Genomic DNA, 54,275 nt, shown 5'->3' on the forward strand with positions numbered 1-54,275 from the left:
TCGACTTGCCCGTCGAGAATTGGCCCGCGCTGGGAGGGATGGGCAACGCCAGCTGGACGCAGCTGTCCGGGCACTCCGCCCCGGATGCCCCGTTCGAGGACATCCGGTGGCGGCTGGACGTGTGGAACGCCTCTGCCCAGGTGGCCAGCGATGTCCTCTGAACCCCTGCAGCCGCGACCTGTGTTGCTGATCTTCGCCGACTCGCTGGCCTACTATGGCCCCACCGGCGGGCTTCCCGCTGACGACCCGCGGATCTGGCCCAATCTCGTTGGCGCTCAGCTGGGTTGGGATGTCGAGCTGATCGGCCGCATCGGATGGACATGCCGCGACGTGTGGTGGGCCGCCACCCAGGACCCGCGGGCATGGGCGGCGCTGCCGCGGGCCGGAGCGGTGATCGTCGCGACGGGCGGAATGGATTCGCTTCCTTCGCCGCTGCCCACCGCGCTGCGCGAAATGATCCGCTACGTCCGCCCGTCGTGGCTGCGGCGCTGGGTGCGCGACGGCTACTGCTGGGTTCAGCCCCGGCTGTCACCGATCGCCCGCTCAGCCCTACCCCCGCACGTGTCGGTGGAATACCTCGAAATGACCCGCGGCGCCATCGATTTCAACCGCCCCGGCATCCCGATCGTCGCGTCGCTGCCGTCGGTGCACATCGCCGACACCTATGGCCGCGCCCATCACGGCCGAGAAGCCACCGCGGCAGCGATCGCCGAATGGGCCACTGAACACGGTGTCGCGATCGTCGACCTCAAGGCCGCGGTGGCCGAACATGTGCTGTCGGGCCGCGGCAATCCTGACGGCATCCACTGGAACTTCGAAGCCCATCAGGCGGTCGCGGAGTTGATGCTCAAGGCATTGGCGGAAGCCGGTGTGCCCCAAGACAACCGGCGCGGCTGACAGCAATGGCCGTGGTGGTGGTGACGGACTCGTCGTCGCTGTTGTCCGACGCCGACCGGGAACGATGGCAGATTCGGCAGGTGCCCCTTCATATCCTGTGCGACGGCGAGGATTTCCGTGACGGCGTCGACGCGATCCCTGCCGACATCCACACCCGAGCCAAGGCGACCACCGCCGGGGCCACGCCTGCGGAATTGAGCTACGCCTACCGGCAGGCGCTCGAGGAAAGTGGCGGCGACGGCGTAGTGGCGGTGCACGTGTCGGCCGCGTTGTCGTCCACGGTCACCTCAGCCGAGCAGGTGGCCCGCCAATTCAGCGGGGCCGTGCGAGTGGTGAATTCCCGGGCGGTGGCGTCGGCAACAGGTTTCGTGGCGCTGGCGGCGGCACGCGCCGCAGCTTCCGGGGCTGACCTGAATGCCGTTGAGGCGCAGGCGCTTTCGGCGGTTTCCCGAGTGCGCGGCTTCGTGGTGGTGCACCGTTTGGACAACCTGCGGCGCAGCGGTCGGATCGGCACCGCGGCGTCGTGGCTCAGCACGGCTCTGGCCATCAAACCGGTGCTCCGTATCGATCCTGACGGGCGGTTGGTGCTGGCGCAGCGAGTCCGCACGGCAAGCAAGGCGCTGGACGCTCTCGTCGGCCAGGTGGTCACGGAGGTCGGCGAGCGGCCGGTGATCGTCGCCGTGCATCACATGGACAACGTCAGCGCAGCCAATGACGTCGCACACGAATTGATCGCCCGGCTGCATCCGGCCGAGTCGCCGACTGTGACACCGATGGGCCCGGTGCTGGGAGTGCATGTCGGGGCGGGCGCGGTCGGCGTGTGCGTCGAGATCGCCGATCGAGAGCTCACACCGCCGGCCGACCGGTGATCGGTGGCAGATCGGCTAGGGTGACGATTCCGGGTTCGGCGGCAACGACTTTGGGCACGGCGTTCGTCACCGGCATCGCGGTGTAGATCATGCCTAGGCCCATGAAGCCGGGTTCCGTCCAATCCTTGGGCGGCAGACAATGGATCACGGTCCGCATGTTGGGCAGCCCGAAAACCTGTACGACGTGGCCGTGCTCGAGCGGCTTGGGCGGGGTCACGTGCGCCCCCATGATCCAGTTGAACCCGACGCTGACAATGTTGCGCTCACCGACCCAGCCGCGGTGACAACCGAACACGCCGGCGACGGTGCCTTCGGGAATCTGCATGAAGCCCAGGTCCGAGTGCCCGGTCGCGGCAGTGAACGTCACGTCGAACGTCATCCTGTCGAGCGTGACGCCCATCGCTTCGGCCATCATCGCGGCCGACTCAGCGAACACTTCGCTTTCTCTGCGCACGCTCTCGGCGAGTCCGGGCGTGTCGGGCGACTGGGAGAAACCCATCGCCTTCTGGGTCTCGGCGGACTCGTACGTCGAGCAGTCCACCGACTCGGTGATCCTGATCTCGTCGACGCGTTCACACGAGCCGCTGAGGACCATGCCCACCAGATTGCTCATCCCGGGGTGGGCGCCGCTACCGAACATCGTCGAATTGCCTTGCAGGCAAGCCCTTCTGATGCGGTCACGATCCTCGGGCGTCTGCTTTCCGCCGGTGATCCACGCCGCGCTCGAGCACACATTGATGCCCGCTTCGAGTAGCCGAACCAGCTCGTCGATGTTGGGCCACAGCGGGTTGTAGCAGCAGGCGTCGGGTTCGAGCCTGATGAGCGTCTCGATGTCGTTGGTGGCCGTGACTCCTGTCGGTTGAGGCCAGCCGCACAACTCGGCCGCGTCCTTGCCCACCTTGTCGGCTCCATGCGCATACACGCCCACGAGCTCCATGTCCGGGCGGCCGATGATCGCGTGCAGCGAGCGTCGCCCGATGTTGCCGGTGGTCCATTGGATGACGCGAACGGGGCGGCTCGGCAGGTTCGTCATGACTGCGAGTATGCGGGGTTGGTCGCGGCGATCTGCTCACAGCGCCGTGAGATTCGTCCACAGCCTGGAGTTAGTCCACAGCCCGGCGTCGTGCGGGCTCGGCGGCACGGGAAGTGTCGCCGTCGATTCCTACCGTTGCGGCATGCGAACCGAACTGCCCGCAGAGCGGCTTCACCGGCGGCTGGGTACGGCACCGGAATCCGACAGCGACGACGACGGCGCCGACGCCAATGAGTCCCTGTCGAGGTGGTTGCCGGCGGCCGCGCCGGACACCGGCCCCGCCTGGCTGGCTGCCATCAGAGCCGACCCTGGACGCGCGGGGTTGTTCGCGCTGGCGGCAGTCGGGGTGATCGCCGTGATGGTCACAGTGTTCGCGATGATGCGGGACAAGCCGCCGCCGGTCGTGTCGGCGAAACTGCCGCCGGTGCAGATGGTTTCGTCGGCCGCGCCCAAACCGAGCTCCAGTGCGCCGAGTCCCGCGCCCGACGCGCCGGCGGTCGTCAGCGTCGTGGGACTTGTGCACAAGCCGGGCCTGGTCACGCTGCAGCCCGGCGCCCGGATCGCCGATGCGGTGACAGCCGCCGGCGGCACGCTCGACGGCGCCGACCTCATCGGTCTCAACCTGGCTCAGCGGGTGACCGACGGCCAGCAGATCGTCGTCGGAATCGCGCCGGCGCCCGGCGAGCCGCGCAAGCTGGGCAGCGGCGTGACGCCCGCGTCTGGAGCATCAGCGTCGCCGAGTCCATCCAAACCAGCGAACGGGCCATCACGTGGACCGGCGAGCGGACCGTCGGCGGGGCCGGTCGACCTCAACACCGCCACGGTCGAACAACTCGACGCCCTGCCCGGGGTCGGCCCGGTGACCGCGGCGGCGATCGTGGCGTGGCGCGAGGCCAATGGGAAGTTCACCAGCGTCGACCAGTTGGGGGAGGTCGACGGCATCGGCCCTGCGCGCTTGGAGAAACTGCGGAATCTGGTGCGGGTATGAGCCGGGCCGGCGATTCGCGTGGACACTTCGCCCATCGACCTGCGGCTCGCGCCGGCGGCCTTGACGTGCTGGGCGGTGACGGCGATCGCGATCGTCTGGCGTGGTGGAAACGTTGCGGCGCTGGTGTGCACTCTTGTCGCGATCGCTGCTGCCGTGGCGGGATGGCGCGCCCGCCGCCGTGACGTCCGCCCCTCGACGGTCTCGGCGGTCGTTCTGGGCGCCGCGGTCGTCGGTGCCGGATTCAGCTGGGCGGCCGCAGTCCGGGTCGACGCGGTCGAGCACCATCCGCTCACCGAGTTGTACGGGCGATCTGCGATGGTCACCGTCACCGCCAGCGAGCAACCCCGCCCGGTGCGTGACGGCGGCCGGGTGGTCTTCCGCGGTGCCCTCAGGCGCATCGGTGCCGACGACGTGTCGGGCCGCGTCACAGTGTTCGCGTCGCCCCGCACCTTCGCCGAGGTGACCGCGGGCCGGCCGGCCAGTTTCCGCGCGGTCGTCGGGCGACCCAAGCGGCGGGACTTGAGCGTCGCGGTGCTCTCGGCGGAAGGCACGCCGACGCTGGGTGAAGCGTCGCCGGCGCAGCGTGCCGCCCACTCGGTGCGCCGGCAGTTCGCCGACGCCGCGCGGTCCCAGCTGCCGGCCGAGCAGGCCGCCGCCCTGCCCGCGCTGGTGCTCGGCGACACGTCGACGCTGCCGCCGGAGACCGTGGCGTCGTTTCGGGCCGCGGGGCTGACGCACCTGACCGCGGTGTCGGGAGCGAACGTGACAATCGTCTGCGGCGCGGTTCTCCTCCTGGCCAGGCTCGTCGGGCCGCGGGCGGCCGTCGCGCTGGCGGCAGTCGCGCTCGTGGGCTTTGTGGTCGTGGTGCAGCCGTCCGCCAGCGTGCTGCGTGCGGCAGTGATGGGCGCGATCGGGCTGCTCGGCGTGCTCACCCACCGGCGGCGCCACGCGATGCCCGCGCTGTCGGCGACCGTGATCGTGCTGATGGTCGCGGCGCCGGAGATGGCGGTCGACCTGGGCTTCGCGCTGTCAGTGTCGGCAACCGCGGCGCTGATCGTCATCGCGCCGGTGTGGTCTCGGCGGCTTGTCGCCAGAGGCTGCCCGAAGCTGCTGGCCGACGCATTGTGCGTCGCGACGGCCGCGCAGCTGGTGACTGCCCCGCTGATCGCCGCGATCAGCGGCCGGGTCAGCGCCATATCGGTGCTCGCCAACATCGCGGTCACCGCCGTGATCCCACCGATCACGCTCGCCGGTACCGCCGCCGCCGTGTTAGCCGTTGTGTGGCCCGGCGCAGCGCAGCTGCTGGTCCGGTTCACCGGGCCTGAATTGTGGTGGCTGCTCAGCGTCGCGCGGTGGGCCGGCGGGCTGCCGGGCGCGACGGTAGACGTGCCCTCTCAACTGCCCGGCGCGGTCGTCGTCGCCGTGGGCGCGCTCGGGGCGGTGGTCTTGTGGTGGCTCGTCGCACGGTGGAAGCGGGGGTGTCGGGCGGCCGTGGCACGATCGTCGAGTGAGCGTGCGACCCGGTCTGCATCTGGTGCTGGGGGACGAAGAACTGCTCGTCGAGCGGGCGATCGCGGCGGTGCTGCGGGAGGTCCGCGCCCAGGCCGGCACGGCCGAGGTGCCGGAAAGCCGGCTGCGCGCCGGGGAGGTCACCACCAGTGAACTGGCGGAGTTGCTCAGCCCGTCGCTGTTCGCCGACGAACGGGTGGTCGTCCTCGAGGCCGCGGCCGAGGCGGGCAAGGACGCGGTGACGCTGATCGCGAACGCCGCGGCCGAGCTGCCCGCCGGCACCGTTCTTGTCGTCGTTCACTCCGGGGGTGGCCGTGCCAAGGCGCTGGCGGACCAGCTGCGCAAACTCGGCGCCGTGGTGCACCCGTGCGCGCGGATCACCAAGGCAGGCGAGCGCGTCGACTTCGTCCGCCGCGAATTCCGCGCCCAACGGGTCGACGCCGACGACGACGTGGTCGCCGCAATCATCGACGCGGTGGGCTCTGACCTGCGCGAGCTCGCCGCGGCCTGCTCGCAGCTGATCGCCGACACCGGCGGTGACGTCGACGTGGCCGCCGTGCGCCGCTACTACAGCGGCCGGGCTGAAGTGAAGGGCTTCGACATCGCAGACAAGGCGGTGGTCGGTGACGTGGCCGGGGCGGTCGAGGCGCTGCGCTGGGCGATGATCCGCGGTGAACCTCGGGTCGTGCTCGCTGACGCCTTGGCCGAGGCGGTGCACTGCATCGCCCGGGTGGGGCCGCTGTCCGGTGATCCGTTCCGGCTGGCCGGCGAGCTCGGGATGCCGCCGTGGCGGGTGAAGAAGGCGCAGCGGCAGGCTCGCGGATGGTCGACGGAATCCGTCGCCGAAGCGTTGCAACTGGTCGCCGCGCTGAACGCGGACGTCAAGGGAGCGGCGGCTGACGCCGACTACGTGTTGGAAGCTGCGACTCGGCGCGTCGCCGAGCTGGCGCGGCCGGCGCGCCGCTGACGCCGATTCAGAGCTTGTTCAGCGCCAACGAGAGCGCCGACTTGCGGTTGGCGGCCTGATTCTTGTGGATGACGCCCTTGCTGGCGGCCTTGTCCAGCTTGCGGCTGGCGGCGCGGGCCAGCTCGGTGGCCTTGTCCTTGTCACCGGCCTCGGCAGCCTCCCGGAACGCACGGATCGCCGTGTGAAGCGAGGACTTCACCGACTTGTTGCGCAGTCTGCGGCGCTCATTGGTGCGATTGCGCTTCTCCTGCGACTTGATGTTGGCCACGCGTGAGTTCCTTCGTATTCCTAGAGTCTGGATGTGCCGCCGAGCCGGCAGCGAGAGCCCAGAATATCAGCCAGCGCACGTCCACAACAAAGCGCGGGGCGCTGGCCTGCGAAAACGACGGGAGTGCGGCAGCATGTCAAAGGTGAGCACTGTGCCGACGAAGGAGAGGACAAGCACCAACGGGCACGCCGCCCGCACCCAGTCGGCGAAGAGATTCGAAGGGATCTTCCAGGGCTACCGCAAACGCGGACCGTACGCGGCGGCGTTCGACGAGATGTTCGACAGCAGCGGCGCCGTGCGGGCGCCCTACCGCGGCATCTACGCCGAGCTCGCGCCGTCGGACGCATCGGAACTGGCTGCGCGCTCTGAGGCGCTCGGCCGGGCGTTCATCGACCAGGGCATCACCTTCTCTTTGTCCGGCCAGGAGCGGCCGTTTCCGCTCGATCTCGTTCCGCGCGTCATCTCCGCCGCCGAGTGGTCCCGGCTGGAGCGCGGCATCACTCAGCGCGTCAAGGCGTTGGAGCTCTACCTCGACGACATCTACGGCGAGCAGAACATTCTGCGCGACGGGGTGATGCCGCGCCGGCTCGTCACGTCGTGCAAACACTTTCACCGTGAGGCCGCGGGCATCAACCCGCCCAACGGGGTGCGCATCCACGTCGCCGGCATCGACCTGGTGCGCGACGAGACGGGTACCTTCCGCGTGCTCGAAGACAACCTGCGCTCGCCGTCCGGGGTGTCCTACGTGATGGAGAACCGCCGCACGATGGCCCGGGTGTTCCCAAAGTTGTTCGCTACCAACAGGGTTCGCTCTGTCGGTGATTACTCGTCACATCTGCTGCGGGCATTGCGCAAGTCCGCCGCCACCAACGAAGCCGACCCGACGATCGTCGTGCTCACCCCCGGCGTCTACAACTCCGCCTACTTCGAGCACTCGCTGCTGGCCCGGCAGATGGGCGTCGAACTCGTCGAAGGCCGCGACCTGTTCTGCCGTGACAACCAGGTCTACATGCGCACCACCGAAGGCGAGCGGCAGGTCGACGTCATCTACCGGCGCATCGACGACGACTTCCTCGACCCGATGCAGTTCCGGCCCGACTCGGTGCTGGGTGTCGCCGGACTGCTCAACGCCGCACGCGCCGGCAACGTGGCGATCTCCAGCGCGGTGGGCAACGGCGTGGGCGACGACAAGCTCATCTACACCTACGTGCCCACGATCATCGAGTACTACCTCGGCGAAAAACCGTTGCTGGCCAACGTCGACACGTACCGATGTTGGCTCGACGACGAACGTGAAGAGGTGCTCGACCGCATCCACGAGCTCGTGGTCAAACCCGTCGAGGGGTCGGGCGGTTACGGGATCGTGTTCGGCCCAGACGCGACCGAGCGTGAGCTCGCCGCAGCGGCGAAGAAGATCCGCAACGACCCGCGCGGCTGGATCGCCCAGCCCGTCGTGCAGCTGTCGACGGTGCCCACCCAGGTCGGCGATCACCTCGCGCCACGGCATGTGGACCTGCGCCCGTTCGCGGTCAACGACGGCGACGACGTCTGGGTGCTGCCGGGCGGGCTGACCCGCGTTGCGCTCACCGAAGGGTCGCTGGTGGTGAACTCCAGCCAGGGCGGCGGTTCCAAGGACACCTGGGTGCTGGCCTCACGCGCATCCGGCGCCGACCGTGAATTGGCCGCCGCGGAAGTGCTGCGCAAGCTGCCGCGCGACGCTCAGGTGCCGTCACCCACGGAGATGGGGCCCGGCCTCACGTCGTCGCAACAGCAGCAGCAGCAATAGCGGGAGGAGCCAGTCATGTTGGCGCGCAACGCCGAAGCCCTGTACTGGATCGGCCGCTATGTCGAACGCGCCGACGACACCGCCCGTATCCTCGACGTCACCGTGCATCAGCTGCTCGAGGACTCCAGCGTCGATCCAGACCACACCTCGCGCGTTCTGTTGCGGGTTCTGGGCGTCAACCCGCCCGATGCGCCGCTCAACGTCTGGTCGCTCACCGACCTCGTCGCGTTCACTCGCAATCTCGAAGGTGGCTGCTCGATCGTCGACGCGATCTCGGCCGCGCGCGAGAACGCCCGGTCCGCGCGTGAGGTGACCTCGACAGAGCTTTGGGAATGCCTCAACTCCACCTACAACGCGTTGCCGGAACGTGAGCGTGCGGCGAAACGCCTTGGGCCGCACGAGTTTTTCTCGTTCGTAGAGGGACGCGCCGCAATGTTCGCCGGGCTTGCCGACTCGACGCTGTCCCGCGACGACGGCTACCGGTTCATGGTGCTGGGCCGGGCCATCGAACGCGTCGACATGACGGTGCGGTTGCTGCTGTCGCGGGTGGGCGACAGCGCAGACTCGCCGGCGTGGGTCACGCTGCTGCGCTCAGCCGGCGCCCACGACACCTATCTGCGGACCTACCGCGGCGTGCTCGACGCCAGCCGGGTGGTCGAATTCATGCTGCTGGACCGGCTTTTCCCCCGGTCGGTGTTCTTCTCGCTGAAGCTGGCCGAGCACAATCTCGACGAACTCGACCACCGCCCGCACAGTCGGGTGGGCGCGACGGCAGAGGCTCAGCGGCTGCTCGGCCGGGCCCGAAGCGAGCTGGAGTTCCTGCGGCCCGGCGTGCTCCTCGACTCGCTGGAAGAACGCCTCGCAGGGCTGCAGAAGACCTGCCGCGAGCTCGGAGAAGCGTTGGCGCTGCAGTACTTTCACGCCGCACCGTGGGTCGCGTGGAGCGACGCGGGCCGCAACGGTGCGCTGGTGATCGAAGACGGGGAAATCTAGCGATGAGCGCTGTGGCGAAGAGGAGCGGCTGATGTGGCGGCTTCGGGTGGTGCACTCGACCGGTTATGCGTACAAGTCACCGGCCACCGCGTCGTTCAACGAGGCCCGGCTGACCCCACGATCCGACAACCGGCAGAACGTGATCCTCAGCCGCGTCGAAACCGTCCCTGCGACTAGGTCGTACCGCTACATCGACTACTGGGGAACCGCGGTGACGGCGTTCGATCTGCACGCGCCGCACACCGAGCTCGAGGTCACCGCGTCGAGTGTCGTCGAAACCGACAAGGCCGAGCCGCCGTCGGAGAAGGTCACCTGGGACGAGCTCAGAAGCGAGGCGGTGATCGACAGATTCGACGAAGTGCTCAGCCCGACGCGTTACACCCCGAGAAGCAAACGGCTGCAGCGGGTAGGGGAGCGGATCGCCAAGTATCACGATCCGCAGGAAGCGGTGATCGCCGCAGCGGAGTGGGTGCAAAGCGAGCTCGACTACGTCGCGGGCAGCACTGGTGTGCATTCGTCGGCGCTCGACGCGCTGCGCGAAGGCAAAGGGGTGTGCCAGGATTTCGCGCATCTGACACTAGTCTTGTTGCGCAGCATGGGAATTCCGTCCCGTTACGTCTCCGGTTATCTGCATCCGCGCCGCAAGGCAACCGTCGGCGACACGGTCGACGGGCAGAGTCACGCCTGGATCCAGGCGTGGACCGGCGTCTGGTGGAACTTCGACCCCACCAACGACAAGGAGATCAACGAGCAGTACGTGACCGTCGGGGTGGGCCGTGACTACGCCGACGTCACTCCACTCAAAGGCATCTACTCCGGCGGCGGGTCCACCGACCTCGACGTCGTGGTCGAAATCACCAGGCTGGCCTAGCGGCCGATGCGCCGGTACCCGGGATGCACACCCGGCTGTAAGCCCTGCTGTTCGGCGAGCGCAACCAGCAGCTCGCGCAGCTGCGTCCGCTGCGACTCGTCGAGGCCTCGAGTGATCGCACGCTCATGCTGGCCGATGACTCGGGAAAGCTTCTGCAGCACCTCTTTTCCCGCGGCCGTGAGGTACAGCGCGTATTGCCGACGGTCGTCGGGGTTGGGGCGGCGCTCGACATAGCCCTGATCCTGGAGCTGGTCGACGAACGAGACCACCCGGCTAGGCAGCATTTGCAGCTGAGTGCTGAGAGCTTGCTGGCTCCGGCCGGGGGCAGCCGCGATCGCCCTCAGGATGCCGACTTGTGGCGGTGTCAAGTCGAGCGCCGCGGCGCGCTTGCTGAACTGTTCGGCAGCGTGCGCGCCCAACTGCGCGAGCAGGAACGCCACGCCGCCGTGATCACTGGCCGACGACATGCAGTCGATATTACATCAGCAAAATCATTCACTCGCTGAACGTTGCATATCTCGCACAATTGCGCCTATCGTTCAGAGCATGAGCGATTCAGCTCGATCCCGGTCGCCAGAAGGCGGCCCGCCGTTGGCGGTGCTGGCGGCCATATCATTCGTGCTCTTGGTCGGCGGCATCGCCATCGCCGTTGCGCTAGCCGGCGTGCCGCCGTCGCCGTTCGCGGCGGGCGCCTCGGTCAGCGACTTCTTCAGTACACATCGCAGTGCCGCGCAGGCAGCCGCGATGGGCGTCTGCGGTTCCTCGGTGACATTGGCCGTTTACGCCGCGACGGCCAGTGCCCGCTTGCGCCACTTGGGGGTCACTGCCGCTGGCGCGACGATCGCGCTGGCGGGCGGAATCCTGGGCGCCGGGGCACTCGGTCTTTCCGGCCTGGTGCTGTGGCTGCTGTCCCGCCGCGAGGTGAGCGCCGAGGAGCCGCTGGGGCGAACGGTCTACTACCTCGTGTTCCTCACCGGCGGACCGGCACACGTGGTACTGCTCGGCCTGCTCGTCGCCGGCATCGCGGTTCCCAGTCTGATCCTGGGCCTGCTGCCCAGAGCGGTGGCCTGGACAGGGCTCGTCATCGCTTCGGTGGCCGTGGTCACCGCGCTGGTGCTGGTATGGCCCCCGCTCATGGTTCTCTTGCCGATTGCGCGCATTCCCGGGCTGGTGTGGCTGATCGCCGCCGGCGGGCTGCTGCCGCTGCGGCGCCCTCACAGGACGGTCGCGTCGTGAAACTCAGCGTGAGCCTTACCAGCTACTCGTGGCCGGTCGTGGCAATCCGCGAACAGATCGCCGCACTGGCACAACGCCTCGACGACACCGCGGTGGACACGCTGTGGGTTGCCGACCATCTCATACAAGCCGACCCGGCCGCCGATCCGGGCGATCCGATGCTCGAGGCGTACACCACCCTGGGATTCCTGGCGGGCCAGACCACGCGGCTGCGGCTTGGCACGCTGGTCACGGCGGTGACGTTCCGTGCGCCGGCACTACTGGTCAAGGCCGCCACCACACTCGACGTGCTGTCGGGCGGCCGCATGTGGCTCGGCATCGGCGCCGGCTACAACCAGGACGAGGCCCGGGCGATGGGTCTTCACCTGCCTGCCACAGCGGTGCGGTTCGAATGGCTGACGGACTTGCTGCAACTCGCCTCTCACATGTGGCGGGGAAACGAGTCGGCGTTTCACGGCCGCCACGTGCAGGCAGAGCATCCGGTCGGACAACCGCAGCCGGTGAACGGACGCCTTCCGATCCTCGTCGGCGGGGCGGGGGAGCAACAAACGTTGCGGTTGGTCGCCGAATATGCCGACGCGTGCAACCTGTTCGACGTCGCCGACGGCGGTCAGACGCTGCGGCGCAAAGTCGATGTGCTGCAAGACCATTGCGCTCAGGCTGGTCGTCCGTATGAGCAAATCGAGCGCACGGTCACCACTGCATTCGACGGCGACACCGTCCAGTCGCTGGTCGATCGCTGCCGCCACCTCCACACGCTCGGCATGCAACACGCCGTGCTGATCACCCGTGGTCGCCCTTGGACTCTCGCGGATTGCGATGTCGTGGCAGCGGCGGCGGAGCAATTGGCGACCGTCAGTTAGGGGCGCTCACGTCCACGCGATGCAGATCCGGGCCCATCTCGATTCGCCCGTCGAACGCCGACGCCGCCTTGGCGCGCCAGTCGTCTTCCTGCCCGGGCGCCAGCGGCGGCACGTAGTGGGTGAGCACCAGGGTCCCGACCCCGGCCCGGGCTGCGGTGGCGGCGGCCTCTTCCACCGAAGAGTGGTAGTCGCAGATGTCGCGAATTCGCTGCTGCGCAACGCCTTCCAGCAGATCCTTGCGAATCGCCGTGTGTACCAATGCATCTGCACCTGATGCCAGCTCGTCGAGGGTGGCGCACGGCACGGTGTCGCCGGCCAGCACCACCGAAGTGCGTTCATAGCTGATGCGGAACGCGATCGTCGGCATTACCGGCCGATGATCGGTGGGCGCCACGGTGAGGCGCACGCCATCGCGGTCCCACACCAGACCCTCGACGTGCTCGCGCACGTCGACGCCCGGCGGTTCGGTGAGGTCGGCGTGGTGGGCGATGCGGTAACCGATGTCCGGGCCGAACGCCTTGAGGATCGCGTCCACGACGTCGGCGGTGCCCGGCGGTCCGATGATCGGCAACGGCGCCGGATCAGAGGCGAACGTCGTCACCCACCGTGTGATCAGCACGTCGCCGAGATCGGTGATGTGGTCGCTGTGCAGATGGGTCAGCAGCAATGCACTCAGCCCGTTCGCCTGGACACCGACGGCCGCCGCCCGTTGCAGCACACCGCGCCCGCAGTCGACGAGCATCGTGTGACCGCCTGCGCGAACGAGTGTCGACGGGCCTGCCCGGTGCGGATCGGGAACCGGGCTGCCGGTGCCGAGCAGGACGACCTCGATCATCTGCCAGGTATGACATACCGGCGTTACGAAGTCGAGGCTTTCGCACCCCGGCACTTCGCCCGTAGCCTAATGTGAATCACGTCACAGATGTGGAGGCGGCGATGCGGATCGCGGATGTGCTGCGGAGCAAGGGCTCCGCGGTGGCCACTATCAATCCCGACAGCACGGTCAGCGAGCTCTTGGCCGGGCTGGCGCAGTTGAACATCGGCGCCATGGTCGTCGTCGACGGCGACGATGTGCTGGGCATCGTGTCGGAGCGCGACGTCGTGCGTAAGCTTCATGAGCGCGGCAACGACCTTCTGGGACAACCAGTTTCAGAGATCATGACCAGCGTGGTGGTGACGTGCACACCGCACGACGCCGTCGACTCGCTGACCGTGTTGATGACCGAGAACCGGGTACGGCATGTGCCGGTGATCGACGACGGCCAGCTGGCCGGGATTGTCAGCATCGGTGACGTGGTGAAGACCCGCATGGACGAACTGAACGCCGAGCGCGAGCAGCTGCAGACCTACATCACCCGCGGATGACCACCGGCGTCCGGCCCGCGCCCAAGGCCGACGCCGGTGAAAAAGGCTAGCTCCAGGAGTATTCGGCCCGCAGCCGCGCGGCCACCCGCTCGAACGTCTCGCGCGCCAGGATGGCGCCCTCGCGGCGGATGCCTTCCTCGGGGACGTCGAGCACCCGGTCCAGCCGCACCCAGCTGGGCCGGCCGTCGTGATCCCAACTGCCCGGGCCGATGCCGATCCAATTCGGATCGTCGGCGTGATGCTCCTGGCTGGACAGCATTAGGCCCAGCAGCGTGGAGCGGTCACGGCCAACCACCAGCACCGGCCGGTCCTTGCCCTTCGACGGGTCGTCCTCGTAGACCACCCAGGTCCAGACGATCTCGCCGGGGTCCGCTCGGCCGTCCAGACTCGGGGAGTAGACGATCTTGCGGGCCCGGTAGGCGGTGGGCACGCTGTTTTTGGTCACCGGCCGCCCAGCGGTGATCTCTCGCACCGGCTCCGGCCCGCGAGCGAGCATGTCCAGGCCGATGCGAAGGCCTTGGGAGATCACTCGGGGGCCCTCGTTGAATACGAAACTTTCAAGCCGTCGCTGAAAGGTTTTCTGCAACGTCTTCCATGCCGACGCCATGGTTCCGAGGATAGCCAGGCGCAGCGATACCCTGGAGCGAGCCCGTTGACGCCTTCACCAGGAGATTCCCATCACTAGCTTCGCCGACCAGACGTTCACCGCGCCGGCGCAGATTCGGAACTTCTGCATCATCGCCCACATCGACCACGGCAAGTCCACGCTGGCCGACCGGATGCTGCAGCTCACCGGTGTGGTCGACGAACGCTCGATGCGCGCACAGTACCTGGACCGCATGGACATCGAGCGCGAACGCGGCATCACGATCAAGGCCCAGAACGTGCGCCTGCCGTGGCGGCTCGATGACGACGACTACGTGCTGCATCTGATCGACACCCCGGGCCACGTCGACTTCACCTACGAGGTGTCGCGCGCGCTGGAGGCCTGCGAGGGTGCGGTGCTGCTGGTCGACGCCGCCCAGGGCATCGAGGCGCAGACGCTGGCCAACCTGTACCTGGCGCTGGACCGCGACCTGGTGATCATCCCGGTGCTCAACAAGATCGACCTGCCGGCCGCCGATCCGGACCGCTACGCCGCCGAGATCGCCCACATCATCGGCTGTGAGCCCGCCGATGTGTTGCGAGTGTCGGGCAAGACCGGGGAGGGGGTGGCTCATCTGCTCGACGAGGTGGTGCGCCAGGTGCCCGCCCCGACCGGGGATCCCGACGCGCCGACGCGGGCGATGATCTTCGACTCCGTCTACGACACCTATCGCGGTGTGGTCACCTACGTACGCGTCGTCGACGGCAAGATCGTCCCCCGCGAGCGGATCAGGATGATGTCGACCGGTGCCACCCACGAATTGCTGGAAGTCGGCATCGTGTCGCCCGAACCCAAACCGGCCGACGGTCTGGGTGTCGGAGAAGTGGGCTACCTGATCACCGGAGTGAAAGACGTGCGCCAGTCCAAAGTGGGCGACACGGTCACGACGGCGCGCCACGGCGCCACGGCGGCGCTCACCGGTTACCGCGAGCCCAAGCCGATGGTCTATTCGGGGCTGTATCCGGTCGACGGCTCCGACTATCCGGATCTGCGCGATGCGCTGGATCGCTTGCAGCTCAACGACGCTGCGCTCACCTACGAGCCGGAGACGTCGGTGGCGCTCGGATTCGGTTTCCGCTGCGGCTTTTTGGGCCTGCTGCACATGGAGATCACCCGTGAACGGCTGGAGCGCGAGTTCGACCTGGACCTGATCTCGACGTCGCCGAATGTGGTGTACCGGGTGGTGAAAGACGACGGCACCGAGATAGTCGTCACGAATCCGTCGGATTGGCCGGAAGGCAAGATCCGCACCGTCTACGAACCGGTGGTCAAGACGACGATCATCGCCCCCAGCGAGTTCATCGGCACCATCATGGAGCTGTGTCAGTCGCGCCGTGGGGAACTCGGCGGCATGGATTACCTCTCGCCGGAGCGGGTGGAACTGCGCTACACGATGCCCCTGGGCGAGATCATCTTCGACTTCTTCGACGCGCTGAAGTCGCGCACCCGCGGCTACGCCAGCCTGGATTACGAGGAGGCCGGCGAACAGGAAGCCGACTTGGTCAAGGTCGACATCTTGTTGCAGGGCGAGGCCGTGGACGCGTTCAGCGCAATCGTGCATCGCGACGAGGCCGCCGAGTACGGCCGCAAAATGACCGGCAAGCTCAAGGAGCTGATTCCCCGGCAGCAGTTCGAGGTGCCGGTGCAGGCGGCGATCGGCTCGAAAATCATTGCGCGCGAGAACATTCGGGCAATCCGCAAGGATGTTCTGTCGAAGTGCTATGGCGGCGACATCACGCGCAAGCGCAAGCTGCTGGAGAAGCAGAAAGAGGGCAAGAAGCGGATGAAAACCATTGGTCGCGTGGACGTTCCGCAGGAAGCTTTCGTCGCTGCGCTGTCCACCGAGCAGCCCAAGAAATAGCGCGACCAGACAGAGAATCGCATTCCCCGGGCAATTTTGTGCGATTTTGTGTCTGCTCGCAGGAAACGTCGCTACATCGGCGCGTTCGCCGGCTGGAACACACCGGTGCTGTCGGCCTCTTCCTCCGCGCGGATCACATGCACCACGGCGTTGATCAACGCCAGATGGGTGAACGCCTGCGGGAAGTTGCCCAGATGCCGTCCGGTGCGCGGCTCGATCTCCTCGGCGTACAGATGCAGCGGGCTCGCGAAGCTCAGCAGCCGCTCGCAAAGGTGCTTGGCGCGGCTGACCTCGCCGATCTCCACCAGCGCTGACACCAGCCAGAACGAGCAAATGGTGAACGTGCCTTCCTCGCCGGACAGCCCGTCGTCGGTTTCCTCGACCCGGTAGCGCAACACCAGCCCGTCCTGGGTCAGCTCGTCGGCAATCGCCAGCACCGTGTTGCGCACCCGCGGGTCGTCCGGAGGCAGGAACCGGGTCAACACCACCAGCAGCAGCGATGCATCGAGCGCGTCGGAGCCGTAGCGCTGCACCAGCACGCCGCGGGAGTCCACGCCGTTCTTGAGCACGTCGGCCTTGATCTCCTCGGCGATTGCCCGCCACTGCTGGGCGTAGCTCTTTTCACCTTGCAGCTCAGCGAGTTTGGCGCCGCGGTCCAGCGCCACCCAGCACATGACCTTCGACGAGACGAAGTGCTGCGGCTCACCGCGCACCTCCCAGATGCCACGGTCGGGCTCGCGCCAGTGCTTGATCGCCTCTTCCACTTGATTTTTCAGCACCGGCCACAGCGTCTCGGGAATCTGCTCGCGCGATCTGGCGTGCAGGTACACCGAATCGAGCATGGTGCCCCAGATGTCGTGCTGGCGTTGGTTGTACGCGCCGTTGCCTATCCGCACCGGCCGGGCACCGTCGTAGCCGGACAGGTGGTGCAGCTCCTCTTCGACCAGTGTGCGTTCGCCGCCGACCGCATACATCACCTGAAGCGGGTGACGCTCACCGTTGTTCGCGCCGGACACGTCGGCGATGAACGAGAAGAAGTCGTCGGCCTCGCGGTCCAGGCCCAGGGTGTACAGCCCCCACAGCGCGAATGTGGAGTCGCGCACCCACGCGTAGCGATAATCCCAGTTACGTTCGCCCTGAGGCGTTTCCGGCAATGACGTGGTGGGCGCGGCCAGCAGCGCGCCGGTGGGCGAGTACGTCAAGCCCTTCAACGTCAATGCGCTGCGCTGCAAGTAGGACCGCCACGGGTGGTCGGGGAAGTCGCCGATGTTGATCCACTGGCGCCAGCACTCGCTGGTCTTCCACATCTTGTCGGCGGCCTCGTCGTAGGTCTGCGGCGCCGGGTGCTTGGACCACGAGAGCGCGACGAACACGTTGTCGCCCTCCTTGAGCCGCGTGCGGGCCCGCGCTTCGCGGCCCTCCAACCCGATCCGCAGGTTCGTCGTGAGCTTCAACTGCGGGTGCGAATCGGGGTCTCGCCGCCCGCGCGCAATCGCCTCGCCGTAGGCGGGACCGGAGTACTCCCAGGTGGCCCCGATGCGGTGGTAGTCGAACGACGGCTCGCAGTTCATCACCAATTCGACCGTGCCGCTGACGCAACGCACCGTGCGCAGCAGGATGTGTTCGGCGTCCCAGTCCATCGGGGTGCGACGGTGGGTGCGCGAGCGCGCCTCGATGTCATGCCACGGACCCATCACCAGCGCGTCGCGCACGATCAGCCAGCCGGTGTGCGTCTGCCATGTGGTTTCCAGGATCAGGCTGCCGGGCAGATAGCGCCGGGCCGCCGGCACCGAGACGCCGTACGGACCCAGCCGGAAATGGCCGGCCGCGCGGTCCAGGATCGCGCCGAACACGCTGGGAGAGTCGGGCCGGGGCACACACATCCATTCCACCGAGCCGCTGGAGCTGATCAAACAGGTGTTCTCGCAGTCGGACAGGAACGCGTAGTCGGCGATCGGCGGGAACGGGTTGCGCGTCGAACTGCTCTGGATGTAGGGCACCGGGCTGGTGGCAGAAAAGCGTGCCTCGTGTGCGTCTTCAGCCGGCTCGGCGCTCAGAACCATTTGCTCATCATCGGCTCTTTCTGCACTTTTCGTCTACTGAACCGCCGGAGAGCCGCGGCGCGCGAACGCCGGTGCGTGCTCGGGCAGCGGCCCGATGGCGACGCCGTATCCGGCGACCATGCCCAAGGCGGGCGCCTTGCTCATCATCCGCACGGCCAGCGGCGCTTTCGCGGTCGCGGTGTCGTCGGTGATCGTCGTCTCCACCACTTGGGCGTGGATCGCCCGCTGAACCGCCTGAACCAGAACCGTCGGCAGCCAGCGCCGGGCCTGCACCCTCGCCAGTGTCGTCGTATGGACGCGGCCTGTCAGCAGCGGCTCGGCCAGCACCGTCCCGGCGGCCACCGCGTCGGCCACCGCGAGGTTGATGCCCACACCACCGACCGGCGACATCGCATGCGCGGCATCGCCGATCAGCAGCAGGCCGTCGGTGTACCAGCGGTGCAGCCGATTCATCTGCACGTCAAGCAGTTTCACGTCGTCCAGTGAGGCGAGATCGCCGACGCGGTCACCCAGCCAGGGGATCAGCGCACCGACTCGGCCACGCAGTGCGTCGATACCTTCCGCGCGCAGCGCGGCGTCCGAACCCTTCGGGATGACGTAGGCGATCTGGTAGTAGTCGCCCCGGTCGATCACGATGCAGCCGTGGCCGGAGCGGAACACCCCGTTCAGGCCCGGCGGATCGTCGTCGTGCCGAGGCAACCGGAACCACCACACATCCATCGGAGCACCAAAAGCTCTGGGGTGCAGGTTCATTGACGAACGGAGGGTCGATGAGCGGCCATCGCAGGCCACGGTGAGCGCAGCCGCCATCTCCCTGGTGTGGCCGTCGGCGCTGCGGTACCGCACCCCACATACCCGGCCGCTGTGCAGCAGCGGCCCGAGTACCTCGGTGCTTCGCATCAGCGCGAATGTGGGCTCTTCGGCTGCGGCGCTTGCCAATAACTCGAGGAAGTCCCACTGGGGCACTAGCGCGATGTGTTTGTGGCGGCCCGGTAATCGGCGCAACACGATCTCGATCGGCACGTCCTGCAGTTGCATGTGGATGCTGTCAATGAGCCGGTGCGGCATCTGGTTGAAGCGGTCAGCCAGGCCGAGTTCGTCGAGCAGCTGCAGTGTGCTCGCGTGCACAGTGTCGCCGCGGAAGTCACGCAGGAAATCGGCGTGCTTTTCCATCACCACCACCGGCACGCCGGCGCGGGCCAGCAGCAGCCCGAGCACCATGCCCGCGGGGCCACCGCCGGCGATCACACATCCCGCTGACTGCGCGCTGGGCTGCACGCGGCCATCTTGGCATGTTGGCCGGGTGCAGAACCGACGCTTACGCTGAGCTGATGGCCGCTTTCCTCAGCTGGTGGGACGGCGTCGAGCTGTGGCTGTCCGGGCTGGGCTTCGTGCTGCAGACCATCGTCGTGATGCCGGTGGTGCTGGCGCTGGCCTACGGGGTGGCGATACTGCTCGACGGTGCCCTGGGGAAAGGCATCGAACTGCTCCAGCGGATCCGGCAGAGGAACTGAGCGCGATGCCCAAGTCGCGGGTGACATTGGTGCTGGTGATCCTGGTTCTCCTGGTGCTCGTCGCGTGGCTGCTCACCCGGTGACGTAGCTGTCGCGCTCGGTGCGCGCGCAGGTGAGGAACCTGTTAGCATTCGCGCCATGCACGCGACCCGGGGCAGCAAGGAGTGCTACGTGCTTGCACTTATTGCCATCGGTGAATGCGCTGTCGCAGACGTGCACTGTTGTCGATGAGCCCCTGCCCGCTTGCGGTTTGGTGTTAGCGGCCGTCGATCGGCTCACGCCCTGATGCGTCACCTTTCCGCAGCGGACCTTCTCCCTCCGTTCCCGCCTCGAAAGGTCTTCCATGCTGAGCATCACCAAAGCACTTCGATTGCGTCAGGCGGCCGCCCTCGCCGCCACGGCCGCGGTCTTGGCCGCATGCGGCGGCGGGTCCAGTGACGTCGCGGGCGACAAGGGTCCGTCGAATGCGCGCGCGACCCTGACGCTGGTTGCCTACGCCGTGCCCGAGCCGGGCTGGAGCAAGGTGATACCGGCGTTCAACCAAACCGACCAGGGCAAAGACATCGCGATCACCACGAGCTACGGCGCATCCGGCGACCAATCGCGTTCCGTGGTCGATGGCAAGCCTGCGGACATCGTGAACTTCTCGGTCGAGCCCGACATCACCCGACTGGTCAAGGCCAACAAGGTCAACAAGGACTGGAACGCCGACACCACCAAGGGCATCCCGTTCGGCTCGGTGGTCGCGCTGGTGGTGCGTCAGGGCAATCCGAAGAACATCAAGGACTGGGACGACTTGCTGCGGCCCGACATCGAGGTGATCACCCCCAGTCCGCTGAGCTCCGGGTCGGCGAAATGGAACTTGCTGGCCCCCTACGCGGCCAAGAGCAACGGCGGCAGAGACCAACAGGCCGGCATCGATTTCGTGCAGGAACTGGTGAGCAAGCACGTCAAGCTTCGGCCGGGTTCGGGGCGGGAAGCCACTGACGTGTTCCTGCAGGGCAGCGGCGACGTGTTGATCAGTTACGAAAACGAGGCGATCAACATCGAGCGGCAGGGCAAGCCTGTTCAGCACCTGATCCCGCCGCAGACCTTCAAGATCGAGAACCCGGTTGCAGTGGTGAGCACCAGCGCCCATCTCAAGGAGGCCACCGACTTCAAGAACTTCCAGTTCACCAAGGAGGCCCAGCGGCTATGGGCGCAAGCGGGCTTCCGCCCGGTCGACCCTGGAATAGCTCAGGAGTTCACCGCGGATTTCCCGCAGCCGTCGCAGAAGTTGTGGACGATCGCCGAACTGGGCGGATGGAGCAGCGTTGATACGGCGTTGTTCGACAAAGACAACGGCGCGATCACCAAGATCTACAAGCAGGCGACGGGATGAGGTTCAAGAGAGAACCGGAGGGGAATCGCGCATGACGACGGCGATCGACCCCAATCCGGAGGCGGTCCGGCCGGCGGTGTTGGAGCCGGAGCCGGCCGCACCCGGGCTGTTCTCCCGCGGCACGACGTCGCTGCGTGTCGGCGTCGCGACGCTGTGGCTGTCGGTGATCGTTCTACTGCCACTGGCGGCGATCGTGTGGCAGTCGGCCAAGGGCGGATGGCAGGCGTTCGTCACGGCAGTGACGTCGCCGTCGGCGATCGATTCGTTCCGGGTCACGTTGACGGTGTCGGCTGTCGTCACCGTGATCAACGCGTTTTTCGGGATAGTGGTCGCCTGGGTGTTGGTGCGTGACGACTTCCGCGGCAAGCGGCTGGTGGACGCGGTGATCGACCTGCCCTTCGCGTTGCCCACGATTGTGGCCAGCGTCGTGCTGCTCGCGCTGTACGGGCCGAACAGCCCGGTAGACATACATATTCAGCACACCCAATACGGCGTAGGGGTGGCGTTGCTGTTCGTGACGCTGCCGTTCGTCGTGCGGGCAGTCCAGCCGGTGCTGTTGGAGGTCGACCAGGAAGCCGAGCAAGCGGCGGCGTCGCTGGGTGCCAGCAGCTGGACCATCTTCCGTACGATCATCCTTCCGGCGCTGACGCCGGCGCTGTTTTCCGGTGCGGGGCTGGCGTTCTCGCGCGCGATCGGTGAGTTCGGCTCGGTGGTGCTGATCGGCGGCGCGGTGCCGGGAAAGACGGAAGTCTCCTCCCAGTGGATCCGGACGTTGATCGAGAACGACGACCGTACCGGCGCCGCCGCGATTTCGATTGTGCTGCTTGTTATTTCGTTTGTCGTATTGTTCGTTCTGCGGGCGCTCGGCTCGCGGGCGGCAAAGCGCGAGGAGTTGGCGGCATGACTCTGGCGCCTCCGGTGAAGTATCTGCTGCGGTTCGTCGCGCTCGCATACCTCGTCGCGCTGGTGGTCGTGCCAGTCGGCCTGATCCTGTGGCGCTCGTTCTCACCGGGCCTAGGCGAGTTCTTCAGCCAGATCACCACGCCCGCAGCGTTGTCGGCGCTGCAGCTGTCGCTTTTGGTAGTGGCGATCGTGGTGCCGCTCAATGTGCTGTTTGGTATCCCGACGGCGCTGGTGTTGGCGCGCAACAGGTTTCGTGGCAAGGGTGTGCTGCAGGCGATCATCGACCTGCCGTTCGCGGTGTCGCCGGTGGTCGTGGGTGTCGCGCTGATCGTGCTGTGGGGTTCGGCGGGCATATTCGGCTTCGTCGAGCGCGACTTGGGCTTCAAGATCATCTTCGGGCTGCCCGGCATCGTGTTGGCCAGCATCTTCGTCACGTTGCCGTTCGTGATTCGCGAGGTCGAGCCGGTACTACACGAGATCGGCACGGAGCAGGAGGAAGCTGCCGCGACGCTCGGATCCCAATGGTGGCAGACGTTCTGGCGGATCACGCTGCCGTCGATCCGCTGGGGCCTCACCTACGGCGTGGTGCTGACAATTGCCCGTACCCTCGGCGAGTACGGCGCGGTGATCATGGTGTCGTCCAACTTGCCGGGCACGTCGCAGACCCTGACACTGTTGGTATCGGATCGCTACAGCCGCGGCGCGGAATACGGCGCATATGCGATTTCGACGTTGTTGATGACCGTCGCGGTTCTGGTGCTGGTCGTCCAGGTTGTCCTGGACGCCCGGCAAGCGCGGGCGAGAGCTTAGGCCGGGCAAGGAGCGAAAGAATGACCGACGCAATCGTTTTGCGGGATGTGAACAAGCATTATGGCGATTTCGCCGCCCTCGACGACATCAACTTCACCGTGCCGGCGGGTTCGCTGACGGCGCTGTTGGGTCCGAGCGGTTCGGGCAAGTCGACGCTGTTGCGTGCCATCGCCGGGCTGGACCGGCCCGACACCGGCACCATCACGATCAACGGACGTGACGTCACCCACGTCCCGCCGCAACACCGCGGGATCGGCTTCGTGTTCCAGCACTACGCGGCGTTCAAGCACATGACGGTCCGCGACAACGTCGCCTTCGGCCTGAAGATCCGCAAGCGGCCGAAGGCCGAGATCGACAAGAGGGTCGACGAACTTCTGGAGACCGTGGGGCTCAGCGGGTTTCAGAAGCGATACCCCGGTCAGCTGTCGGGCGGTCAGCGGCAGCGTATGGCCCTGGCACGTGCGCTTGCGGTGGATCCGCAAGTGCTTCTGCTCGACGAGCCGTTCGGCGCGTTGGACGCGAAAGTGCGCGAGGATTTGCGGGCGTGGCTGCGTCGGCTGCACGACGAAGTCCACGTCACCACCGTTCTGGTGACGCACGACCAGTCCGAGGCGCTCGACGTCGCCGACCGCATCGCGGTGCTCAACAAAGGCCGCATCGAGCAGGTCGGCTCGCCGACTCATGTCTACGACGAACCCGTGAACGGGTTTGTGATGTCGTTTCTGGGCACTGTGTCTTCACTGAACGGAATCCTGGTGCGCCCCCACGACATTCGCGTGGGCCGCAACCCGGAGATGGCCGTGGCCACCAGCGATGGCACCGCGCAGAGCATCGGTGTGGTGCGCGCGACGATCGACCGAATCGTCTACCTCGGCTTCGAGGTGCGGGTGGAGCTGACGGCCGCATCGAACGGAGCGCCGTTCACCGCACAGATCACCCGCGGCGACGCGGAGGCGCTGGCGTTGAAGGAAGGCGACACGGTGTACGTGCGCGCGACCCGGGTGCCGCAGATCGCGGGAAGCGCCCAGTTGCCGCAGCCCGCCGAGGAGGAATTGGCGCAGGCCCAGAACGCCTAGGCCGCGACGCGGTCAGCTTCGGCCACTGTGGCATCGAAGCGGTCCAGCACTGTGGCGGCCACCAGTCGGTGTGCACCCAGCGGCTCAGCCATCGGGATGCCCCGGGAGGCAGCGTAATTGGCGACACGGTCGGTGATCCGGCCGTGCGCCAGAAACCACGGCGCGATGACCAATCGGCGAGCGCCCATCGCATGCAGTTGCTCAGCGGCATCGTCGAGGGCGGGGTGAGGGCCGGTCGCGAAGGCGGTGACGGCTCCCACCCAGCGGGTGCCCGCCGCGAGGGCCGGAGCGACAGCTGCGGTTCGCGCATTGGCCTGCGGCCGTGAGGATCCGACAGCGACGACGATCACACCTACCTCGCAGTCCCGCCGTGACACCCCGAGTTCGCGCACACGCCGACGCAGGACCTTGACCAGCCGTTGGTCTTCACCCAGCACATCGGCTTGGGATGCACCGGACTCAGCAATCAGCGAAGGGATGTCGACGCGTGCGTGGTACGCGTCCGCCAGCAGGAACGGCGCCACGACTGCGCGGGGCACGTCAGCGACAACGTCGCGCAGGTTGGGCGGCGACTGCTCGCAGAACGCCACGCGTACGTCGACACGACGCCGCTGCCGGCGAATCTCCTCGGCGACGGCATAGGTGTTCGCCGCCGCGCGGGGGTCGGCGCTGCCGTGTGCGGCGAGAACCAGAACCGGTGAACTCATGGAGAGTGCAGACCGCATTCGATCTTGCCCGTGCCTCTCCAGCGACCGCTGCGCGGATCGGAGCCGTCGAGCGGTTTGGCGGTGCACGGCGCGCACCCGATCGACGGATAGCCGTCGAACACCAGCGGATTCACCAGCACGTTGTGCGTTTCGATGTAGTCCTGCATGTCCTGGTCGGTCCACGCCGCCAACGGGTTGACCTTCACCAGCCCGAACGCCTCGTCGAACGTGACCAGCGGCGCGTTCGCGCGCGTCGGCGCCTCGACCCGGCGCAGTCCGGTGACCCATGCCGAGTAGCCGCGCAGCGCCTTGCCCAGCGGAACCACCTTGCGCAGCCGGCAGCACTCGTTGGGATCGCGAGCGAACAGATTCTTGCCCAGAAGCGCGTCCTGCTCGGCGACGGAATGCTCCGGGGTCACGTTGATCACATTGATGTCGTAGGCGTCGCTGACTGCGTCCCGCGTGCCGAGCGTCTCCGCGAAGTGATATCCGGTGTCCAAGAACAACACGTCGACACCTGGACGCACCTTGGCGGCCAGATCGATGAGGACCGCGTCCTGCATGTTGGAGGCGACCACATACTCGGTTCCGAAGGTTTCGTCGGTCCAGCGCAGCAGGTCGATCGCGTCGGCGCCCTCGAGCTCTTTCGCGCCTTGCGCAGCCAGTTCCCGTAGGTCAGTCTCCGTCGTCACACTCATTGGTGCTCTTCTCTCTTCGCGCAAGCGCTCATCGGTGCTCTTCTCTCTTCGCGCAAGCGCTCATCGGTGCTCTTCTCTCTTCGCGCAAGCGCTCATCGCAAATCCGCCTCGTCCGCTCGCATTGCCCATGTCGCGAAACGCTCGCCGTCGGATCTTTGTTTCACGAAGTTGCGCACCACCCGCTCGATGTAGTCTCCGAGCTCGTCGCTGAGCACCTTGTGCTGGCGCAGCTTGCGGCCGAAACCACTGTCCAGGCCGAGGCTTCCGCCGAGATGGACCTGGAATCCCTCGACGGGTCCGTCGCCGTCGTCGACCATCTGTCCCTTGAACCCGATGTCGGCGACCTGAATACGCGCGCACGAGTTCGGGCATCCGTTGATGTTGACGGTGATCGGCACGTCGAGTTGGGCGTTGATGTCCTCGAGCCGCTTCTCGAGATCGGGCACCAATACCTGCGAGCGGCCCTTGGTGTCGGCGAATGACAGCTTGCAGAACTCAATTCCCGTGCACGCCATCAGGTTTCGGCGCCAGTGCGGCGGGTTGGCCGGCAGGCCAAGCGCTTCCAATTGCTCGACGACCGTGGCGACTTGATTGTCGGGCACGTCGAGCAGAATGAGTTTCTGGTACGGGGTGAAGCGCACGCGGTTCGACCCGGCTCGCTCGGCGATGTCGGCGACCTTGGTGAGGATCGTGCCGGACACCCGGCCCGCGATCGGCGCGACACCAATGGCGTTGCGGCCGTTCTTCAGCTTCTGCACGCCGACGTGGTCGACCGGATGCTTGACCGGCTCGGGTGCTGGCCCGTCGATCAGCTTGCGCTTGAGGTACTCGGTCTCCAGAACTTCGCGGAACTTCTCGACACCCCAGTCCTTGATCAAGAACTTCAGCCGCGCCTTGGACCGCAGCCGGCGGTAGCCGTAGTCGCGGAACACCGAGGTGATGCCCTCCCACACGTCGGGCACCTCATCCAGGGGCACCCACGCGCCGAGCCGCTGGGCCAGCATGGGATTGGTCGACAATCCGCCGCCCACCCACACGTCGAGTCCGGGACCATGCTCGGGATGGTTGACGCCGATGAACGCGACGTCGTTGATCTCGTGGGCGACATCTTGCAGACCCGAGATCGCGGTTTTGTACTTGCGCGGCAGGTTCGAAAAGCTGGGGTTGCCGATGTAGCGCCGCACGATCTCGTCGACCGCCCAGCTGGCGTCGAGCACCTCGTCGAGCGATTCCCCGGCCAGCGGTGAACCCAGCACCACGCGAGGGCAATCACCGCAGGCTTCGGTGGTTTGCAGGCCGACCGCATCGAGCCGCCGCCAGATCTCCGGCACGTCTTCAATGCGGATCCAGTGGTACTGCAGGTTTTCCCGGTCGGAGATGTCCGCGGTATCCCGGGCGAATTCGGTGGAGATCTCACCGAGGGTGCGCAGCGCAGCGGAGGACAGTGCGCCCCCGTCGCAGCGGACCCGCATCATGAAGTACTTGGCTTCGAGGAGGTCGGCGTTCTCGTCGCCGGTCCAGGTGCCGTCGTAGCCCTGCTCACGCTGGGTGTACAGACCCATCCAGCGGAACCGGCCCCGTAGGTCGGTCTTGTCGATGCTGTCGAAGCCCGTCTTGGAGTAGATGTTGAGGATCCGGTCACGCACGTTGAGCGCGTCGTCGTCCTTCTTGAATTGCTCGTTGGCATTGAGCGGCTCGCGATAGCCGAGCGCCCATTGGCCTTCGGCGCGCGGCTTGCGTGCCGGTCGGGGCCTGGCCTCTGCCACCGGCTGTTGCTCTTCGCGCAAGCGGCTCATCGATGTCATCTTGGGTGGCTCCTCGTCAGAGCCGGCCTTGGGAAATGCGCGGAATCACCGGGGGGCTGTCCGGCGGCGCAGATCCGGCAGCCAGCTGAAGTTCAGGTTGGCGGGTCTACGACGTCAAGGCAGACAGCAACAGCTACAGACGCGCTTGAAGTCGACATGCCGCCGCGCTACCAACGAAACGTTGAAGTGCAGGCTGGCGACGGTCACGTGGGCCATTCTGCCACGAACGCCGGCGCGACCCCTAACCGGGCCAGATTTGCGATCAGGGTGAGCAAAAGGTGGCATGACATGCGCCGAAGTCGGCATGAGATTGTCGCTGCGGATTGGAGTCCGACCCGGCCCGGACGCATTGTTACGGTCGTTAGGTGGTCTCGTTTGCCGACTTGCGCGCAAACCGTGACAGTCGTACGACCGCAACAAACATGGTGATCTGATTGACCAGGAATCGCCTCGCTGTGCTGTTGAGCCTCGGAGCGCTCATCGGTTTTGCTTGCGCCGGCTACTCCCTGAACGTAACAGGAACGCGTAATCGGGCATGGATTGATTCCATGGTCGCGAGGCGCTGCTACCCGTTGCTGCCTATTCCGGACAACCAGGCGATGGGATGGTTCACCATCGTCTCCTCGAGCGTAGGTCTCGTGTGCATGTGGGGCGCACTGGGCATGGCCATGTGGAAGCGACGGTGGTGGGTAGTGGTTCCACTCCTGCTGTTGTGCGGCGTGCTCACATTGATCGGCTTCTTCTTCGTCAGATTCGGGCAAATCGACGTAACTCATCCGGCCAACGCCCTTGCTCCAGCGGACACCGGTGGTCTGCCGTGCGGAAGCGGATGAGATGAGCGGCACGGAAGCGGCTCGCTGGCTGACCAGGAACCGGCTCGCCGGACTTCTGGGGGTGGTGGCCGTCGCCTGCTTCATCGGCGCCGACCGAGCGCTACGGATATCCGGCGCGAACAACGATGCTTGGGACGCCGAGATGCTCCGGCGAAAATGTCACCCTCCCTGGCCGCCTGTGCCTGACAATCATGCGGTCGGCTGGTTCGCCGTCGTGTTATCTGCGATTTTCCATCTGCGCCTGGGCGGCACTCGGTGTGGCGGCCTGGAAGAGGCGGTGGTGGGTCATTGTGCTCGCCCTGGTGCTTGCTGCTGTTCTGACGGTAGTCGGTCTTTTCTTCCTGACCTTCGGTGCGCTAGAAGCTTCCCAGCCGCGCGACGCGCATTTTCCAGCTGACTCGTCAGGGGTCCCCTGCAGGAGCGCGTGGTGAGCCAGCTGACCCTTATTCGGCTGGCCGCACTATCGGCTTGCGTTGCCATCGCTAATGGCGCTGGCGCCTTGTTGTCGCTCGAGGTCTCCGGGAAGCGAGATCAGGCCTGGGAAGATGCCATGCGGGCCAGGCATTGCATCCCACTACTGCCACCGCCCGACAACCACGTAATGGGCTGGTTCACGGTCGTACTGTCCGGACTTTTCATCCTGCGCGTGTGGTGTTCGCTCGCGCTGGCGGTGTGGAGGAGACGATGGTGGCTGGTTGTGCCTGCGATTCTGCTCGCCGGCATGCTGACCGTCATGGGGTTGTTGATTGGAGGTTTTGGCGCGATGGACGCAAGCCAACCTCCCGGTGCTCGGCTTCCAGCCACCGCCACGAATTTCCCATGCGAAGGCGGATGACATGAGCGGCGACGAAATACGAATCGCGCCCGAGCAGGTCGCGTCTGCGGGTTCGACAGTCGCCGCCGAAGCGAATGAGGCCCGAACAGCCATTGCATCCTTATTCGATTCGGCAGAAGCGGCCGCCGCCGGCAACCGCGGCTTCGCGACGGGACCCAAACTTGTCGCCTTCAACGACGATTTGCGCGCTCGTTTCACATCGACCGTCGACGAGCTGGAAGGGACCGGCAACAAAATCGTCGCCGCCGCCCAGGCCCACCAAGCCACCGAGGTCGACAACGCGGAAGGCATCAGCCGCATCGCCACTGCCTTGAATGGGCTCGGCAGACTGGGAGCATGACGGGTCGGCCGTTCGGCATCTACATCCACGTGCCGTTCTGCGCCACGCGCTGCGGTTACTGCGACTTCAACACGTACACGCCCGCCGAGCTGGGCGGCGCCAACCCCGACGCGTGGCTGCACGCGCTGCGCACCGAACTGCGACTCGCCGCGGAAAAACTCGGCCCGCGCACCGTCGACACGGTGTTCGTCGGCGGCGGCACCCCGTCGCTGCTCGGAGCCGAGCGCCTCACTGCCGTCCTAGCGGCGGTCCGCGACAATTTCCGCCTCGCGACCGACGCCGAGGTGACCACCGAAGCGAACCCCGAGTCGACCTGCCCCCAGCTGTTCGACGCGCTGCTGGCCGCCGGTTACACACGAGTTTCTCTTGGCATGCAATCCACTGCGCCGCACGTGCTTGCAGTGCTGGACCGTACCCACTCACCCGGACGGGCTGTAGCCGCCGCACGCGAGGCGCGGGCCGCCGGCTTCGAGCACGTCAGCATCGACCTCATCTACGGCACGCCGGGGGAGAGCGACGACGACCTGTTGCGCTCGGTGGAGGCCGCCGTCGAATCGCATATCGACCATGTCTCGGCCTACGCGCTCGTCGTCGAGGACGGCACCGCGCTGGCCCGCCGCGTCCGTCGCGGCGAGATCCCCGCCCCCGACGACGACGTGCTCGCCCACCGCTACGAGCTGATCGACAAGCGGCTTTCCGACGCGGGCTTCGACTGGTACGAGGTTTCGAACTGGTCGCGCCCCGGCGGCGAATGCCGGCACAACCTCGGCTACTGGAACGGCGGTGAATGGTGGGGCGCGGGTCCCGGCGCGCACGGGTACGTCGGCTCGACGCGATGGTGGAACATCAAGCACCCCAACGCATACGCGCAAGCCCTGGCCGAGAACGCTTTGCCCATTGCAGGTTCCGAGCAGCTGGACTCCCGCGACGCGCACACCGAAGCCGTCATGCTCTCCATCCGGTTACGCAGGGGACTTCCCCTCGCGGTGCTCGACGACGGGGAGAGACAGCGAGCGCGGACGGCCGTCGGCGACGGGCTTGTGGTCCAAGAAGCTGACAGGCTGGTGCTCACCGACCGCGGCCGCCTGCTCGCCGACGCAGTGGTCCGCACCCTGCTTGTCTAGGCCTGCTGAGGCCGCACCTCATCCATGTCCAGCAGCCGCGCATGCAGCACCACGCGGTTGCGCAGCGCGGCCCGCACGGCCCGATGCAGCCCGTCCTCCAGGTAGACCACGCCCTTCCACTTGACGGCATGCGGGAAGAGGTCGCCGTAGAACGTCGAGTCCTCAGACAGCAGCCGGTCCAAGGCGAGCACCGTCGTCGTCGTGACCAACTCGTCGAGGCGGATCTGACGCGGCGGAATCTGTGCCCAATCGCGGTAGGACAAACCGTGATCCGGATAGGGCTTGCCGTCGCGGACGCCCTTAAAGATCATCCGCCATCACCATGAAGGGACAGGGTAGTCGCCCGCACTGTGAGCATCAGGCGCGACCAACGCTCGGCGCGAGTCGGCGCAGTTGAGCACCGTAAACTGAATGCCGCGGGAGGTGTAGAGCGATGGGAAATGCCGAAGATCGTCGTTTCGAAGTTCTGCGCGCCATCGTCGCCGACTTCGTCGCCACCAAGGAGCCGATCGGCTCCAAGACGCTCGTCGAGCGACACAATCTGGGCGTATCGAGCGCAACCGTCCGCAACGACATGGCCGTGCTGGAGGCCGAGGGCTACATCACCCAGCCGCACACCAGCTCGGGGCGCATTCCGACCGAGAAGGGCTACCGCGAGTTCGTCGATCGGCTCGATGACGTCAAGCCGCTGTCCGCCGCAGAGCGCCGCGCGATCCAAAGCTTCCTCGAGTCAGGCGTGGACCTCGACGACGTGCTGCGCCGCGCGGTCAGGCTGCTGGCCCAGCTGACCCGGCAGGTGGCCGTCGTCCAGTACCCGACGCTGTCCGCATCGACCGTGCGCCACGTCGAGGTGGTCGCGCTGACGCCGGCACGACTGCTGTTGGTGGTGATCACCGACTCCGGCCGTGTCGACCAGCGCATCGTCGAGCTCGGCGACGTCATCGACGAACACCAGCTCTCGCAGCTGCGCGAGCTGCTGGGCCAGGCGCTGGACGGCAAGCGGCTGTCGGCGGCCTCGGCGGCCGTCGCAGACCTGGCTTCGGAGCTCGGCGGACGCGGCACGCTCGGTGACGCGGTCGGCCGATCTGCGACAGTGCTGCTGGAATCGCTGGTCGAACACGCCGAGGACCGCCTGGTGCTCGGTGGCACTGCCAACCTGACCCGCAACACCGCAGATTTCGGCGGCTCGCTGCGGCCCATCCTCGAGGCTCTCGAGGAGCAGGTGGTGGTCCTACGGCTGCTTCAGGCACAGCAGGAAGCAGGCAAGGTGACGGTTCGCATCGGCCATGAAACAGAGGTCGAGGAAATGGCGTCGACCTCGGTGGTCACCACCACCTATGGCGCCGACGGCAACATCTATGGCGGCATGGGGGTGTTAGGACCCACGCGAATGGACTATCCGGGAACTATCGCTAGTGTCGCTGCGGTTGCCATGTATATCGGCGAGGTTTTGAGTCGCAGGTAGGACCCTGCGGCAGAGAGGGCTACAACAGCCGTGGCACGGGACTATTACGGGCTGCTCGGGGTGAGCAGGAACGCCAGTGACGCGGAGATCAAACGCGCCTACCGGCGGCTGGCCCGCGAACTTCATCCTGACGTCAACCCGGACGAGAACGCGCAGGCGAAGTTCAAGGAGATCAGCGTCGCCTACGAGGTGCTCAGCGACCCGGAGAAGCGCCGCATCGTCGACCTCGGTGGCGACCCGATGGAAAACGCCGCCAGCAGCAACGGCTTCACCACCGGTTTCGGCGGCCTGGGCGACGTGTTCGAGGCCTTCTTCGGCGGCGGGACCACCTCGCGAGGACCGATCGGTCGGGTGCGGCCTGGCGCCGACTCCCTGCTGCGCATGCGGCTGGATCTCGAGGAATGCGCCACAGGCGTGACCAAGCAGGTGACCGTCGACACCGCGGTGCTGTGCGACAAGTGCCACGGCAAGGGCACCAACGACGGGTCTGCGCCGGTGCGCTGCGACACCTGCGGTGGCCGCGGCGAGGTACAGAGCGTGCAACGGTCGCTGCTCGGCCAAGTGATGACGTCACGGCCGTGCCCCACTTGCCGCGGGGTCGGCGAAGTGATCCTCGACCCCTGCTACCGCTGCGGCGGCGACGGCCGGGTGCGCGCGCGTCGCGACATCAGCGTGAAGATTCCTGCCGGTGTCGGCAACGGCATGCGGGTTCGGCTGGCCGCTCAGGGTGAAGTGGGCCCGGGCGGGGGTCCTGCCGGCGACCTCTACGTCGAGGTCCACGAACAGCCGCACGAGGTCTTTCTGCGCGACGGCGACGATCTGCACTGCACCGTTTCGGTGCCGATGGTCGACGCCGCGCTTGGCACCGACGTGACCATCGACGCGATCCTCGACGGTCCAACGGCGATCACGATTCCGCCAGGGACACAACCGGGATCGGTAGTCACCATGCGCGGCCTCGGTATGCCGCACCTGCGCACCGGCGCGCGAGGTGACTTGCATGTCCATGTCGAGGTCACAGTGCCTACCCGGCTCGACCACCGCGACGCGGAGCTGCTGCGCCAGCTCAAGAAGCACCGCCGCAGCGACATCGCGGAGGTGAAGGCGACCAGCGCCGCGGCTAGTGGCGGCCTGTTCAGCCGTCTTCGCGAGACGTTCACCGGTCGCTGATTTGACGGACGCGCTCTTCTACGTCGACGCGCTGCCCGACGAGGGCGCTGTCGCGACGGTCGCGGGCGACGAAGGATTTCACGCCGCGACGGTCCGCCGGATCCGGCCGGGCGAACAGCTGCTCCTCGGCGACGGGGCCGGTGAGCTGGCCCGATGCGAGGTCTGCGACGTCGACCGGCGCGCGCTGCGTGCCCGGGTGCTGAGCCGGTGGAGCGTCGAGCCGGTGTCGCCCCCGGTGACTGTGGTGCAGGCAGTGCCGAAGTCCGAGCGCTCGGAGTTGGCCATCGAATCGGCCACCGAGGCGGGCGCTGATGCGTTCGTCGCCTGGCAGGCCACCCGGTGTGTGGCGCGCTGGGATTCCGGACGAGCTGACAAGGGCTTGCGCCGGTGGCGGGCAGTGGCCCGGGCGGCTGCGCGCCAGTCGCGGCGGCCGTACATCCCGCCGGTCGACGGACCGGTGTCCACCGCCGAACTGGCCGGCCGCATCGGCGCCGCGACTGTGCTCGTGTTGCATGAGTCGGCCGCGGAGACGTTGTCGGAAAAGCATGTCGCGCAAGCGGATTCGGTTGTGTTGGTGGTCGGCCCGGAAGGCGGGATCACCGACGCGGAGCTCGACGCGTTGACGGCCGCCAGCGGGGTTGCGGTCCGGCTGGGCCCGACGATCCTGCGCACATCGACCGCCGCTGCGGTCGCGTTGGGCGCGCTGGGCGTCCTGACGCCGCGGTGGGGCGGAAGTGGTACGTGAGGTGCGCTTGCCCGCGATCGTTCTCTGGGCGGACATCTGTCGCGGCGGTAGACTGGCGGATCATCGTCCATGACCGAAAGCAGGCTCTGGTAACCACGTGACGCCCCGCGAGACAAGCGCTGCCCCGACCGTTCGAAGCAGCATCGATGTTCCGCCCGATCTGATCGTGGGCCTGCTGGGCTCCGCCGACGAGAATCTGCGTGCGATGGAACGGCTGCTTTCCGCTGAGTTGCACGCTCGCGGCAACACGGTGTCGCTGTCGGGATCGCCTGCGGATGTCGCACTGGCTGAACGCGTGGTCACCGAGCTGATCGTTCTGGTGGCCGGCGGTCAGGTACTGACGCCGGATGTGGTGCGCCAGAGCATCACAATGCTGACCGGCGACTCGAACGAGTCGCCCGCCGAAGTGCTGAGCCTCGACGTCTTGTCCAGGGGCGGCAAGACAATTCGGCCGAAGACGCTCAACCAGAAGCGCTACGTCGACGCGATCGATGCCAACACGGTCGTGTTCGGCATCGGTCCGGCCGGCACCGGCAAGACTTACCTCGCGATGGCCAAGGCGGTCAACGCATTACAGACCAAGCAGGTCAGCCGGATCATCCTGACCCGCCCGGCGGTGGAAGCCGGTGAGCGCCTTGGCTTTTTGCCCGGTACGCTCTCGGAGAAGATCGACCCGTATCTGCGGCCGCTGTACGACGCGCTGCACGACATGATGGATCCCGAAGTCATCGGAAAGCTCATGAGCGCCGGGGTGATCGAGGTGGCGCCGCTCGGGTATATGCGGGGACGGACGCTCAACTCGGCGTTCATCATTCTCGACGAGGCGCAGAACACTACCCCCGAGCAGATGAAGATGTTTCTGACTCGTCTTGGCTTCGGCTCGAAAGTCGTTGTCACAGGCGATGTTACGCAGGTCGACCTGCCCGGCGGCGCCACGTCCGGGCTGCGAGCGGCGGTCGAGATCTTGGACGGCATCGACGACATCGCGGTGTCGGAACTGACGAGTGCCGACGTTGTGCGCCACAAACTGGTCACCGAGATCGTCGATGCCTATGCGCGGGCCGAGAGCTCGTCCTTGTCGATGAACCGCGCGCAGCGCCGCGCGGCCGGTGCGCGTGCCCACCGGACGCACTGATGAGCGCTTGCGCGAAGAAGAGACGGCACTGATGTCGATCGAAGTAGCCAACGAGTCGGGCCTCGACGTCTCCGAGGCTGAACTGATCAGCGTCGCCCGCTTCGTGATCGAGCGCATGAACGTCAATCCGGCCGCGGAGTTGTCGATGGTGCTGCTTGATCCGAACTCGATGGCCGACCTGCACATGCGGTGGATGGACCTGCCCGGGCCCACCGACGTGATGAGCTTTCCGATGGACGAACTGGAGCCTGGCGGCCGCCCTGACGCGCCGGAGCCGGGTCCGGCCATGCTGGGCGACATCGTGTTGTGTCCGGAATTCGCGGCCGAACAGGCGGCCGCAGCAGGACATTCGCTGGGGCACGAGCTCGCGTTGCTGACCATCCACGGGGTGCTGCATCTGCTCGGCTTCGACCATGCCGAGCCGGAGGAAGAGAAGGAAATGTTCGCCCTGCAGCGCGACCTGCTCGAGGAGTGGGTGGCCGAGCAGGTGCAGGCGTACCAGACGGATCGCCAGACCGAAAAGGACCGTCGGCTGCTGGACAAGTCCCGGTACTTCGACCAACCGTGAGCGGTCTGGGCGCGCTGCTGGGCGCGATCGTCCTGATCGCATTCGGCGGGCTGTTTGCGGCCATCGACGCCGCACTGAGCACCGTGTCGATGGCTCGGGTGGAGGAACTCGTCCGCGACGAGCGACCCGGCGCGGTGCGGCTGGCGCGGGTGATGAACGAGCGGCCCCGCTACATCAATCTCATTGTGCTGCTGCGGATCGCCTGTGAAGCGGCAGCGACGGTGTTGCTGGTGGCGTTCCTCTGGGACGACCTCGGGATGAAGTGGGGCCTGGTCGTCGCCGCGTCGCTGATGGTGGTGATCAGCTTTGTGGCCATTGGGGTGGCGCCGCGCACTCTCGGCCGCCAGCACGCGTATTTGATCGCGCTGGCGTCGGCCCTTCCGCTGCAAGCGATCTCGGTGCTGCTGACCCCGATCAGTAGGCTGCTGGTGCTGATCGGCAACGCGCTGACACCGGGCCGCGGCTTTCGCAACGGCCCGTTCGCGTCCGAGATCGAGTTGCGCGAAGTCGTCGACCTGGCGCAGCAGCGCGGCGTGGTGGCCGACGACGAGCGGCGGATGATCCAGTCGGTGTTCGAACTCGGCGACACCCCGGCACGCGAAGTGATGGTGCCCCGCACCGAGATGGTGTGGATCGAAAGCGACAAGAACGCCGGCCAGGCCACATCCCTGGCAGTGCGCAGCGGCCACTCCCGCATTCCGGTGATCGGCGAGAACGTCGACGACGTGGTCGGCGTCGTCTACCTCAAAGACCTTGTGCAGCAGACGTATTACTCGACGACGGGCGGACGCGACACCAAAGTCACGGAGGTGATGCGGCCCGCGGTGTTCATGCCCGACTCCAAACCGCTCGATGCGCTGCTGCGTGAGATGCAGCGCACCCGCAACCACATGGCGCTGCTGGTCGACGAATACGGCGCGATCGCCGGACTGGTGACCATTGAAGACGTGCTGGAGGAGATCGTCGGCGAGATCGCCGACGAATACGACACCGACGAAGTGGCGCCGGTCGAAGATCTGGGCGACAAGAACTTCCGGGTATCCGCCCGCTTGCCGATCGAAGACCTCGGCGAACTCTACGGAATCGAATTCGAAGAGGATCTGGACGTCGACACGGTCGGCGGCCTGGTGGCGCTCGAACTCGGCAGGGTGCCGCTGCCCGGCGCTGAAGTGACGTCGCACGGGCTGCGCCTGCGAGCCGAGGGTGGCCACGACCATCGCGGCCGCGTGCGAATCAGTACTGTTCTGGTCAGCCCGGACAAGCGGGAGGAGAACGACCAATCGTGACCGACGAGGACTCGAAGCTGGTGGTGCTTGCGCGGGCTGCGATGGCGCGCGCAGACGCGGGCAGCGGTGCGGCCGTGCGGGACGTCGACGGCCGCACCTACGCTGCTGCGCCCGTGGACCTGTCTGCACTGAGCCTCACCGCGCTGCAGGCGGCCGTCGCAGCGGCGGTATCCAGCGGAGCCGTGGGGTTCGAGGCCGCAGTGCTGGTGGGCGGGGACGCCGACGACCCGGGCATCAAGGCCGTGCGAGAACTCTCGGCCGACGCGGCGATCATCGTCACCGACCGAGCCGGAAATCCGGTGTAGCGCCGAACGTGAACCCAACGCGAAATTCCGGTGCATTTTCCGCCCTGTGCTCACGCTCGGTGAGGGGCCTTGATGGCTGAATTCCGTTCCGGCTTCGTTTGTTTCGTCGGGCGGCCGAACACCGGCAAATCGACGCTGATGAACCGGCTGGTCGGCGCAAAGGTGGCGATCACGTCATCACGCCCGCAGACCACCCGCCACACGATCCGCGGCATCGTGCACCGCGACGATTTCCAGATCGTCATCGTCGACACCCCGGGTCTGCACCGCCCGCGCACGTTGCTGGGCAAGCGGCTCAACGACCTGGTGCGAAACACCTACAGCGAGGTCGACGTCATCGGCCTGTGCATCCCCGCCGACGAGGCGATCGGGCCGGGCGACCGGTGGATCTTCGAGCAGATCCGGACGATGGCGCCGCACACCACGCTGATCGTCGTCGTCACCAAGATCGACAAAGTCACCAAGGGCCAAGTGGCCCAGCAACTCGCGGCCGTCGCCGAGTTCGCCGGCGACGCTGCCGCGGACATCGTGCCGGTGTCGGCAACCCGCGGCGACCAGATCGACGAGTTGATCGACGTGCTCGCGGCCAAGCTGCCCCCCGGCCCGGCGTACTACCCCGACGGCGAACTCACCGACGAGCCCGAAGAGGTGTTGATGGCCGAACTGATCCGGGAAGCCGCGCTCGAGGGCCTAGGCGACGAGCTGCCGCACTCGCTGGCCGTGGTGATCGACGAGGTGAATCGACGACCAGATCGTGACGATCTGATCGACGTGCACGCGATCCTCTACGTCGAACGCGACAGCCAAAAAGGCATCGTCATCGGCAAGGGCGGCACGCGGTTGCGTGAGGTCGGCACCGCGGCACGCATGCAGATCGAGAAGCTGCTGGGGACCAAGGTGTATCTGGATCTGCGGGTGAAGGTCGCCAAGAACTGGCAGCGCGATCCGAAACAGCTTCACAAGCTTGGCTTTTAGCTTCCCGCGAAGTCGACGACGGCAACCATCTTGGCGCCGTTCGACGCCGTTGCGAACCCGCCCGCGTTGTACGCGCAATCGGTGATGATCGCCCGGTGCGGCGGGCTGTTCATCCATGCGTCCAGCGCCGCCGCGACTGTGGCCAAAGCGCCTGTGCCCCAATAGACGATCTCACCGGTGCGCGTGGCCTGGGAGTAGCCCGCTTCGGCGATCCTGCTCTGCGGTGTCGAACCGTCCGAACCGGCATGGCCGTCGATTCCGGTCCGCAGCATGTCGTCGGCATGGCGCTGCGCGGCGGCGGTCAACCGGACATCGGTGCGCATCGTCGGGCATGCCGGCCGCTGGCCTTTGACGCCGTTGTACATGGCGGTGCCGAAGTCGTCTGCGACAGCGGGCGATTTGGCTAGACCACCGAAAATGACTAGCGCAGCACAGACCCAGCTGACCTCGGCGACCGTGCGCTTCATCGTCATGCTGCCTCGCAAACGGCTCGCTGCACTGCTCTAGCAAACCAGAATGCTAACCATGGGGCGATCGCGTTAAGGCGGGAATGCCTGAAATCGGCTACTACGCCGACACCGGAACGGCCCAGCCGTGGACACCCTCGAGCTCGGCGGCCAGGGAGACCAGCAGCTGCTAACTGCTCGACATCAACCGGCGGTGCATACCGGGTATGTCGGCTTGTGATGGGAAACTGAATCAATGCGGTTGTACCGGGACCGGGCGGTGGTGCTGCGCCAGCACAAGCTCGGCGAGGCTGACCGGATCGTCACCCTGCTCACCCGTGAGCACGGGCTGGTGCGTGCGGTCGCCAAGGGGGTGCGGCGCACCCGCAGCAAGTTCGGGGCGCGGTTGGAGCCGTTCGCCCACATCGATGTCCAGCTGCACCCCGGCCGCAACCTCGACATCGTCACGCAGGTTGTCTCCATCGACGCCTTCGCCACCGACATCGTCAGCGACTATGGCCGCTACACCTGCGCATGTGCGGTGCTGGAAACCGCCGAACGGCTGGCCGGAGAAGAGCGCGTCCCCGTCCCTGCGCTGCACCGGCTCACCGTCGGAGCCCTGCGCGCGGTGGCCGACGGAACGCGCCCGCGAGAACTGGTGCTGGACGCCTATCTGCTGCGCGCCATGGGAATCGCGGGCTGGGCGCCGGCGCTCACCGAATGCGCCCGCTGCGCCGCCCCCGGGCCGCACCGGGCGTTCCATGTCGCGGCCGGCGGCAGCGTGTGTGTGCACTGCCGGCCCGCGGGGTCGTCTACGCCGCCAGTCGGGGTGCTGGACCTGATGTCGGCATTGCACGACGGCGACTGGGACTACGCGCAGGCGGCGCCGCCGTCGCATCGCAGTCACGCCAGCGGGCTGGTGGCCGCGCACCTGCAGTGGCATCTGGAACGTCAGCTACGGACGTTGCCGCTGGTGGAACGCATCGATCGGGTGGATCGTGCAGTCGGCGACCACGGGGTGGCGCTGTTCAGGCAGGATATGGCGCGTGATTCGGGGAGCTGAGCGCAGGCGCAAGGCCAAATTCCCGCAACTGCCGCCGGCGCCTGACGACTATCCGACTTTCCCCGACAAATCGGTATGGCCGGTGCCGTTCCCCGAGCTGCCGCCTGCGCCAGGCGGTGGACCGAGACGGCCGCCACAGCACACGTCCAAAGCCGCAGCACCGCAGATCCCCGCCGACCAACTGCCGCGGCACGTCGCGGTCGTCATGGACGGCAACGGCCGCTGGGCCACACAGCGTGGGCTGCACCGCACCGAGGGGCACAAAATGGGTGAGGCGGTGCTCATCGACATCACGTGCGGAGCGATCGAGATCGGAATCAAGCACCTCACGGTCTACGCGTTCTCCACCGAGAACTGGCAGCGCAGCACCGAGGAGGTGCGCTTCCTCATGGGCTTCAATCGCGAAGTGGTACGGCGCCGGCGGGAGAACCTCAACGCGATGGGGGTACGGATGCGCTGGGTCGGTTCGCGGCCGCGCATGTGGCGCAGCGTGATCAAAGAGTTCGAGATCGCCGAACAGATGACGCTGCACAACGACGTCATCACCATCAATTACTGCGTCAACTACGGTGGTCGCACCGAAATCGTCGAAGCCACAAAGGAAATCGCCCGGCTGGCCGCGGCCGGGCGGATCAATCCCAACAGGATCACGGAAGCCACCGTGGCCAAACACCTTCACCGGCCTGACATTCCGGACGTCGACCTGTTCATCCGCACATCGGGGGAGCAGCGGGCAAGCAACTTCATGTTGTGGCAGGCGGCCTACGCCGAGTACGTGTTCCAGGACAAGCTGTGGCCCGATTACGACCGGCGGGATCTGTGGGAGGCTTGCGAGGAGTACGTCCGTCGCAACCGGAGATTCGGTCGAGCGTAATGACGCTGCAACAGCGGTTGCGCGACGTGCTGTCCGGCGTGCTGTCGGTGCGCGAGGAAGACGACGGCGCGTTGACGGTTCAGCACGACGGGACGTTGGCGTCGCTGCGGGTGGTCAACGTTGCCGAGGGCCTGGAGTTGGTGTCGCTGTCGCAGATCTTGGCGTGGGACATCCCGCTGGGCCGCGGTGTCCGGGCCAAGATCGCCGAACATGCCCGCGACACAATGCTCGGCACGGTCACGCTGATCGAGAAGAAGCGGATCGGAGAAGTGTTGCTGCGCTACAACTTTCCGGGTACCGGCCTCACCGACGAGGCACTGCGCACGTTGATCCTGATGGTGCTGTCCACGGGCGCCGACGTGCGTCGCGCGTTGACCGGTTAGCCTCGGGCGCAGGAGGCACAGGTCCCGAAGATTTCGATGGTGTGGCTTGCCTCCGAAAAACCATGCGCGGCAGCCACTTCGGCTGCCCACGCCTCGACCTGGCCGCCTTGAACCTCGACCGTGAACCCGCAGGCGCGGCACACCAGATGGTGGTGGTGGTGCGTCGAGCAGCGGCGGTAGACGGACTCGCCGGTGTCGGTGCGCAACGTGTCGACGGCGCCGGCCGCCGACAGCGACTGCAGTGTGCGGTAGACGGTGGTCAGGCCGATCCCTTCGCCGCGGCGGCGGAGTTCGTCGTGAATCTCCTGGGCGGAGCGGAAGTCGTCGAGGGACTCCAGGAGGGCGGTGATCGCTGCGCGTTGCCGAGTACTGCGCACCCCGGCGCCGGTCACGTCGTCTCCTCGGCGGCATGGGTGACCGCGGCGGTGACAATGTGCGCCAAATGCTGGTCGACCAGCCGGTAGAGGACCTCGCGGCCGGATCGTTCACCTTGCACCACGCCCGCGGCCTTGAGAATCTTCAGGTGCTGGCTGACCAGCGGCTGCGGTACCCCGAGCGCGTCGACAAGCTCGTGCACACAGCGCTGCGACTCCAGCAGCTGCAACACGATCGCAATGCGCACGGGGGCAGCCAGCGCCCGCAGAATGTCGCCGGCGGTGTCGAGCACATGGCGCGGGGGCAGCTGACCCGGCGCTTGTCCGTGCCGGTGTTGCTGATGCGCTTGCGCCAAAGTGGAAACCGTTTCCATTAGTGGTCAGGTTACATGCGAGACGACGCATGCGACAGCGGGTTGGGCGGCCCGCTTGGCGCAGCGCGCGGCCGATTACGCTGGCTACCCGTGGCATCCGTGATCGATACCGTCGTCAACCTGGCCAAGCGCCGCGGGTTGGTGTACCCGTCCGGCGAAATTTACGGCGGCACGCGGTCAGCGTGGGACTACGGCCCGCTCGGTGTCGAGCTCAAGGAGAACATCAAGCGCCAGTGGTGGCAGGCGGTGGTCACCGGCCGCGACGACGTCGTCGGCATCGACACCTCGATCATTTTGCCGCGGGCGGTCTGGGTGGCCTCGGGACACGTCGAGGTCTTCCACGATCCGCTGGTGGAATGCCTGAACTGCCACAAGCGGCATCGCCAGGACCATCTGCAGGAGGCCTACGCGGCCAAGAAGGGCCTGGCGGACCCCGAGTCGGTGCCGATGACCGAAGTCGTCTGCCCGGATTGCGGAACCAAAGGCCAGTGGACCGAGCCGCGTGAATTCAACATGATGCTCAAGACCTACCTCGGGCCCATCGAAACCGAGGAAGGCCTGCACTATTTGCGGCCCGAGACCGCCCAGGGCATTTTCGTGAACTTCGCGAACGTGATGACGACGTCGCGCAAGAAGCCGCCGTTCGGAATCGGCCAGATAGGCAAGAGCTTTCGCAACGAAATCACGCCGGGCAACTTCATCTTCCGCACTCGCGAGTTCGAGCAGATGGAGATGGAGTTCTTCGTCGAGCCGCACACCGCGCCGCAGTGGCACCAGTATTGGATCGACACCCGGCTGGAGTGGTACGTCGACCTCGGTATCAAGCGGGACAACCTGCGGCTGTTCGAGCATCCCAAAGACAAGCTGTCGCATTACTCGGACCGCACTGTCGACATCGAGTACAAGTTCGGGTTCCAAGGCAACCCGTGGGGTGAACTGGAAGGCATCGCCAACCGCACCGACTTCGACTTGAAGACGCACGCCGAGCACTCGGGCGTCGACCTGTCCTACTACGACCAGGCCACCGACACTCGCTACACCCCCTATGTCATCGAGCCGGCAGCAGGGTTGACGCGGTCGTTCATGGCCTTCTTGATCGACGCCTACACCGAGGACGAGGCGCCAAATGCCAAGGGCGTCATGGAGAAACGCACGGTACTGCGACTGGACCCGCGGCTCGCGCCGGTGAAGGCTGCGGTGCTGCCGCTGTCGCGGCACGCCGACCTGTCGCCGAAAGCGCGCGACCTGGCGGCCGAACTACGCAAACACTGGAACGTCGAATTCGACGATGCCGGTGCGATCGGACGGCGGTACCGTCGGCAGGACGAGATCGGCACACCCTATTGCGTCACAATCGATTTCGACACGCTCGACGACAACGCCGTGACCGTGCGCGAACGTGACGACATGACGCAGGACCGGATCCCGATCGACGCGGTCGCCGACTATCTGGCCAAGCGGCTGCGCGGCTGATTTATCTGGCGCGAGCGTGCGGGTCTGTACGGCGACACGCCGGTCAGAACCGTGCCGGCGCGCACGCTCGCGGTCGCACAGAGGGGTCAGAACCGGCCGCCGCCGCCGAAAAAATCGCCCGAGTTGCTCGCCGACCCACCGAATCCGGTCGAGCTCCAGCCGCCGAACCCGCCACGCAGCGCCCCGCTGAGGATGTTGCCGATGATGATGCCGCCGATCATCGCCCCCATGTCCGAACCGCCGCGGCCGAACCGCCCCGAGTAGAGCCGCTGGGCGTTCTGCACGTCGGCGTTGGCCAGCGACTGCGCCTGCGCCGCCAGCATCGAGGCGCCGTTGGCGTACGCAATTGCCTCATTTAGGTCGGTCGCGCGAATGGCCTCGGCCGACTCGAGTTGCCGAAGGGCCTCCGAAAGCCGGGTTCGGGCCTCCGGGCCGATGCTGCCGCGGCGGGTGTCGATGTAGTCCGACACCGCACGCACCCGCGACTGCGCGGTGAACAGTGCCTTGTCGAAAGCCCGGGAGAGTCGTTCGGCCGCCACGCGCTCCTCGGCGACGCTGGCCAGCAGCCGGTCGAGCTCGGCGTCGGCCTTGGTGAGTTGGGTGAACGCACCGAGCGGGTCGGCCGCGCCCCGGGCTTGTGCGGTTTCGACGGCGGTGACGGCGGCACTGCGGGCGGCTGAGAGTTCAGTCGCGTGCGGGACGTTGCCTTCGCGAAGTTGCGTGTCTGCTTGCGTGATGCCGTTCTGAATGTCGGCAATCGCCGACGGCAGCATCGCCGCGGCGCGCTTGATGTCACTTTCTGCTGAGTCCACGGCGTCGAGCAGCGACCGGGCTTGCGCCAGCGCCGACTCGGCTGCGCGCACCGTGTCCACCAGCTCGGCCTGCCGGCCCGCGACCGGACGCGCCGCCAATTCCCGCGCGCGCGTGATGTTCTGCTCGGCGAACTTCAGACGCTCCTGAGCCGCGGTCACATTGCCGGACACCGAAGCCAAAGCAGCACTGTCGAATTCCGTGCGCAGCGCGGCCATCTTCTGCTCGGCCGGCGCAATTCGGGCCGTGAGCTCGACGAGCTGCTGGGTCAACGTGTCGAGTTTGTCCGGGGCATTGATCACCAGGTCGCGCAGCTGCTCGAACGCCTCCTTCTGTGCGTCGAGTTCACGGTCGGCCTGAGCGGCGGAGACGATCACCCGGGTCAGCAGTTCGCGGCGCTGCGCCGGCGTTTCGGGAATCGCGTCGTCGAGTTGCTGGCGAACCGCAAAAGCCTGTGCCAGAGCTGCTTTAGCGTTGTTGACAGCACGCGTGAAGGGCTCGGTCCTCTCGGGCCCGAATTCCTCGATCGCCAAAGCCAGCTCGTTCTCACTGCTGCGCACGGCGTTGTCGACGTCGACCACCTTCTCTTTGGAGAGGTCGTCGAGCACGTCGATCGACACCGAATCGAGTAGATGCGGGTTCGTCGCGTCGATCCGGCGTGCAGCGGCGAATTCGGCCGCACGCCTGCGGCGCCGGCGCCAACGCATCAACGCCATCAGCACCGCCAAGGCGACCACGATGAGGCCTGCCACCACAATCAGCGTGCGCCACGAGAACGACGACTTCCCCGTCGTGCCGAGGCCGTTCGCGGCGGCCACCGCGGCGCCTGCCCAGTCGTCGTCGCGCAGTGCCGGTTCGATCTGATTGCGCCGGATGTCGTCCACCCGGCTTGCGCTGACATTCTTGACGCTTTCGGGTACCAGGAACGCGTACGCCCGGTCGACGGTCGCGATCGCCAGGATGGCGTCGAAATCGCCGAGATCGCTTGTCCTATAGGTGCTTTTGGCCCAGTTCTCGGCACCAAGGCCGGCGAAGTCGTCGACGTAGACCACCCACAGGCGAGTTTTGCGGTCGCTGTAGAGCGTGTCGATCGCGGCCTGCACCTGCGCGCGCTGAGTAGTAGTGAGCGCATCCGCGCGGTCTGTGACGTAGCCCGGCAGGCGGAACGGCGGCTCTGCGACGGCGTGAGGTGCGACGAGCACGGTCGCGGCCAGGACGGCGAGCAGGACGCCGACCAGACGGGCACCGACGCCGAGGAGGCGGACAGAGCGCATGGTGGCCAATCTAGTGAACGGTGCTGGCAGACTGTGGCTCGGTGACCGCGAACGAGTACGACTACACCGCGCACGACCGCGAGCGGATGGTGGTCGAGGCGCCCAAACAAGCTGCGCTGCCCGGCACCCATGCCGAACACCGCACCGACTTCGCCCGGGACCGGGCCCGCGTCCTGCACAGCGCTGCGTTGCGCCGATTGGCCGACAAGACGCAGGTGGTCGGGCCGCGCGAGAGTGACACACCGCGCACTCGCCTCACGCATTCGCTCGAAGTGGCCCAGATCGGTCGCGGAATGGCGGTCGGCCTGGGCTGCGATCCGGATTTGGTCGACCTGGCCGGCCTGGCCCACGACATCGGCCATCCGCCGTACGGGCACAACGGCGAGAAGGCGCTCGACGATTTCGCAGCCGAGTACGGCGGCTTCGAGGGCAATGCCCAAAACCTGCGGATCCTGTCGTGTCTCGAGCCCAAAGCCCTTGACGCCCAAGGCAAAAGCGCCGGGCTGAATCTGACGCGGGCCGCGCTGGACGCCGTCACCAAGTATCCGTGGCTGCGACGGCCGGACGTACGCAAGTTCGGTGCGTACGCGGAGGACGCCGACGTACTCGCGTGGGTCCGCGACGGCGCCCCGCCGGACCGGCCCTGTCTGGAGGCGCAGGTGATGGACTGGGCCGACGACGTCGCATATTCGGTGCACGACGTCGAGGACGGGGTGATCTCCGGCCGTATCGACTTGCGGGTGCTCGCCGACGACGACGCGGCGGCTGCGCTCGGCCGGCTCGGCGCCGGCGAGTTCGTGGGCCTGTCGGTCGACGACCTGGTCGCGGCGGCCGACCGGCTGTCGCGGCTGCCGGTGGTGGCTGCGGTCGGCAAATACGACGCCACCCTGGCCTCGTCGGCGTCGCTCAAGCGGCTGACCAGCGAGTTGGTGGGCAGGTTCGCGTCCGCGGCGATCGCCGAGACCAGGAAGTCCGCGGGCGACGGGCCGCTGGGCCGCTACGAAGCCGACCTGCTTGTGCCGGCCCTGGTCCGGGCCGAGGTTGCGGTACTGAAAACCCTTGCGCTGCAATACATTATGTCAGATCCGCGCCATCTGCAACTGCAGGAGCGGCAGCGAGAACGCATCCATCGGGTGGCGCAGTGGTTGCTCGCCGGCGCACCGGCCACACTCGACCCGCTGTTCGCGCCGATGTTCAACGCCGCGGCCGACGACGGCGCGCGGGTGCGGGTTGTCGTCGACCAGATCGCGTCGTTCACCGAAGGCCGCATTGAGCGTCTCGAGGCGGCTCTAGACTGAGCCCCGTGGCAGGGCGCATCTCGGATCGCGACATCGCCGCCATCCGCGAACGCAACCGCATCGACGAGGTCGTGGCCGACTACGTGCAGCTGCGTCGGGCCGGCGCAGACTCGCTGAAGGGGCTGTGCCCATTCCACGACGAGAAGTCGCCGTCGTTTCATGTCCGCCCCAACCACGGCCACTTCCACTGCTTCGGCTGCGGTGAGGGTGGCGACGTCTACGCGTTCGTGCAGAAGGTCGAGCACGTCACGTTCGTGGAGGCGGTCGAGCGGCTGGCTGACCGGATCGGCTACACGATCGCCTACACCGGCGCCCCGTCGGCCGTGCAGCGGGACCGGGGCAGTCGCAGCCGGCTGATCGCCGCGAACGCCGCAGCGCAGGAGTTCTACGCCCAGGCGCTGCAGTCCGACGAAGCCGCACCTGCTCGGCAATATTTGTTGGATCGCAATTTCGACGCCGACGCGGCCCAGCGCTTCGGCTGCGGCTTCGCCCCGTCGGGCTGGGATACGCTGACAAAACACTTGCTGCGCAAGGGCTTTGAGTTCAAGGAGCTCGAGGCGGCCGGATTGTCACGTGAGGGGCGCCGCGGGCCGATGGACCGGTTCCACCGGCGGCTGCTGTGGCCCATCCGCGCCAGCAGCGGCGAAGTCATCGGCTTCGGGGCGCGCCGGATTTTCGACGACGATCCGATGGAGGCCAAGTACGTCAACACCCCCGAGACCGTGCTGTACAAGAAGTCGGCGGCGCTGTTCGGCATCGACCTGGCCAAGCGCGATATCGCCAAAGGCCACCAGGCCGTCGTCGTCGAGGGCTATACCGACGTGATGGCGATGCACCTGGCCGGCGTCACCACCGCGGTGGCGTCCTGCGGCACCGCCTTCGGCGACGAACACCTCGCGATGCTGCGCCGACTCATGATGGACGACAGCTTCTTTCGCGGTGAACTCATCTACGTGTTCGACGGCGACCAAGCCGGTAAGGCGGCCGCGCTCAAGGCATTCGACGGTGAGCAGAACCTGGCGGGGCAGTCGTTCGTCGCGATCGCGGCCGACGGCATGGACCCGTGCGACCTTCGGCTCAAGGCCGGTGACGGTGCGCTGCGCGACCTGGTCGCCCGCCGCACACCGTTGTTCGAGTTCGCGATTCGCTCCGCGCTGGCCGAAATGGACCTCGACAGCGCCGAGGGGCGGGTCGCCGCGTTGCGCCGGTGCGTGCCGATGGTGGCCCGGATCAAGGATCCGACGCTGCGCGACGAGTACGCACGCCAGCTCGCGGGCTGGGTCGGTTGGGACGACGTGGCGCAGGTGATCGGTCGGGTGCGGGAAGAGGCGCAGCGGCGGGGCGGAGCGGTACGGCGCGAGTCGCGGCGGGCAGCGGCCTCGAAGGCGTCGCCGTCGACGTCCGCCGAGCGCCCCAATCCGCGGGATCCCACGCTCTGGCCGCAACGCGAGGCGCTCAAGTGTGCGCTGCAATATCCGGCGCTTGCCGGGCCGGTGTTCGACACCTTGCCGGTCGAGAGCTTCACGCATCCGGGCTATGCGGCAGTGCGCGCGGCGATTGCCGGTGCGGGCGGCACGTCGGCCGGCCTGACGGGTGCGGCATGGATCGACGCGGTGCGCCAGCACGCCGACGGCGCGGCCACGCTGGTCAACGAACTCGGGGTTGAGACGATTCGGGTTCACGACGACGAGAAGCTGCCGCGCTACATCGGCGGGGTTTTGGCGCGTCTGCAGGAAGTGTGGGTCGGTCGGCAGATCGCCGAGGTGAAGTCGAAGCTGCAGCGGATGTCGCCGATCGAGCAGGGCGATCAGTACCACGCGTTGTTCGGCGAGCTGGTCGCGATGGAGGCCTACCGGCGCAGCTTGCTCGAGCAGGCAAGCGGAGACGGCAACGACCTGACCGCTTAGACGTCAGCGGCGAGCCTCTTGGGCTTCCGGCTCCAACACGATCGTGGTCTCGTCGATTTCGGTCAGCGTCACCATCCGCGGGTCGGGCGAGAGGCGGTCGGCGATCTTGCGGCGACCCGCGTCGATCATCGTCTTCGCGGCGGGGCTGCCGGTCACGGCCTTGTAGGTGCCGACGATCTGCTCGTAGCGGCGGCGGCCGGCCTTGGTGCCCAGCACGTAGCCCGCGGCCAGTACGACGGCGTAGCGGATCACAGTGGTCCCCTCCATCACCTTGTGCGTTCAGACCATCCTGCCTGAGGACTGGCGCGTCTTGGCACTGGACTGCCCTCGTACGCTAGAGTCAGCCAGCGTTGCGCGGGTAGGTCCGCGTGTGCGAGCGATCCCCTGTAGCTCAATTGGCAGAGCATTCGGCTGTTAACCGAAGGGTTGCTGGTTCGAGTCCAGCCGGGGGAGCCAGGTAAGCCCGCGCCTCCGGTCACGTTCATGGGCTTGGAAGTCCCGCAAACTCCACGCATGTGCTTGGCGCGCGCGAATTGACGGCCCCCATAAGGCGACCCGTCGAGCAATTTTTGCGAACCTCCAGCGAATCATCGGTAACGTCAATACACTGATCGCGCGCAACCAGCTGCCATTTAGCTGGCAGCTCACCAGCGCGCCATCGTTGGTCATCATTACCAAGGGGAGACACCGTGATTCGCCAGATCGTCATCGCAGCCTCGACTGCAGCCGCCATTGCTGGTATCGGCATCGGCGCAGCGTCGCCCGCCATTGCCGACGGACCTTACGCAAACTGCACGCAGGCCCACAAAGACGGCCGATACAACATTCCCAAGGGCGATGACGCTTACGACCCGAAGCTCGACCGTGACGGCGACGGCTACGCCTGCGAGCCCAAGCGCAACTAGCTGATGCCCAGACTGTCAGCGGCCGGATGGGCGGTCGCGGCGACAGCGGCCGCCCTGCTGGCTTCGCTGCAGCCGGCCGCCGCGAGGGCCGACACCGTCACTCCGACCGCGGTCGTCTTGAAGGTCGTCGACGGTGACACTGTCGACATCCGCGACGACGTACGCGGTCGGCTGCGGGTCCGACTTCTGGGGATCGATACCCCGGAAACCAGCAAGCCCGGATCTCCGGTCGAGTGCTGGGGACCTGAGGCTACCGAGTTCGCGAAGGCCAATCTGCTCGGGCAACGCGTTGCCCTGGTGGCCGACCCCACCCAAGACCGCACCGACAACTACGGCCGGACCCTGGCATATCTGGTGAAGCCCGACGGCTGGGATTACTCCGTGGAAGCGGCGCGCGCCGGCGCGGCACGCTCGTATGTCTTCCACGGCAACCCGGTCAGCCACTTCGATGCCATCGCTGCAGCAGAGACCGAAGCACGAAACGCCCAACGCGGGCTGTGGGGACCGCCCTGCTACGGCAACACGTCGGCGACGGGAACCGGCGCGCAGTCCGCACCGCAATCTCCGTCGGCCCCACCGCCGGCGCCAGCCGCATCCCTGCCGACGGCTCCCTCAGGCAATGTGTACTACCGCAGCTGCGCCGAAGCCCGTGCAGCCGGCGCAGCGCCCCTGCTCAGCGGCCAGCCTGGCTATCGGTCAGGTCTCGACGGCGACGGCGATGGCGTCGCCTGCGAACGATGAGGCGGCCCAATCGCGAGTAACCTGTGGTGCCATGAGCGACAGGGGCCGCAGCTGGGAATCGCCCACACCGCGCGGGCGGGAGTCCAATCCCGCACCGCCGAACATGAAATTCGCGAAAGCCTTCGTGATCTTCGCGGCCGTGTTCGCCATCTGCATGGCCGTCTATCTGGGACTCGGCTTCGCCGGCGTGATCTAACCGCCGGCATGCTGTAAACGGCGTCAGGCGACCAAGGCCCAGCTGTCGCCCTTGCAAATCAGCGCGCGCCCGTCGCCCGTCTGCGCCATCGCGCCGCCCGGAAATCCGGACGGGCATCCGAAACCGGCCATCTGCACGCCGAACAGAGTTTGCGGCCTCGTCGTCCACGTCCCGTCGATGAATTCGCCGGAGCGCGCCCCGGGCTGAGTGCACACGAGTTCACCGGCGTTGCCGCGCCCGAACAGATAGAAGGGATAGATGCCGCGACATGGCAGCCCCAGTTCGGCGTCGTGTTGCATCCCAGGCGGATCCGCCTCACACACTCTGCCGGTGCGGACGTCGACGCAGATCGGGTGAGCCGGACTCGCCGCCGCGACAGGGCCGATAGTTGCTGCGGCGGCGAAAATTCCACAAGCGACTGCACATAGAACAGAGGACTTCATTGTCGCTCCCGAGGTTGCTGCTGCGCTCGATTGTCCGTCTCGCCAGCTCGGTTGGCAGAGGTTTCGCAATCCGGATGCCACCAGGCGGCCCACTAGGGTGGGGCCATGCGATTTCGCCGCCTGACGGCCGTCCTGCTGATGTTCGGTGTCGTTGCCGCCGGCTGCGGCTGGAAGCCTTCCAGCGCGCCGCCGCCCTCACCCGACAAATGCACCCCGGCCGACGGGCCCACCGCCGACACCGTGAGCGCCGCCATCAACGGCTTGGCGCCGGCACCGGGTGGCCAGTGGCAGGAAACCACGCGCGGCCACACCCGCAACTGCCGTCTGTACTGGGTCCAGGTGAAGGCCGGCAGCGACCAGACCGCTCCGCAGCACCTGCTGTTGTTCGATCACAACACCCCCATCGGCACCGCGACGCCTCAGCCCAAGCCGTACACCGTCGTGCTGAGCTCCGGCGAAGACACTGTGACCGTCCAATACCAGTTCGAGCAGAGCGGAGACGCGCCGAACCGTCCGACCGGAATCACTCAGGTGCGGTTCCAGCTCGGCGACGACGGGAAGCTCAAGGTACTAGACCCGCTGCCTGGCCAGTAGGCCAGCGAAGCAGCCAAAAGCGAAGTGGCTCAGTCGTCTTCGCCGATGCGCTCCGGGTGCAGCATCGGAACGTCGCGCAGCTGCTCGGGGATTCCGAAACCGTCGACCAGCGCCTCGGCGTACGGCCGCAGCGAGCGGCAGCGCTCGTTGATGCCGCGGGTCACGGCCTTCGCGCGCTCCGACGACAGATAGCGGTGCTCGATGTACCACGCCTTGTCTTTTTCGATCACCGACAGCGCGTACAGGTCGCACACCATGGACAGCACCCGCCGCGCTTCTTCGTCGTCGCACGCGTCGATGCCGGCCACGAAAGCCTCCAGAATCACCCGGTCGATGTGGGCCTGGGCCGCGTGTAGCACGTGGTCCTGCACCTCGTTGAATGCATCGAACGCGTCCATCTCCCGGGACCGGCGCTGTAGCCGCCGTGCCACGCTCGACAGCGTGTACTGCTCGCGGTCTTCGAACATCTGCAACTGAGTGCCGCGGTTGAACAGGCTGCCCTCTTCTTCGTTGTCCTGCCGCGTGTCGATGAGCGTTTGGATGATCGGTTGCGCCGCTGTGCGTTTGATCACCCGGTCGCTGACGGTGTTCGCCGCGAACCGCACCCACTCGACGGGGCTCATGCTCTTGATGTCGTCGGCGTAGGCGGTCAGCAACTCCTTGGCCACCAGTTGCGTGAGCACATGGTTGTCGCCTTCGAATGTGGTGAACACGTCTGTGTCCCCCCGCAACGCGATCAGCCGGTTCTCCGCGAGATAGCCTGCGCCGCCGCATGCTTCGCGGGCCTCCTGGATCGCTCGGCTGGCATGCCAGGTGTTGGCGGCTTTGAGCCCGGCCGCGCGTGACTCCAGCTCGCGCTGTTCCTCCGGGTCCGGGATCTCGGTGTTCTGGATCTCGGCGAGCTTGCCCACCAACTCGTTCTGCGCGAACTGCAGCGCATACGACTCGGCGATCAGCGGTAGCAGCCGACGCTGGTGCACCAGGTAGTCCATCAGCAGCACTTCTCTGTCGTCATCGGGCGCCTTGAACTGCCTGCGCTGCAACGCATATCGCGTCGCGATGTCCAGTGCCACCCGTGCGGCCGCCGCTGCACTGCCCCCCACGGTCACGCGGCCGCGCACAAGGGTGCCCAGCATGGTGAAGAACCGGCGGTTCGGGTTGTCGATCGGCGAGGTGTAGGTGCCGTCGGCGGAAACGTCGCCGTACTTGTTGAGCAGGTTGTCCCGGGGGATGCGGACGTGGTCGAACATGATGCGGCCGTTGTCGACACCCGGGAGGCCGCCCTTGTAGTCGCAGTCGGAGGTGGTGACCCCCGGCAGGTCGTTGCCTTCCTCGTCGCGGATCGGCACCAGGAAGCAGTGCACCCCGTGGCTTACCGGCTCCTCGCCAGGACCAGCGGTGATCAGCTGCGCGAAAACGGCTGCCATTGTGGCAGTTTCGGCCGCGCCGCCGATGTAGTCCTTGCGCGAGGTCTTGGTGGGGGAGTGGATGACGAACTCGTCGGTCTCGGGGTCGTAGGTGGCCGTCGTCTCCAGCGACTGCACGTCGCTGCCGTGGCCAGTCTCGGTCATGGCAAAACAGCCCAGCAGCTCCAGGTCGATGATCTTGCGCACGTACGCCTCGTGGTGGCGTTCGGTGCCCAGGTTCTCGATCGCACCGCCGAACAGGCCCCACTGCACACCTGCCTTGACCATCAGCGACAGGTCCGACATCGCCAGCATCTCGATCGTGGTGACCGCCGCTCCCACGTCGCCGGTGCCGCCGTGCTCCTTGCGGAACCCGTCCTCGGCGCCGCCGGCCGCTGCGATGATCTTCAATTGCTCCAATGCCTTCGTTCGTGCGATCACCGTGTTGGGGGTGTAGTGCGGACGGAACACCTCGCCGGACATCTGCTCGCGGCAGCGGTTTTTCACCACGTGCCATCGGCCGTCCAAAGTGTTGCGAAGATGCCGCGCGAGGTCGGGGGAGATTTGAATCGCAGTCGACGTCATACCCGACGGTAACCCGAGTCAGCGCCTGGTAAACAGACCGGTGGACCGTAGGTTTACCTGAATCGCTGTGACATACGGCGCTGGCGTTCAATTGGCGCCATGACATCGCCCGACGCCGCACCTCCACCGGACGGTCGCACGGTGCTGCCGCACGAGTTCGACCACACTCACAGCGACGTGTCGGGCGGCTGGCTCCGGGCGGCCACCTTCGGCGCGATGGACGGCCTCGTGAGCAACACCGCACTGGTCGCGGGCGTGGCCGCCAGCGCCGACAGTCACACCGTGGTCTTGAGCGGCATCGCGGGTCTGCTCGCCGGCTCGTTCTCGATGGCGTTGGGCGAGTACACATCGGTGACTACAGCCAACGAGCAGATCGACTCGGAGGTGCGTCTGGAGCGTCGTGCGTTCCGCTCGCATCCTGAGGCCGAGATGGACGAGTTGGTGCTGACGCTGATCCAGATGGGCATGACCGAGCGGACCGCGCGAGCGGCCGCCGAGGAAATCCATCGAGACGAAAACCAGGCGCTCAACCTGCACATGATCACCGAGCTGGGCATCGATCCGCGGGAGAAGCCGTCGCCGCGTCTGGCTGCGGCCTCGTCGTTCCTTCTGTTCGCAGTCGGCGCGATCATTCCGCTCATCCCGTATCTGCTCGGATTCGCCTCGCTGGCCGCAGGATTGGTGTGCGGCGGAGCCGGGCTGCTGATTGCGGGAGGCGTGGCCGCGCGATTCACCGGAAAACGGGTCTGGTGGGCAGCGGTGCGCCAACTCGCGTTAGGAGGGGTCGCGATCGCGGCCACGTATGTCGTTGGGCTGCTTATCGGTTCGACCGGCTAGACCCGCGGGCGCAACGCGGGGTTCAGGTCTCGCTTCCCACGGTGATCGCGGTGGCCTGGTCAGTGACCTCTTCGAGCTCGCTTTCTTCGACGTCGATGCCGGCGAGATGCGGCCGCGTGCAAGCCAGCGCGACGACGGCCAACAGCACCGCGGCCGCGGCCACCCAGAACGGCAGGTGCACGTTGACTTGCTCGCCGAGCGTGCCGGCCAGCCAGGGCGCCACGGCTCCGCCGGAGAACCGCACGAAACTGTATGCGGCCGAAGCGACTCCGCGTTCGACCGGCGCTGCCTTCATCACGGTCTCGGTGATCAACGTGTTGTTGATGCCGAAGAACGCGCCGGCCGCGACCACGCACGCTGCCAGTGCCGCCTTGCTGTCGGTGAACACCGCCATCACGACCA

The 54,275-nt window shown here is 66.8% G+C and carries 62 protein-coding genes and 1 tRNA gene (2 of these 63 cut by a window edge); 43 read left to right on the plus strand and 20 right to left on the minus strand.

The features are described from left to right. The 3 genes in view from gpgP to AC5Y39_RS04190 are tightly spaced (at most 5 nt apart) and all read left to right on the plus strand, a layout consistent with a single transcriptional unit that may run on beyond the window. Nucleotides 1–161 carry the 3' portion of a glucosyl-3-phosphoglycerate phosphatase gene (gpgP, locus tag AC5Y39_RS04180; protein WP_500014884.1) on the plus strand. The gene continues 508 nt to the left of window position 1, outside the view, so only the last 161 of its 669 coding nucleotides appear in the window; its start codon lies off the left edge, out of view; the stop codon is at nt 159–161. After that, on the plus strand, nt 151–897 hold the full coding sequence (gene octT / locus AC5Y39_RS04185; protein ID WP_500014883.1) for a diglucosylglycerate octanoyltransferase: 747 nt from the start codon (nt 151–153) through the stop codon (nt 895–897). Before gpgP ends, octT begins: the two co-directional genes overlap by 11 nt. A 5-nt stretch (nt 898–902) precedes the next feature. Beyond that, nucleotides 903–1,766, plus strand: coding sequence for a DegV family protein (locus AC5Y39_RS04190; RefSeq protein WP_500014881.1), 864 nt, complete (start codon nt 903–905; stop codon nt 1,764–1,766). Here AC5Y39_RS04190 and AC5Y39_RS04195 read toward each other — a convergent pair. Next, nucleotides 1,744–2,799: an NAD(P)H-dependent amine dehydrogenase family protein gene (locus AC5Y39_RS04195; RefSeq protein ID WP_500014879.1), complete on the minus strand. Its 1,056-nt coding sequence runs from the start codon at nt 2,797–2,799 to the stop codon at nt 1,744–1,746. The two genes, AC5Y39_RS04190 and AC5Y39_RS04195, sit on opposite strands and share 23 nt — an antisense overlap. A gap of 142 nt (nt 2,800–2,941) precedes the next feature. Here AC5Y39_RS04195 and AC5Y39_RS04200 point away from each other — a divergent pair, with 142 nt between their 5' ends. From AC5Y39_RS04200 to holA, 3 genes are read left to right on the plus strand one after another with little or no spacing between them, the layout of a single operon-like run. Further along, entirely contained in the window at nt 2,942–3,787 is an 846-nt protein-coding gene (locus AC5Y39_RS04200; protein ID WP_500014877.1) for a ComEA family DNA-binding protein, read from the plus strand. Between the two features lie 12 nt (nt 3,788–3,799). After that, complete coding sequence (locus tag AC5Y39_RS04205) at nt 3,800–5,449, plus strand: ComEC/Rec2 family competence protein (protein WP_500015572.1); 1,650 nt, start codon at nt 3,800–3,802, stop codon at nt 5,447–5,449. Further along, entirely contained in the window at nt 5,340–6,263 is a 924-nt protein-coding gene (gene holA / locus AC5Y39_RS04210; protein WP_500015570.1) for a DNA polymerase III subunit delta, read from the plus strand. Before AC5Y39_RS04205 ends, holA begins: the two co-directional genes overlap by 110 nt. A gap of 7 nt (nt 6,264–6,270) precedes the next feature. Here the strand turns inward: holA and rpsT are convergent, their stop codons facing one another. Next, on the minus strand, nt 6,271–6,531 hold the full coding sequence (gene rpsT / locus AC5Y39_RS04215; RefSeq protein WP_499911181.1) for a 30S ribosomal protein S20: 261 nt from the start codon (nt 6,529–6,531) through the stop codon (nt 6,271–6,273). Between the two features lie 133 nt (nt 6,532–6,664). Between rpsT and AC5Y39_RS04220 the strand changes: the two genes are divergently transcribed. The 3 genes from AC5Y39_RS04220 to AC5Y39_RS04230 are packed head-to-tail and all read left to right on the plus strand — an operon-like array spanning nt 6,665 to nt 10,181. Then, complete coding sequence (locus tag AC5Y39_RS04220; RefSeq protein ID WP_500014875.1) at nt 6,665–8,317, plus strand: circularly permuted type 2 ATP-grasp protein; 1,653 nt, start codon at nt 6,665–6,667, stop codon at nt 8,315–8,317. A gap of 15 nt (nt 8,318–8,332) precedes the next feature. Beyond that, complete coding sequence (locus tag AC5Y39_RS04225) at nt 8,333–9,310, plus strand: alpha-E domain-containing protein (protein ID WP_500014873.1); 978 nt, start codon at nt 8,333–8,335, stop codon at nt 9,308–9,310. Between the two features lie 31 nt (nt 9,311–9,341). After that, nucleotides 9,342–10,181 (plus strand): transglutaminase family protein, encoded by an 840-nt coding sequence (locus AC5Y39_RS04230; protein WP_500014871.1) that lies wholly within the window; start codon nt 9,342–9,344, stop codon nt 10,179–10,181. On the opposite strand, the gene AC5Y39_RS04235 is transcribed toward AC5Y39_RS04230, so the two are convergent. Beyond that, nucleotides 10,178–10,648: a MarR family winged helix-turn-helix transcriptional regulator gene (locus AC5Y39_RS04235; protein ID WP_500014869.1), complete on the minus strand. Its 471-nt coding sequence runs from the start codon at nt 10,646–10,648 to the stop codon at nt 10,178–10,180. The two genes, AC5Y39_RS04230 and AC5Y39_RS04235, sit on opposite strands and share 4 nt — an antisense overlap. 79 nt (nt 10,649–10,727) lie before the next feature. Here AC5Y39_RS04235 and AC5Y39_RS04240 point away from each other — a divergent pair, with 79 nt between their 5' ends. Both AC5Y39_RS04240 and AC5Y39_RS04245 read left to right on the plus strand, forming a co-directional pair. Next, nucleotides 10,728–11,417, plus strand: coding sequence for a hypothetical protein (locus tag AC5Y39_RS04240; RefSeq protein WP_500014867.1), 690 nt, complete (start codon nt 10,728–10,730; stop codon nt 11,415–11,417). Further along, on the plus strand, nt 11,414–12,280 hold the full coding sequence (locus AC5Y39_RS04245) for a TIGR03560 family F420-dependent LLM class oxidoreductase (RefSeq protein WP_500014866.1): 867 nt from the start codon (nt 11,414–11,416) through the stop codon (nt 12,278–12,280). The genes AC5Y39_RS04240 and AC5Y39_RS04245 overlap by 4 nt, the downstream gene beginning before the upstream one ends. Here the strand turns inward: AC5Y39_RS04245 and AC5Y39_RS04250 are convergent. Continuing rightward, entirely contained in the window at nt 12,273–13,115 is an 843-nt protein-coding gene (locus tag AC5Y39_RS04250; RefSeq protein WP_500014864.1) for a ribonuclease Z, read from the minus strand. The genes AC5Y39_RS04245 and AC5Y39_RS04250 overlap by 8 nt on opposite strands. Nucleotides 13,116–13,216: 101 nt before the next feature. Here AC5Y39_RS04250 and AC5Y39_RS04255 point away from each other — a divergent pair, with 101 nt between their 5' ends. Beyond that, on the plus strand, nt 13,217–13,645 hold the full coding sequence (locus AC5Y39_RS04255) for a CBS domain-containing protein (protein ID WP_500015568.1): 429 nt from the start codon (nt 13,217–13,219) through the stop codon (nt 13,643–13,645). A gap of 46 nt (nt 13,646–13,691) precedes the next feature. Here the strand turns inward: AC5Y39_RS04255 and AC5Y39_RS04260 are convergent, their stop codons facing one another. Then, nucleotides 13,692–14,252 carry a type II toxin-antitoxin system PemK/MazF family toxin gene (locus AC5Y39_RS04260; RefSeq protein WP_500014862.1) on the minus strand — a complete coding sequence of 187 codons (561 nt, stop codon included), beginning with the start codon at nt 14,250–14,252 and terminating at the stop codon, nt 13,692–13,694. A 64-nt stretch (nt 14,253–14,316) separates the two neighbouring features. On the opposite strand from AC5Y39_RS04260, the gene lepA reads away from it, so the two are divergent. Next, complete coding sequence (gene lepA / locus AC5Y39_RS04265; RefSeq protein WP_500015566.1) at nt 14,317–16,152, plus strand: translation elongation factor 4; 1,836 nt, start codon at nt 14,317–14,319, stop codon at nt 16,150–16,152. A 71-nt stretch (nt 16,153–16,223) separates the two neighbouring features. On the opposite strand, the gene AC5Y39_RS04270 is transcribed toward lepA, so the two are convergent. Together AC5Y39_RS04270 and AC5Y39_RS04275 are read right to left on the minus strand one after the other, a co-directional pair. Beyond that, nucleotides 16,224–18,215, minus strand: coding sequence for a glycoside hydrolase family 15 protein (locus AC5Y39_RS04270; protein WP_500014860.1), 1,992 nt, complete (start codon nt 18,213–18,215; stop codon nt 16,224–16,226). A 33-nt stretch (nt 18,216–18,248) separates the two neighbouring features. Further along, a complete protein-coding gene (locus AC5Y39_RS04275) occupies nt 18,249–19,493 on the minus strand; it encodes an FAD-dependent oxidoreductase (RefSeq protein ID WP_500014858.1) in 1,245 nt (414 codons plus the stop codon). 53 nt (nt 19,494–19,546) lie between these two features. On the opposite strand from AC5Y39_RS04275, the gene AC5Y39_RS04280 reads away from it, so the two are divergent. The 6 genes from AC5Y39_RS04280 (at nt 19,547) to AC5Y39_RS04305 (ending at nt 23,899) form a co-directional block, all read left to right on the plus strand. Then, a complete protein-coding gene (locus AC5Y39_RS04280; protein WP_500014857.1) occupies nt 19,547–19,729 on the plus strand; it encodes a hypothetical protein in 183 nt (60 codons plus the stop codon). A 138-nt stretch (nt 19,730–19,867) separates the two neighbouring features. Beyond that, a complete protein-coding gene (locus AC5Y39_RS04285) occupies nt 19,868–19,960 on the plus strand; it encodes an Ms4533A family Cys-rich leader peptide (protein WP_499911153.1) in 93 nt (30 codons plus the stop codon). A 112-nt stretch (nt 19,961–20,072) separates the two neighbouring features. Further along, on the plus strand, nt 20,073–21,110 hold the full coding sequence (locus AC5Y39_RS04290; protein WP_500014855.1) for a sulfate ABC transporter substrate-binding protein: 1,038 nt from the start codon (nt 20,073–20,075) through the stop codon (nt 21,108–21,110). Between the two features lie 31 nt (nt 21,111–21,141). Further along, nucleotides 21,142–22,014, plus strand: a complete 873-nt coding sequence (gene cysT / locus AC5Y39_RS04295; protein WP_500014853.1) for a sulfate ABC transporter permease subunit CysT — start codon at nt 21,142–21,144, stop codon at nt 22,012–22,014. Beyond that, complete coding sequence (gene cysW, locus AC5Y39_RS04300) at nt 22,011–22,823, plus strand: sulfate ABC transporter permease subunit CysW (protein ID WP_500014851.1); 813 nt, start codon at nt 22,011–22,013, stop codon at nt 22,821–22,823. The genes cysT and cysW overlap by 4 nt, the downstream gene beginning before the upstream one ends. 20 nt (nt 22,824–22,843) lie before the next feature. Then, nucleotides 22,844–23,899: a sulfate/molybdate ABC transporter ATP-binding protein gene (locus AC5Y39_RS04305; RefSeq protein WP_500014849.1), complete on the plus strand. Its 1,056-nt coding sequence runs from the start codon at nt 22,844–22,846 to the stop codon at nt 23,897–23,899. On the opposite strand, the gene AC5Y39_RS04310 is transcribed toward AC5Y39_RS04305, so the two are convergent. The 4 genes from AC5Y39_RS04310 to AC5Y39_RS04325 all read right to left on the minus strand — a co-directional run bounded on the left by AC5Y39_RS04310 (nt 23,896) and on the right by AC5Y39_RS04325 (nt 27,415). Then, the gene (locus AC5Y39_RS04310) at nt 23,896–24,606 is read right to left on the minus strand and encodes a sirohydrochlorin chelatase (protein WP_500014847.1); all 711 of its coding nucleotides are present in this window, start codon (nt 24,604–24,606) and stop codon (nt 23,896–23,898) included. The two genes, AC5Y39_RS04305 and AC5Y39_RS04310, sit on opposite strands and share 4 nt — an antisense overlap. Beyond that, nucleotides 24,603–25,304, minus strand: coding sequence for a phosphoadenylyl-sulfate reductase (locus AC5Y39_RS04315; RefSeq protein WP_500014845.1), 702 nt, complete (start codon nt 25,302–25,304; stop codon nt 24,603–24,605). Before AC5Y39_RS04315 ends, AC5Y39_RS04310 begins: the two co-directional genes overlap by 4 nt. A 92-nt stretch (nt 25,305–25,396) precedes the next feature. Next, nucleotides 25,397–27,100, minus strand: coding sequence for a nitrite/sulfite reductase (locus AC5Y39_RS04320; RefSeq protein WP_500014843.1), 1,704 nt, complete (start codon nt 27,098–27,100; stop codon nt 25,397–25,399). 123 nt (nt 27,101–27,223) lie between these two features. After that, a complete protein-coding gene (locus AC5Y39_RS04325; protein WP_500048140.1) occupies nt 27,224–27,415 on the minus strand; it encodes an Ms4527A family Cys-rich leader peptide in 192 nt (63 codons plus the stop codon). 242 nt (nt 27,416–27,657) lie between these two features. On the opposite strand from AC5Y39_RS04325, the gene AC5Y39_RS04330 reads away from it, so the two are divergent. The 4 genes from AC5Y39_RS04330 (at nt 27,658) to hemW (ending at nt 30,241) form a co-directional block, all read left to right on the plus strand. Beyond that, nucleotides 27,658–27,942, plus strand: a complete 285-nt coding sequence (locus AC5Y39_RS04330; RefSeq protein ID WP_500014840.1) for a hypothetical protein — start codon at nt 27,658–27,660, stop codon at nt 27,940–27,942. Between the two features lie 427 nt (nt 27,943–28,369). Then, nucleotides 28,370–28,777, plus strand: coding sequence for a hypothetical protein (locus AC5Y39_RS04335; protein WP_500014838.1), 408 nt, complete (start codon nt 28,370–28,372; stop codon nt 28,775–28,777). Between the two features lies 1 nt (nt 28,778). Beyond that, nucleotides 28,779–29,117 carry a type VII secretion target gene (locus AC5Y39_RS04340; RefSeq protein WP_500014836.1) on the plus strand — a complete coding sequence of 113 codons (339 nt, stop codon included), beginning with the start codon at nt 28,779–28,781 and terminating at the stop codon, nt 29,115–29,117. After that, nucleotides 29,114–30,241 carry a radical SAM family heme chaperone HemW gene (gene hemW, locus AC5Y39_RS04345; protein WP_500014834.1) on the plus strand — a complete coding sequence of 376 codons (1,128 nt, stop codon included), beginning with the start codon at nt 29,114–29,116 and terminating at the stop codon, nt 30,239–30,241. Before AC5Y39_RS04340 ends, hemW begins: the two co-directional genes overlap by 4 nt. On the opposite strand, the gene AC5Y39_RS04350 is transcribed toward hemW, so the two are convergent. After that, nucleotides 30,238–30,552 (minus strand): type II toxin-antitoxin system VapB family antitoxin, encoded by a 315-nt coding sequence (locus tag AC5Y39_RS04350; RefSeq protein WP_499911138.1) that lies wholly within the window; start codon nt 30,550–30,552, stop codon nt 30,238–30,240. The two genes, hemW and AC5Y39_RS04350, sit on opposite strands and share 4 nt — an antisense overlap. A gap of 122 nt (nt 30,553–30,674) precedes the next feature. Between AC5Y39_RS04350 and hrcA the strand changes: the two genes are divergently transcribed. The 8 genes from hrcA (at nt 30,675) to era (ending at nt 37,890) form a co-directional block, all read left to right on the plus strand. Beyond that, complete coding sequence (hrcA, locus tag AC5Y39_RS04355; protein WP_499911137.1) at nt 30,675–31,706, plus strand: heat-inducible transcriptional repressor HrcA; 1,032 nt, start codon at nt 30,675–30,677, stop codon at nt 31,704–31,706. A gap of 30 nt (nt 31,707–31,736) precedes the next feature. Continuing rightward, entirely contained in the window at nt 31,737–32,876 is a 1,140-nt protein-coding gene (dnaJ, locus tag AC5Y39_RS04360) for a molecular chaperone DnaJ (protein WP_500014832.1), read from the plus strand. A 1-nt stretch (nt 32,877) separates the two neighbouring features. Then, nucleotides 32,878–33,621 carry a 16S rRNA (uracil(1498)-N(3))-methyltransferase gene (locus AC5Y39_RS04365; RefSeq protein ID WP_500014830.1) on the plus strand — a complete coding sequence of 248 codons (744 nt, stop codon included), beginning with the start codon at nt 32,878–32,880 and terminating at the stop codon, nt 33,619–33,621. Between the two features lie 97 nt (nt 33,622–33,718). After that, a complete protein-coding gene (locus tag AC5Y39_RS04370; protein WP_500014828.1) occupies nt 33,719–34,756 on the plus strand; it encodes a PhoH family protein in 1,038 nt (345 codons plus the stop codon). A gap of 31 nt (nt 34,757–34,787) precedes the next feature. Then, nucleotides 34,788–35,324: an rRNA maturation RNase YbeY gene (gene ybeY / locus AC5Y39_RS04375; protein WP_500014826.1), complete on the plus strand. Its 537-nt coding sequence runs from the start codon at nt 34,788–34,790 to the stop codon at nt 35,322–35,324. After that, nucleotides 35,321–36,610, plus strand: coding sequence for a hemolysin family protein (locus AC5Y39_RS04380; RefSeq protein ID WP_500014824.1), 1,290 nt, complete (start codon nt 35,321–35,323; stop codon nt 36,608–36,610). The genes ybeY and AC5Y39_RS04380 overlap by 4 nt, the downstream gene beginning before the upstream one ends. After that, nucleotides 36,604–36,915 (plus strand): cytidine deaminase-like protein, encoded by a 312-nt coding sequence (locus tag AC5Y39_RS04385; protein WP_500048144.1) that lies wholly within the window; start codon nt 36,604–36,606, stop codon nt 36,913–36,915. The genes AC5Y39_RS04380 and AC5Y39_RS04385 overlap by 7 nt, the downstream gene beginning before the upstream one ends. A 72-nt stretch (nt 36,916–36,987) precedes the next feature. Next, entirely contained in the window at nt 36,988–37,890 is a 903-nt protein-coding gene (era, locus tag AC5Y39_RS04390; protein WP_500014820.1) for a GTPase Era, read from the plus strand. Here era and AC5Y39_RS04395 read toward each other — a convergent pair. After that, nucleotides 37,887–38,363 (minus strand): CAP domain-containing protein, encoded by a 477-nt coding sequence (locus AC5Y39_RS04395; RefSeq protein WP_500014819.1) that lies wholly within the window; start codon nt 38,361–38,363, stop codon nt 37,887–37,889. The two genes, era and AC5Y39_RS04395, sit on opposite strands and share 4 nt — an antisense overlap. Nucleotides 38,364–38,592: 229 nt before the next feature. Between AC5Y39_RS04395 and recO the strand changes: the two genes are divergently transcribed. The 3 genes from recO to AC5Y39_RS04410 are packed head-to-tail and all read left to right on the plus strand — an operon-like array spanning nt 38,593 to nt 40,656. Next, nucleotides 38,593–39,399 (plus strand): DNA repair protein RecO, encoded by an 807-nt coding sequence (gene recO / locus AC5Y39_RS04400; protein WP_500014817.1) that lies wholly within the window; start codon nt 38,593–38,595, stop codon nt 39,397–39,399. Then, entirely contained in the window at nt 39,383–40,273 is an 891-nt protein-coding gene (locus tag AC5Y39_RS04405) for a decaprenyl diphosphate synthase (RefSeq protein WP_500014815.1), read from the plus strand. Before recO ends, AC5Y39_RS04405 begins: the two co-directional genes overlap by 17 nt. Next, nucleotides 40,273–40,656: a hypothetical protein gene (locus AC5Y39_RS04410; RefSeq protein ID WP_500014813.1), complete on the plus strand. Its 384-nt coding sequence runs from the start codon at nt 40,273–40,275 to the stop codon at nt 40,654–40,656. The genes AC5Y39_RS04405 and AC5Y39_RS04410 overlap by 1 nt, the downstream gene beginning before the upstream one ends. Here the strand turns inward: AC5Y39_RS04410 and AC5Y39_RS04415 are convergent. Both AC5Y39_RS04415 and AC5Y39_RS04420 read right to left on the minus strand, forming a co-directional pair. Continuing rightward, nucleotides 40,653–41,048: a Fur family transcriptional regulator gene (locus AC5Y39_RS04415; protein ID WP_500014811.1), complete on the minus strand. Its 396-nt coding sequence runs from the start codon at nt 41,046–41,048 to the stop codon at nt 40,653–40,655. The two genes, AC5Y39_RS04410 and AC5Y39_RS04415, sit on opposite strands and share 4 nt — an antisense overlap. After that, entirely contained in the window at nt 41,045–41,404 is a 360-nt protein-coding gene (locus AC5Y39_RS04420) for an ArsR/SmtB family transcription factor (RefSeq protein WP_499911125.1), read from the minus strand. Before AC5Y39_RS04420 ends, AC5Y39_RS04415 begins: the two co-directional genes overlap by 4 nt. A 42-nt stretch (nt 41,405–41,446) precedes the next feature. Here AC5Y39_RS04420 and AC5Y39_RS04425 point away from each other — a divergent pair, with 42 nt between their 5' ends. After that, entirely contained in the window at nt 41,447–42,877 is a 1,431-nt protein-coding gene (locus tag AC5Y39_RS04425) for a glycine--tRNA ligase (protein ID WP_500015564.1), read from the plus strand. Nucleotides 42,878–42,963: 86 nt separating this feature from the next. On the opposite strand, the gene AC5Y39_RS04430 is transcribed toward AC5Y39_RS04425, so the two are convergent. Next, on the minus strand, nt 42,964–44,961 hold the full coding sequence (locus AC5Y39_RS04430; protein ID WP_500014809.1) for a TPM domain-containing protein: 1,998 nt from the start codon (nt 44,959–44,961) through the stop codon (nt 42,964–42,966). A gap of 41 nt (nt 44,962–45,002) precedes the next feature. Between AC5Y39_RS04430 and AC5Y39_RS04435 the strand changes: the two genes are divergently transcribed. Together AC5Y39_RS04435 and dnaG are read left to right on the plus strand one after the other, a co-directional pair. Continuing rightward, nucleotides 45,003–46,259 (plus strand): deoxyguanosinetriphosphate triphosphohydrolase, encoded by a 1,257-nt coding sequence (locus AC5Y39_RS04435; protein WP_500014807.1) that lies wholly within the window; start codon nt 45,003–45,005, stop codon nt 46,257–46,259. A gap of 5 nt (nt 46,260–46,264) precedes the next feature. After that, nucleotides 46,265–48,166 carry a DNA primase gene (dnaG, locus tag AC5Y39_RS04440; protein WP_500014805.1) on the plus strand — a complete coding sequence of 634 codons (1,902 nt, stop codon included), beginning with the start codon at nt 46,265–46,267 and terminating at the stop codon, nt 48,164–48,166. A 3-nt stretch (nt 48,167–48,169) separates the two neighbouring features. On the opposite strand, the gene AC5Y39_RS04445 is transcribed toward dnaG, so the two are convergent. Beyond that, entirely contained in the window at nt 48,170–48,418 is a 249-nt protein-coding gene (locus AC5Y39_RS04445) for a hypothetical protein (protein WP_499911261.1), read from the minus strand. A 128-nt stretch (nt 48,419–48,546) separates the two neighbouring features. Between AC5Y39_RS04445 and AC5Y39_RS04450 the strand changes: the two genes are divergently transcribed. The 4 genes from AC5Y39_RS04450 (at nt 48,547) to AC5Y39_RS04465 (ending at nt 50,008) form a co-directional block, all read left to right on the plus strand. Then, nucleotides 48,547–48,622, plus strand: a tRNA-Asn gene (locus tag AC5Y39_RS04450). 233 nt (nt 48,623–48,855) lie between these two features. Further along, a complete protein-coding gene (locus tag AC5Y39_RS04455; protein ID WP_500014803.1) occupies nt 48,856–49,071 on the plus strand; it encodes an excalibur calcium-binding domain-containing protein in 216 nt (71 codons plus the stop codon). A gap of 3 nt (nt 49,072–49,074) precedes the next feature. Further along, nucleotides 49,075–49,812 (plus strand): thermonuclease family protein, encoded by a 738-nt coding sequence (locus tag AC5Y39_RS04460; RefSeq protein WP_500048141.1) that lies wholly within the window; start codon nt 49,075–49,077, stop codon nt 49,810–49,812. A 31-nt stretch (nt 49,813–49,843) separates the two neighbouring features. After that, complete coding sequence (locus AC5Y39_RS04465; protein ID WP_500014793.1) at nt 49,844–50,008, plus strand: hypothetical protein; 165 nt, start codon at nt 49,844–49,846, stop codon at nt 50,006–50,008. A gap of 23 nt (nt 50,009–50,031) precedes the next feature. On the opposite strand, the gene AC5Y39_RS04470 is transcribed toward AC5Y39_RS04465, so the two are convergent. Continuing rightward, nucleotides 50,032–50,307, minus strand: coding sequence for a hypothetical protein (locus AC5Y39_RS04470; protein ID WP_500014791.1), 276 nt, complete (start codon nt 50,305–50,307; stop codon nt 50,032–50,034). A gap of 249 nt (nt 50,308–50,556) precedes the next feature. On the opposite strand from AC5Y39_RS04470, the gene AC5Y39_RS04475 reads away from it, so the two are divergent. Continuing rightward, nucleotides 50,557–51,045, plus strand: a complete 489-nt coding sequence (locus tag AC5Y39_RS04475; RefSeq protein ID WP_500014789.1) for an LppP/LprE family lipoprotein — start codon at nt 50,557–50,559, stop codon at nt 51,043–51,045. 29 nt (nt 51,046–51,074) lie between these two features. On the opposite strand, the gene AC5Y39_RS04480 is transcribed toward AC5Y39_RS04475, so the two are convergent. After that, on the minus strand, nt 51,075–53,036 hold the full coding sequence (locus AC5Y39_RS04480; RefSeq protein WP_500014787.1) for an acyl-CoA dehydrogenase family protein: 1,962 nt from the start codon (nt 53,034–53,036) through the stop codon (nt 51,075–51,077). 99 nt (nt 53,037–53,135) lie between these two features. Here AC5Y39_RS04480 and AC5Y39_RS04485 point away from each other — a divergent pair, with 99 nt between their 5' ends. After that, entirely contained in the window at nt 53,136–53,873 is a 738-nt protein-coding gene (locus AC5Y39_RS04485; RefSeq protein ID WP_500014785.1) for a VIT1/CCC1 transporter family protein, read from the plus strand. 22 nt (nt 53,874–53,895) lie between these two features. On the opposite strand, the gene AC5Y39_RS04490 is transcribed toward AC5Y39_RS04485, so the two are convergent. Further along, nucleotides 53,896–54,275 carry the end of an MFS transporter gene (locus tag AC5Y39_RS04490; protein WP_500014783.1) on the minus strand. 832 nt of this gene lie beyond the right edge of the window, so the window shows 380 of its 1,212 coding nt (coding positions 833–1,212); its start codon lies off the right edge, out of view — the gene reads right to left on this strand; the stop codon is at nt 53,896–53,898.

It is taken from the genome of Mycobacterium sp. NGS39, from assembly GCF_059812765.1.

Bases quoted from the DNA above. Each gene is read 5' to 3' on its own strand.
- AC5Y39_RS04470 (WP_500014791.1), bottom strand. From the start codon at position 50,307: ATGCAACACGACGCCGAACTGGGGCTGCCATGTCGCGGCATCTATCCC.
- AC5Y39_RS04395 (WP_500014819.1), bottom strand. From the start codon at position 38,363: ATGACGATGAAGCGCACGGTCGCCGAGGTCAGCTGGGTCTGTGCTGCG.
- hemW (WP_500014834.1), top strand. From the start codon at position 29,114: ATGACGGGTCGGCCGTTCGGCATCTACATCCACGTGCCGTTCTGCGCC.
- AC5Y39_RS04200 (WP_500014877.1), top strand. From the start codon at position 2,942: ATGCGAACCGAACTGCCCGCAGAGCGGCTTCACCGGCGGCTGGGTACG.
- AC5Y39_RS04350 (WP_499911138.1), bottom strand. From the start codon at position 30,552: ATGATCTTTAAGGGCGTCCGCGACGGCAAGCCCTATCCGGATCACGGT.
- recO (WP_500014817.1), top strand. From the start codon at position 38,593: ATGCGGTTGTACCGGGACCGGGCGGTGGTGCTGCGCCAGCACAAGCTC.
- AC5Y39_RS04190 (WP_500014881.1), top strand. From the start codon at position 903: ATGGCCGTGGTGGTGGTGACGGACTCGTCGTCGCTGTTGTCCGACGCC.
- AC5Y39_RS04410 (WP_500014813.1), top strand. From the start codon at position 40,273: ATGACGCTGCAACAGCGGTTGCGCGACGTGCTGTCCGGCGTGCTGTCG.
- AC5Y39_RS04430 (WP_500014809.1), bottom strand. From the start codon at position 44,961: ATGCGCTCTGTCCGCCTCCTCGGCGTCGGTGCCCGTCTGGTCGGCGTC.
- AC5Y39_RS04195 (WP_500014879.1), bottom strand. From the start codon at position 2,799: ATGACGAACCTGCCGAGCCGCCCCGTTCGCGTCATCCAATGGACCACC.
- cysT (WP_500014853.1), top strand. From the start codon at position 21,142: ATGACGACGGCGATCGACCCCAATCCGGAGGCGGTCCGGCCGGCGGTG.
- AC5Y39_RS04230 (WP_500014871.1), top strand. From the start codon at position 9,342: ATGTGGCGGCTTCGGGTGGTGCACTCGACCGGTTATGCGTACAAGTCA.
- AC5Y39_RS04290 (WP_500014855.1), top strand. From the start codon at position 20,073: ATGCTGAGCATCACCAAAGCACTTCGATTGCGTCAGGCGGCCGCCCTC.
- AC5Y39_RS04340 (WP_500014836.1), top strand. From the start codon at position 28,779: ATGAGCGGCGACGAAATACGAATCGCGCCCGAGCAGGTCGCGTCTGCG.
- AC5Y39_RS04330 (WP_500014840.1), top strand. From the start codon at position 27,658: ATGGTCGCGAGGCGCTGCTACCCGTTGCTGCCTATTCCGGACAACCAG.
- AC5Y39_RS04285 (WP_499911153.1), top strand. From the start codon at position 19,868: ATGCACGCGACCCGGGGCAGCAAGGAGTGCTACGTGCTTGCACTTATT.
- AC5Y39_RS04280 (WP_500014857.1), top strand. From the start codon at position 19,547: ATGGCCGCTTTCCTCAGCTGGTGGGACGGCGTCGAGCTGTGGCTGTCC.
- AC5Y39_RS04310 (WP_500014847.1), bottom strand. From the start codon at position 24,606: ATGAGTTCACCGGTTCTGGTTCTCGCCGCACACGGCAGCGCCGACCCC.
- AC5Y39_RS04270 (WP_500014860.1), bottom strand. From the start codon at position 18,215: ATGGTTCTGAGCGCCGAGCCGGCTGAAGACGCACACGAGGCACGCTTT.
- AC5Y39_RS04235 (WP_500014869.1), bottom strand. From the start codon at position 10,648: ATGTCGTCGGCCAGTGATCACGGCGGCGTGGCGTTCCTGCTCGCGCAG.
- AC5Y39_RS04240 (WP_500014867.1), top strand. From the start codon at position 10,728: ATGAGCGATTCAGCTCGATCCCGGTCGCCAGAAGGCGGCCCGCCGTTG.
- AC5Y39_RS04250 (WP_500014864.1), bottom strand. From the start codon at position 13,115: ATGATCGAGGTCGTCCTGCTCGGCACCGGCAGCCCGGTTCCCGATCCG.
- AC5Y39_RS04465 (WP_500014793.1), top strand. From the start codon at position 49,844: ATGAGCGACAGGGGCCGCAGCTGGGAATCGCCCACACCGCGCGGGCGG.
- ybeY (WP_500014826.1), top strand. From the start codon at position 34,788: ATGTCGATCGAAGTAGCCAACGAGTCGGGCCTCGACGTCTCCGAGGCT.
- octT (WP_500014883.1), top strand. From the start codon at position 151: ATGTCCTCTGAACCCCTGCAGCCGCGACCTGTGTTGCTGATCTTCGCC.
- AC5Y39_RS04255 (WP_500015568.1), top strand. From the start codon at position 13,217: ATGCGGATCGCGGATGTGCTGCGGAGCAAGGGCTCCGCGGTGGCCACT.
- AC5Y39_RS04420 (WP_499911125.1), bottom strand. From the start codon at position 41,404: ATGGAAACGGTTTCCACTTTGGCGCAAGCGCATCAGCAACACCGGCAC.
- AC5Y39_RS04460 (WP_500048141.1), top strand. From the start codon at position 49,075: ATGCCCAGACTGTCAGCGGCCGGATGGGCGGTCGCGGCGACAGCGGCC.
- AC5Y39_RS04225 (WP_500014873.1), top strand. From the start codon at position 8,333: ATGTTGGCGCGCAACGCCGAAGCCCTGTACTGGATCGGCCGCTATGTC.
- AC5Y39_RS04260 (WP_500014862.1), bottom strand. From the start codon at position 14,252: ATGGCGTCGGCATGGAAGACGTTGCAGAAAACCTTTCAGCGACGGCTT.
- AC5Y39_RS04320 (WP_500014843.1), bottom strand. From the start codon at position 27,100: ATGAGCCGCTTGCGCGAAGAGCAACAGCCGGTGGCAGAGGCCAGGCCC.
- AC5Y39_RS04485 (WP_500014785.1), top strand. From the start codon at position 53,136: ATGACATCGCCCGACGCCGCACCTCCACCGGACGGTCGCACGGTGCTG.
- AC5Y39_RS04315 (WP_500014845.1), bottom strand. From the start codon at position 25,304: ATGAGTGTGACGACGGAGACTGACCTACGGGAACTGGCTGCGCAAGGC.
- hrcA (WP_499911137.1), top strand. From the start codon at position 30,675: ATGGGAAATGCCGAAGATCGTCGTTTCGAAGTTCTGCGCGCCATCGTC.
- AC5Y39_RS04325 (WP_500048140.1), bottom strand. From the start codon at position 27,415: ATGCCGACTTCGGCGCATGTCATGCCACCTTTTGCTCACCCTGATCGC.
- AC5Y39_RS04220 (WP_500014875.1), top strand. From the start codon at position 6,665: ATGTCAAAGGTGAGCACTGTGCCGACGAAGGAGAGGACAAGCACCAAC.
- AC5Y39_RS04475 (WP_500014789.1), top strand. From the start codon at position 50,557: ATGCGATTTCGCCGCCTGACGGCCGTCCTGCTGATGTTCGGTGTCGTT.
- era (WP_500014820.1), top strand. From the start codon at position 36,988: ATGGCTGAATTCCGTTCCGGCTTCGTTTGTTTCGTCGGGCGGCCGAAC.
- AC5Y39_RS04305 (WP_500014849.1), top strand. From the start codon at position 22,844: ATGACCGACGCAATCGTTTTGCGGGATGTGAACAAGCATTATGGCGAT.
- cysW (WP_500014851.1), top strand. From the start codon at position 22,011: ATGACTCTGGCGCCTCCGGTGAAGTATCTGCTGCGGTTCGTCGCGCTC.
- AC5Y39_RS04480 (WP_500014787.1), bottom strand. From the start codon at position 53,036: ATGACGTCGACTGCGATTCAAATCTCCCCCGACCTCGCGCGGCATCTT.